Source organism: Intestinicryptomonas porci (genome assembly GCF_033971905.1).
Taxonomy (GTDB): Bacteria; Verrucomicrobiota; Verrucomicrobiia; order Opitutales; family Intestinicryptomonadaceae; genus Intestinicryptomonas; species Intestinicryptomonas porci.
The window spans coordinates 1-57,671 of the sequence record NZ_JALBUT010000003.1 but is presented as its reverse complement, the minus strand read 5'-3'; the positions used below and the strand labels follow the sequence as shown (position 1 = coordinate 57,671).

At 46.1% G+C, this 57,671-nt stretch carries 45 protein-coding genes, 2 tRNA genes and 1 pseudogene (1 of these 48 running past the window's edge); 30 read left to right on the top strand and 18 right to left on the bottom strand.

What is annotated here, in order from left to right; genetic code table 11:
* Window positions 1-816, bottom strand: partial view of a tyrosine-type recombinase/integrase gene (locus tag MOX91_RS03120; RefSeq protein ID WP_370396617.1) — the 5' portion only. 189 nt of this gene lie to the left of the window's left edge; 816 of the gene's 1,005 nt are visible here — the first part of the coding sequence; the start codon lies at window positions 814-816; its stop codon lies beyond the left edge, outside the window.
* A gap of 780 nt (window positions 817-1,596) precedes the next feature.
* On the opposite strand from MOX91_RS03120, the gene ilvN reads away from it, so the two are divergent.
* The 3 genes and pseudogenes from ilvN to hemC all read left to right on the top strand — a co-directional run bounded on the left by ilvN (window position 1,597) and on the right by hemC (window position 4,185).
* A complete protein-coding gene (gene ilvN, locus MOX91_RS03115; RefSeq protein ID WP_370396616.1) occupies window positions 1,597-2,094 on the top strand; it encodes an acetolactate synthase small subunit in 498 nt (165 codons plus the stop codon).
* A gap of 27 nt (window positions 2,095-2,121) precedes the next feature.
* A pseudogene (gene ilvC / locus MOX91_RS03110) lies at window positions 2,122-3,231 on the top strand (ketol-acid reductoisomerase); the annotation flags it as partial.
* Between the two features lie 102 nt (window positions 3,232-3,333).
* Window positions 3,334-4,185, top strand: a complete 852-nt coding sequence (hemC, locus tag MOX91_RS03105; protein WP_370396615.1) for a hydroxymethylbilane synthase — start codon at window positions 3,334-3,336, stop codon at window positions 4,183-4,185.
* Window position 4,186: 1 nt separating this feature from the next.
* On the opposite strand, the gene MOX91_RS03100 is transcribed toward hemC, so the two are convergent.
* Entirely contained in the window at window positions 4,187-4,831 is a 645-nt protein-coding gene (locus tag MOX91_RS03100) for a phosphopantothenoylcysteine decarboxylase domain-containing protein (protein ID WP_370396614.1), read from the bottom strand.
* Window positions 4,832-4,958: 127 nt separating this feature from the next.
* Between MOX91_RS03100 and rpsT the strand changes: the two genes are divergently transcribed.
* The 10 genes from rpsT (at window position 4,959) to MOX91_RS03050 (ending at window position 14,814) form a co-directional block, all read left to right on the top strand.
* Complete coding sequence (gene rpsT, locus MOX91_RS03095; RefSeq protein ID WP_370396613.1) at window positions 4,959-5,213, top strand: 30S ribosomal protein S20; 255 nt, start codon at window positions 4,959-4,961, stop codon at window positions 5,211-5,213.
* A 42-nt stretch (window positions 5,214-5,255) separates the two neighbouring features.
* The gene (locus tag MOX91_RS03090; RefSeq protein WP_370396612.1) at window positions 5,256-6,062 is read left to right on the top strand and encodes an RluA family pseudouridine synthase; all 807 of its coding nucleotides are present in this window, start codon (window positions 5,256-5,258) and stop codon (window positions 6,060-6,062) included.
* A 443-nt stretch (window positions 6,063-6,505) separates the two neighbouring features.
* Complete coding sequence (yajC, locus tag MOX91_RS03085) at window positions 6,506-6,889, top strand: preprotein translocase subunit YajC (protein ID WP_370396611.1); 384 nt, start codon at window positions 6,506-6,508, stop codon at window positions 6,887-6,889.
* Between the two features lie 2 nt (window positions 6,890-6,891).
* Window positions 6,892-9,480 (top strand): protein translocase subunit SecD, encoded by a 2,589-nt coding sequence (secD, locus tag MOX91_RS03080; protein WP_370396610.1) that lies wholly within the window; start codon window positions 6,892-6,894, stop codon window positions 9,478-9,480.
* A 1-nt stretch (window position 9,481) separates the two neighbouring features.
* Window positions 9,482-10,696, top strand: coding sequence for an NADP-dependent isocitrate dehydrogenase (icd, locus tag MOX91_RS03075; protein ID WP_370396609.1), 1,215 nt, complete (start codon window positions 9,482-9,484; stop codon window positions 10,694-10,696).
* Window positions 10,697-10,809: 113 nt separating this feature from the next.
* Complete coding sequence (locus MOX91_RS03070; RefSeq protein WP_370396608.1) at window positions 10,810-11,682, top strand: prepilin peptidase; 873 nt, start codon at window positions 10,810-10,812, stop codon at window positions 11,680-11,682.
* 3 nt (window positions 11,683-11,685) lie between these two features.
* Complete coding sequence (locus tag MOX91_RS03065; RefSeq protein WP_370396607.1) at window positions 11,686-12,585, top strand: tyrosine-type recombinase/integrase; 900 nt, start codon at window positions 11,686-11,688, stop codon at window positions 12,583-12,585.
* 2 nt (window positions 12,586-12,587) lie between these two features.
* On the top strand, window positions 12,588-13,184 hold the full coding sequence (locus MOX91_RS03060; RefSeq protein WP_370396606.1) for an LOG family protein: 597 nt from the start codon (window positions 12,588-12,590) through the stop codon (window positions 13,182-13,184).
* Window positions 13,185-13,301: 117 nt separating this feature from the next.
* Window positions 13,302-13,850 carry a ferritin family protein gene (locus tag MOX91_RS03055; RefSeq protein WP_370396605.1) on the top strand — a complete coding sequence of 183 codons (549 nt, stop codon included), beginning with the start codon at window positions 13,302-13,304 and terminating at the stop codon, window positions 13,848-13,850.
* Between the two features lie 208 nt (window positions 13,851-14,058).
* A complete protein-coding gene (locus MOX91_RS03050) occupies window positions 14,059-14,814 on the top strand; it encodes a zinc ribbon domain-containing protein (protein ID WP_370396604.1) in 756 nt (251 codons plus the stop codon).
* A 124-nt stretch (window positions 14,815-14,938) separates the two neighbouring features.
* On the opposite strand, the gene MOX91_RS03045 is transcribed toward MOX91_RS03050, so the two are convergent.
* The 3 genes from MOX91_RS03045 to MOX91_RS03035 all read right to left on the bottom strand — a co-directional run bounded on the left by MOX91_RS03045 (window position 14,939) and on the right by MOX91_RS03035 (window position 16,762).
* A tRNA-Gly gene (locus tag MOX91_RS03045) sits at window positions 14,939-15,014 on the bottom strand.
* 34 nt (window positions 15,015-15,048) lie between these two features.
* Complete coding sequence (locus MOX91_RS03040) at window positions 15,049-15,333, bottom strand: HPr family phosphocarrier protein (RefSeq protein ID WP_370396603.1); 285 nt, start codon at window positions 15,331-15,333, stop codon at window positions 15,049-15,051.
* Window positions 15,334-15,445: 112 nt separating this feature from the next.
* A complete protein-coding gene (locus MOX91_RS03035; RefSeq protein WP_370396602.1) occupies window positions 15,446-16,762 on the bottom strand; it encodes an OmpP1/FadL family transporter in 1,317 nt (438 codons plus the stop codon).
* Between the two features lie 381 nt (window positions 16,763-17,143).
* Here MOX91_RS03035 and MOX91_RS03030 point away from each other — a divergent pair, with 381 nt between their 5' ends.
* The gene (locus MOX91_RS03030; protein ID WP_370396601.1) at window positions 17,144-17,479 is read left to right on the top strand and encodes an STAS domain-containing protein; all 336 of its coding nucleotides are present in this window, start codon (window positions 17,144-17,146) and stop codon (window positions 17,477-17,479) included.
* Between the two features lie 214 nt (window positions 17,480-17,693).
* Window positions 17,694-20,096, top strand: coding sequence for a PEP-CTERM sorting domain-containing protein (locus tag MOX91_RS03025; RefSeq protein ID WP_370396600.1), 2,403 nt, complete (start codon window positions 17,694-17,696; stop codon window positions 20,094-20,096).
* A gap of 390 nt (window positions 20,097-20,486) precedes the next feature.
* Here the strand turns inward: MOX91_RS03025 and MOX91_RS03020 are convergent, their stop codons facing one another.
* From MOX91_RS03020 to MOX91_RS02975, 10 genes are all read right to left on the bottom strand, one after another.
* Window positions 20,487-21,479 carry a class II fructose-bisphosphate aldolase gene (locus MOX91_RS03020; protein WP_370396599.1) on the bottom strand — a complete coding sequence of 331 codons (993 nt, stop codon included), beginning with the start codon at window positions 21,477-21,479 and terminating at the stop codon, window positions 20,487-20,489.
* A 233-nt stretch (window positions 21,480-21,712) separates the two neighbouring features.
* Window positions 21,713-22,312, bottom strand: coding sequence for a DUF2238 domain-containing protein (locus MOX91_RS03015; RefSeq protein WP_370396598.1), 600 nt, complete (start codon window positions 22,310-22,312; stop codon window positions 21,713-21,715).
* Entirely contained in the window at window positions 22,309-23,811 is a 1,503-nt protein-coding gene (locus MOX91_RS03010) for a DUF4153 domain-containing protein (RefSeq protein ID WP_370396597.1), read from the bottom strand. The genes MOX91_RS03015 and MOX91_RS03010 overlap by 4 nt, the downstream gene beginning before the upstream one ends.
* A gap of 66 nt (window positions 23,812-23,877) precedes the next feature.
* Window positions 23,878-25,593 (bottom strand): PEP-CTERM sorting domain-containing protein, encoded by a 1,716-nt coding sequence (locus tag MOX91_RS03005; protein WP_370396596.1) that lies wholly within the window; start codon window positions 25,591-25,593, stop codon window positions 23,878-23,880.
* A gap of 84 nt (window positions 25,594-25,677) precedes the next feature.
* Window positions 25,678-27,297 (bottom strand): fumarate hydratase, encoded by a 1,620-nt coding sequence (locus MOX91_RS03000; protein ID WP_370396595.1) that lies wholly within the window; start codon window positions 27,295-27,297, stop codon window positions 25,678-25,680.
* Between the two features lie 67 nt (window positions 27,298-27,364).
* A complete protein-coding gene (locus MOX91_RS02995) occupies window positions 27,365-29,596 on the bottom strand; it encodes a GH92 family glycosyl hydrolase (RefSeq protein WP_370396594.1) in 2,232 nt (743 codons plus the stop codon).
* A gap of 88 nt (window positions 29,597-29,684) precedes the next feature.
* The gene (fabF, locus tag MOX91_RS02990) at window positions 29,685-30,932 is read right to left on the bottom strand and encodes a beta-ketoacyl-ACP synthase II (RefSeq protein ID WP_370396593.1); all 1,248 of its coding nucleotides are present in this window, start codon (window positions 30,930-30,932) and stop codon (window positions 29,685-29,687) included.
* Between the two features lie 140 nt (window positions 30,933-31,072).
* Window positions 31,073-31,327, bottom strand: a complete 255-nt coding sequence (gene acpP, locus MOX91_RS02985; RefSeq protein WP_370396592.1) for an acyl carrier protein — start codon at window positions 31,325-31,327, stop codon at window positions 31,073-31,075.
* 125 nt (window positions 31,328-31,452) lie between these two features.
* Window positions 31,453-32,340 carry a fumarylacetoacetate hydrolase family protein gene (locus MOX91_RS02980; protein WP_370396591.1) on the bottom strand — a complete coding sequence of 296 codons (888 nt, stop codon included), beginning with the start codon at window positions 32,338-32,340 and terminating at the stop codon, window positions 31,453-31,455.
* A 5-nt stretch (window positions 32,341-32,345) separates the two neighbouring features.
* Window positions 32,346-32,858: a hypothetical protein gene (locus MOX91_RS02975; RefSeq protein WP_370396590.1), complete on the bottom strand. Its 513-nt coding sequence runs from the start codon at window positions 32,856-32,858 to the stop codon at window positions 32,346-32,348.
* Window positions 32,859-32,968: 110 nt separating this feature from the next.
* Between MOX91_RS02975 and MOX91_RS02970 the strand changes: the two genes are divergently transcribed.
* A complete protein-coding gene (locus MOX91_RS02970; protein WP_370396589.1) occupies window positions 32,969-34,516 on the top strand; it encodes a hypothetical protein in 1,548 nt (515 codons plus the stop codon).
* A 62-nt stretch (window positions 34,517-34,578) separates the two neighbouring features.
* On the opposite strand, the gene MOX91_RS02965 is transcribed toward MOX91_RS02970, so the two are convergent.
* Window positions 34,579-38,124: a PA14 domain-containing protein gene (locus MOX91_RS02965; RefSeq protein ID WP_370396588.1), complete on the bottom strand. Its 3,546-nt coding sequence runs from the start codon at window positions 38,122-38,124 to the stop codon at window positions 34,579-34,581.
* A gap of 152 nt (window positions 38,125-38,276) precedes the next feature.
* Here MOX91_RS02965 and MOX91_RS02960 point away from each other — a divergent pair, with 152 nt between their 5' ends.
* The 3 genes from MOX91_RS02960 to MOX91_RS02950 all read left to right on the top strand — a co-directional run bounded on the left by MOX91_RS02960 (window position 38,277) and on the right by MOX91_RS02950 (window position 41,787).
* On the top strand, window positions 38,277-39,272 hold the full coding sequence (locus MOX91_RS02960; RefSeq protein ID WP_370396587.1) for an HAD family hydrolase: 996 nt from the start codon (window positions 38,277-38,279) through the stop codon (window positions 39,270-39,272).
* Between the two features lie 250 nt (window positions 39,273-39,522).
* Window positions 39,523-40,065, top strand: coding sequence for a rubrerythrin (gene rbr / locus MOX91_RS02955; protein WP_370396586.1), 543 nt, complete (start codon window positions 39,523-39,525; stop codon window positions 40,063-40,065).
* A gap of 105 nt (window positions 40,066-40,170) precedes the next feature.
* Window positions 40,171-41,787 (top strand): nuclease-related domain-containing DEAD/DEAH box helicase, encoded by a 1,617-nt coding sequence (locus MOX91_RS02950; RefSeq protein ID WP_370396585.1) that lies wholly within the window; start codon window positions 40,171-40,173, stop codon window positions 41,785-41,787.
* A gap of 50 nt (window positions 41,788-41,837) precedes the next feature.
* Here the strand turns inward: MOX91_RS02950 and MOX91_RS02945 are convergent, their stop codons facing one another.
* Window positions 41,838-42,695, bottom strand: a complete 858-nt coding sequence (locus MOX91_RS02945) for a sugar phosphate isomerase/epimerase family protein (RefSeq protein WP_370396584.1) — start codon at window positions 42,693-42,695, stop codon at window positions 41,838-41,840.
* Window positions 42,696-42,875: 180 nt separating this feature from the next.
* Here MOX91_RS02945 and pheS point away from each other — a divergent pair, with 180 nt between their 5' ends.
* The 11 genes from pheS to MOX91_RS02890 all read left to right on the top strand — a co-directional run bounded on the left by pheS (window position 42,876) and on the right by MOX91_RS02890 (window position 57,519).
* The gene (gene pheS / locus MOX91_RS02940) at window positions 42,876-43,916 is read left to right on the top strand and encodes a phenylalanine--tRNA ligase subunit alpha (protein ID WP_370396583.1); all 1,041 of its coding nucleotides are present in this window, start codon (window positions 42,876-42,878) and stop codon (window positions 43,914-43,916) included.
* 13 nt (window positions 43,917-43,929) lie between these two features.
* Window positions 43,930-46,371 (top strand): phenylalanine--tRNA ligase subunit beta, encoded by a 2,442-nt coding sequence (gene pheT, locus MOX91_RS02935; protein WP_370396582.1) that lies wholly within the window; start codon window positions 43,930-43,932, stop codon window positions 46,369-46,371.
* A gap of 33 nt (window positions 46,372-46,404) precedes the next feature.
* Entirely contained in the window at window positions 46,405-47,553 is a 1,149-nt protein-coding gene (gene tatC / locus MOX91_RS02930) for a twin-arginine translocase subunit TatC (RefSeq protein ID WP_370396581.1), read from the top strand.
* The gene (locus tag MOX91_RS02925; protein ID WP_370396580.1) at window positions 47,550-49,388 is read left to right on the top strand and encodes an ABC transporter substrate-binding protein; all 1,839 of its coding nucleotides are present in this window, start codon (window positions 47,550-47,552) and stop codon (window positions 49,386-49,388) included. The genes tatC and MOX91_RS02925 overlap by 4 nt, the downstream gene beginning before the upstream one ends.
* On the top strand, window positions 49,381-51,669 hold the full coding sequence (locus tag MOX91_RS02920; RefSeq protein WP_370396579.1) for an ABC transporter permease subunit: 2,289 nt from the start codon (window positions 49,381-49,383) through the stop codon (window positions 51,667-51,669). Before MOX91_RS02925 ends, MOX91_RS02920 begins: the two co-directional genes overlap by 8 nt.
* A 48-nt stretch (window positions 51,670-51,717) precedes the next feature.
* On the top strand, window positions 51,718-52,107 hold the full coding sequence (locus MOX91_RS02915; protein ID WP_370396578.1) for an NADH-quinone oxidoreductase subunit A: 390 nt from the start codon (window positions 51,718-51,720) through the stop codon (window positions 52,105-52,107).
* A gap of 2 nt (window positions 52,108-52,109) precedes the next feature.
* Entirely contained in the window at window positions 52,110-53,450 is a 1,341-nt protein-coding gene (locus MOX91_RS02910; protein ID WP_370396577.1) for a diadenylate cyclase, read from the top strand.
* Window positions 53,451-53,511: 61 nt separating this feature from the next.
* Window positions 53,512-54,489 (top strand): hypothetical protein, encoded by a 978-nt coding sequence (locus tag MOX91_RS02905; protein WP_370396576.1) that lies wholly within the window; start codon window positions 53,512-53,514, stop codon window positions 54,487-54,489.
* A gap of 255 nt (window positions 54,490-54,744) precedes the next feature.
* The gene (locus tag MOX91_RS02900) at window positions 54,745-56,193 is read left to right on the top strand and encodes a hypothetical protein (RefSeq protein ID WP_370396575.1); all 1,449 of its coding nucleotides are present in this window, start codon (window positions 54,745-54,747) and stop codon (window positions 56,191-56,193) included.
* Window positions 56,165-57,205 carry a hypothetical protein gene (locus tag MOX91_RS02895; RefSeq protein ID WP_370396574.1) on the top strand — a complete coding sequence of 347 codons (1,041 nt, stop codon included), beginning with the start codon at window positions 56,165-56,167 and terminating at the stop codon, window positions 57,203-57,205. Before MOX91_RS02900 ends, MOX91_RS02895 begins: the two co-directional genes overlap by 29 nt.
* Window positions 57,206-57,437: 232 nt before the next feature.
* Window positions 57,438-57,519, top strand: a tRNA-Leu gene (locus MOX91_RS02890).
* Window positions 57,520-57,569: 50 nt separating this feature from the next.
* Here the strand turns inward: MOX91_RS02890 and MOX91_RS02885 are convergent.
* Window positions 57,570-57,671, bottom strand: a 102-nt coding sequence (locus MOX91_RS02885; RefSeq protein WP_370396569.1) for a transposase, incomplete at its 5' end; no start/stop codon positions are given.

Below are 57,671 nucleotides of genomic sequence, written 5' to 3'. Positions count from 1 at the left end.
GCCCGCTTCTTCGCGCACGGTTCTCCATCTCTTGTTCCAATTTCTGGGGCATATTGAAGTTTCGGGGCTTGCGCGGCATTTTTTCAGGATTCCTTGCAGGGGAGGGTATATCGAAACATGCCTTGCTCCTCCTGTTTTGCTGCTTTTGGGTGTTATTGTGATTACGTTTTCGGTAAAATCAACGTCTTTCCATTTAAGCCTTGCCACTTCGTGGGGGCGTATGCCTGCGTAGAGCATTATCGAGACTCCCGCGAGGCAGTCGGGGTATTCTTTTGCCGATTTCATGAGTTTTGAAATTTCGTCAAGGGTCAGCGGGCGTATTTCTTTTTCAAAAACTTTCTTTTTGCGGATTTTTTTTACGGGATTTTTTTCCGCCCAGTCGTTTTTTATGGCAAATTCAAACAGCCCGTGCAGCATTATGCGCGCCTTGTTGAATTGGCTTGGAGATTTAAACGCGCGCTCCAAGTATTTTTCGCACTTCGGCGCGCTGAGAATAGATATGGGCATATTTGATATGTCTGTTTTTTTTATTAGAAACATTCCGAGCGATTTTATGTCGGAAACGGATTTTTTTCGCAGATGGTTTTTGGATTTTAAGTATTCCGAAAGCGCGGATTTAAATAGTTTGCTTTGCGGCGGTTTTTGGCATTGGTCTATCGCAATGTCAATTATCTTGCGGCAGAATTGTTTTCTTTTTGCGGGGCTTTCGCAATCGGGCGCGTAATCCAAAATATTTAATACCATTCTTGCGGCGTCAATTAGCGATATGCCGCTGTTTTCGAGCAATTTATAAGCTGTTGTTATGTCTGATTGCATTGCGTATTGCTAATACGGATGTCAAGAAATATCGAGATTTTGGTGTATTGGAGAGATATTTGGCTGAATGTCCGCGCGAATATGTTTGTTGAATAAATGATAAAGAGCAAAACGATAGCAAGTTAAGAAAATCAAAAAAATCCGTATTAGCAATACGCGTATTTCCCGTATAAATCAGCTGCGATAAACGCGTTGGGGGTTGGGAAGTTAAGAATTTTTTTGCCGAAAAAGAAATATGTTAAATTTGCATTTAGACGGAGGGTTTGGGGCTTGGTTCGTTGGAATTGCGGTGGTCTGCCTGTGCTTTGCCTGCATATTCTTTTTTTTGTGTTTCAGATTTTACAAGTTGAATTTTGACCCCGCCGAAAATTCAGAAATAGAGAACAACGGCTTTTTAAGATGCTTTCTGTGCTGCTTGTTTTAATGGGAATCATTTTTGCGTTTTGCGCTTACAGTTTGATTTTGTTTGTGTAATTTCTTCTTATAGTCAATAAAACGAGCGGGGGCGGGCGAAAGCCTGCTTCCGTCTTTTTTTGCGCTCCGCCGTTATATTTGCGCGCAAAATTTTCCCAAAAGTTAAATAATTGGGAAACAATGTATGAAATGATAAAAAATCGCGCGTTTGCAAGAATGAACTTTTTTGCGTGGCATTCTTGCGGAAAAATATCTTGACAGGCAATTTATGCGGGTATTAACTTTCTTATTTTATATTTATTAAACATCATTTTGAAATGTTGTGCGCGCATTTCCGAATGGTTTTTATTCTAACTTTAAGATTTTATGAAACACACCATTTCCGCTTTGGTAGAAAATAAATTTGGCGTTCTCGCGAGGGTTGCGGGAATGTTTAGCGGCAGAGGTTTTAATATTGAAACTTTGAATGTCGGGCCCGTAGAGGGCGGAAAGTTTTCCCGCATCACTGTGACGGTGAGGGACGGCAACCATAGCGTGGACCAGTGCGTAAAACAGCTTTCAAGGCTTGTGAACGTAATAGAGGTCAAGGATTTTTCAAGCTCTTCGGCATTTGTTGCAAGGGAGCTTGTCATGGTAAAGGTCAAGGCAAATTCGCAAACCCGCGCGAATATTGTCGAAATCGCGGATTTGTTCAGGGGTAAGGTTATCGATGTCGAGCCCGACTCGCTGATTATCGAATGCACGGGCAATCCGAATAAAATTCTGGCTTTTTTGAACATGATAGAACCTTTCGGGCTCTTGGAGATGGCAAGAACCGGAAATGTCGCTTTGGAGCGCGGCAAGCTCGCGCGCGGAGACGATTAATTTCAAACCAATACTAAATACAAAAAAGGATATAAAAATATGCCTGCAAAAGTATATACGGAAAAAGACGCTGATTTGGGCGTTTTAAAAGGTAAAACATTGGCCGTTATCGGCTACGGCTCTCAGGGCCACGCGCATGCGCTCAACTTGAAGGAAAGCGGCTGCAAGGTCATCATCGGCCTCTATCCGCAGAGCAAGTCTGTGGAAGTTGCAAAGGCTCAGGGCTTTGAAGTTTATCCGACAGCAGAAGCGGTCGAAAAGGCTGACGTAATTATGATTGCCGCTCCCGACATGAAGCAGGCCGACATTTACGAAAAAGACATCGCCCCGAACCTCAAAAAGGGCAAGACTCTTCTTTTCACGCACGGTTTGGCAATCCATTCCGGCATGATAAAAGTTCCCGCAGGCGTAAACGTAATCATGGTTGCCCCGAAGGGTCCCGGTCATGAAGTGCGTTCGCAGTTTGTTGAAGGCAAGGGCGTTCCCGCTCTCATCGCTGTTTACCAAGGCGGCACGGCTGCCAAGAAAATCGCTTTGGCTTGGGCAAAGGGTATCGGCGGCGCTCGCGCGGGCGTTATCGAAACAACATTCAAGGAAGAAACCGAAACCGACCTCTTCGGCGAACAGGCTGTTCTTTGCGGCGGCGTAAGCGCGCTCATCAAGGCAGGTTTTGAAACATTGGTCGAAGCGGGATACAAGCCCGAAATGGCTTACTTTGAATGCTGCCACGAATTGAAGCTCATTTGCGACCTCATCGTCGAAAAGGGCATTTCAGGCATGCGTTTCTCCATTTCCGAAACCGCAAAGTACGGCGACATCACACGCGGCCCGCGCGTAGTGACGAAGGATACCAAGAAGGCAATGAAGCAAATCTTGAAAGAAATCCAGACCGGAAAATTCACAAAGGAATGGGTAAAGGAATACAAGGGCGGCTTGAAGAACTACAACAAGCTCTTGAAGGAAGGCGAAGAACATTTGATTGAAAAGACCGGCGAACGTTTGCGCAGCCTCATGCCTTGGGTTCCGAAGCGCAACATCAAGGGCGCTCAGGCGGCTTACGCAATGGCGTCTGTTGCAAAAAAAGCTCCTGCCAAAAAAGCTTGCGCAAAAAAATGCGCGTGCAAAAAGAGCAAGTAAGCCTTTTTTAATTTTTAACGAAAATCCAAGCTCCGCGCGGGCTTGGATTTTTTTGTTTTATTGGTTTGAAAACTTTGCCGCGATTATTGTAGTCTGTAAAAAATGAAGAAAATTTTTAAAGTCGCCACCCGCACAAGTCCGCTTGCGATGAAGCAGGCGGAAATGGCGGTCGAATACTTTTCGCGGAAGATTAAAAATTCGGCATACGAAATTTTGCCTTTCAAGACGCTGGGCGACAAGAAGCTCGAATGGTCTCTTGAAAAAGAGGGCGGCAAAGGGCTGTTTACAAAGGAGCTTGAAGACGCACTTTTAAGCGGGGAAGCCGATTTTGCGGTTCACAGCGCAAAGGATATGCCGGTTGTTTGCCCCGAGGGGCTTGCCGTTGCCGCTTTTTTGCCGCGCGACGACGCCCGCGATGTTTTTATCTCGAAAATTCCCTCCCCGAAGGTAATTGCGACCGCAAGCCCGCGCAGGAGGGCGCAGTTAAAAAGAATTTTTCCCGACGCTGAGTGGACGCAAATCAGAGGCAATGTCGGCACGAGGCTTGGTAAAATCTGCGGCGGGCTTGCAGACGCCACCATGCTTTCAGCTGCCGGCTTGGACAGGCTCGGCATAAATTCTTTTGAGGGCTTGAAGTTTGAAAGGCTCGATTTCTCAAGGTGCGTTCCCGCCGTCGGGCAGGGCGTGATAGCCATAGAATGCAGGGTTGACGACGCTCCGTTTTTCGGGCAGTTTTCGCACCGACCCACATCTATTGCGGTGCGCCTTGAACGGGAGTTTTTAAAATCGCTCGGCGGAGGCTGCCAAGCTGCGTTCGGCGCGAATTTCGACGGCGGAATTTTCAGGATTTTCCACGAAAAGACTTCCTACGCGGAATATGATTTTACCAAACTTTCTTCTTTTGAAGAAATGCTTGAAAAAGTCCGCGAAATCGCGCTCGGGATTTTAAAATAAATCAGCTGAAAAATTTTTCGCTTAAGATTTTGACAAGCTTTTGCGCAAGCTCGTCCTTTGTTCCGCGCTCCAAGTTAATGGTTTCGCCATTTCTGAAAATGAGCGATATTTCGTTGAAGTCGGAGGCAAACCCCGCGTCTTTTCTTGAAACGTTGTTTGCCGCGATTGCGTCCAAATTCTTTTCTTCCAGCTTCTTTTTTGCGTAGGAAGCGATGTCGTTTGTTTCGGCGGCAAAGCCTATTAGAATTTGGCGGTTTTTGGATTTTGAAAGGGTTTTTAAAATGTCGGGCGTCTGCTCGAATTCAACAAGCATTTCGAGGTTTTCCTTTTTGACTTTTTGCGCGGATTTTACTTTCGGGCGCATGTCGGAAACTGCGGCAGTCATTATGAGGATATCGCAAGCGGGAAAACGCGCAGACGTTTCGCGTAGCATGTCTTCGGCTGAAATTGCCGAAACAATCTCAATCCCATCGGGCAATGGGGCGGATACTGCGCCCAAAACAAGCGTCGTTTCCCAGCCCGATTTTTTGCAGGCTTTTGCAATGGCAATCCCCATTTTCCCCGTTGAGGGATTGCTGATAAAGCGTACGGGGTCGAAATATTCGCGCGTTGCTCCCGCGGTTATTAAGCACTTGATTTGCCTCATGAAAAAGAGCAAATATCGTAAATAATTTGAAGTAAAGCAATTTTTGTCTAAAAAATGATGAAATTTGCGTTGACAAGTTTTGTTTTGGCTCAAATATATACTACCTTTAATATATTTATAAAAGAAGATGGCAAACAAGAAATCATCACAAAAAGACATTCGTAAAACGGCAGCCCGCACATTGCGCAACCGCACGGTGCGCAGCCGTATCAAGACTTTATCTAAGGCTGCGGCGAAAGCGGAAGGCGCGGAAGCCATTAAGGCAAGCGGCGCGGTTTTGGCGTCTGCCGTTGATAAGGCTGTTAAAAAGGGCGTTGTTCACGCAAACAAGGCGTCGCGCATTAAGAGCCGTGTTGCAAAGGCTTTGAACGCCGCAAAATAATAGCAGAAAACTGCTTCTATTTGCGCCACTCGCAAGCAGCCTGTGGCGTTTTTTTATCAAATGGCGGGTTTTGAAAAGCTTGGTTTCCCCGAAGGGCTTTTAGGAGAAAAGCCTGTCCGCCTTGATGTGCTTGAATGCAGGGCGGGGAAGTTTGTCGCGGTAAACAAGCCTTCAAATGTTTACCTCGAAGCGGACGGAATTGCCGAAAATCCTTTGACCATAATTGCGGGGATAAAGGCGCAGGCGGGCAAGAAAGAGTTTGAACGCCTCGGAATGGAAAGCCCCTATGCCGTGTTTGCGACCGACCCCGAAATATCCGGAGTGGCATTGATTGCCTCGAACAAGGAGTCGAGCGACGAGCTACGCAATTCTTTCGGCTCAGGGCTTTTCGAGTTCGAGTTTGAGCTTTTGAGCGAAAGACCCTATGGCAAAGTCGAGGAAATCGTGGATTTGCCTTTGATCCGCCACGAAAGCAAGCCGCGCGCGATAGTTTCGCATCGATTTGGCAAGAAGTGTCAAACTCGTTTCGAGCTCAAAGAGGATTTTGGAGAGTGGCAGCTTTGGTCTGCGAAGACGAATTTCTTGCGCTGGCACCAGATAAGAATTCACGCCGCCGAGGCGGGGCTTAGAATGGTTGGAGACGATACTTATGTCAGGGTGCGCAAAATATATTTGTCGAGGTTGAAGCGCGGGCAGTTCAAGGGCGAAGAGCTTGCGCCGATATACGATAATCTCGCCATTCATCTTTCAAGGCTTTCCTTTCCGTGCGGCGGCGAAAAAATAGAAGTTTCGGCTCCGCTTCCAAAGGGTTTTTCGGTTCTTTTAAAGAAAATCAAAAACAGGTATTAAAACGCTCCGCGCAGAAATGTGCGGTTTTTTTTATGCTTTGTGTGCGAAGGAGGGAATCACAATTCTTCTCAAAAGGCGGATTGGCTTTCAGCGGAAGGCTTTCGTAAATCGGCGCAAATTCAAGTTTCAGAAAGCCCAAATTTTGAATGAAAACTGTTTGGCAAGTTGCCCTTGCTTTCGCCGATGAAAGCTTCAATGTCTTTTTAGCATAAAAACGGCGATGGCGTTCTGCAAAAATTTATTTTTTCAAACAATAATTTTGACTTTCTATCAGGCGGAGTTTGGGTATGCCAAAATTATGCTTCTTCTTGGTGGCGGTTTGTAGAAAAATTGCATAAGTCCTTTGTTTTTTGTGAGATTTTTGCTTGCAAATACCCTGTTTTTTAAGATTAAATGGCGGGAATTGTTTTTTAGTTTTTTTACGGAAGGCATTTTTTTATTTTATGAATACGATATATACAATTCTTGCGCAGGCAGGCGATGCTGCTTCAAGCGCGACAACCGAACAAGCTGCACAAGGCGGAAGCTTTCTTCAAAGCCCAATCGTCATTATGCTTTTATTCTTGGGCGCCATGTATTTCTTTATGATTGCGCCGCAAAGAAAACGCCAAAAGCAGCATGAGCAGATGCTTAACAATTTGCAGACGGGCGATGAAATCATAACCATCGGCGGCATCTACGGCAAAATCACAAACAAGACCGACAAGACTTTCACAATCAAGGTTGCCGATTCAACGAAAATCGAAATTTTGAAAAATGCGGTGTCTTCAAAAGTTGAAGGCTCGGCAAACGGCGAAGCTCCCAAAAACGAAGAAATCCAAAAGTAATCATGAAAGGTAAAATAGCTTGGAAACTTGTCTTGACCGTCCTTGTTTTGGCTTGGGCGGTTTCGGCAATGGTGCCGTTTACGGACACCCCGTTTGAAACTTACATCGCAAACCGCGCGACCAAAAACGCCGACGAGTTTGCAAATATATTGAAAGAGGCAGGGAAGCGCGTCGATCCCGTAAACTACAAGAAAGACCCGACAAAGTCTTCCACTCTTTACACTGCAATCACCGAATACGCCAACGAAAACAAAATCGACCTTTCCAAGTATTTTGACGTAAACGTATCCGATATTAAAATTTTAAAAAAGCGCAACGATGTCTTGATAAGGGAGCTTTACCGCCAAAGCAAGTCGTCTTTGAAAAAAGGCTTGGACTTGGCGGGCGGCGTGTCGTTTACTCTTGAAATCAACGAGGACGAACTGCTTGACGACATGTTTTCGCGCAAGGGTCAGCTTGAAGACGTGGTGCGCGTTCTCGACAGCCGCATAAACGGCTTGGGCGTAACAGAGCCGAGCATTCGCGTTGTCGGCTCAAACGCAATCGAAGTCCAGATGCCCGGTGTTTCTCTTAAAGACAATCCCGAAGCCGTCGAAGAGCTTTCGCGCCCTGCGCGACTCGAATTCAGGCTTGCGCATCGCAGCATTCTTCCGAGCAGCGCGAATGCTCCGAAGCGCGAATGGCCGATTGGCTACGAGCTTTTGGTTGAGGAAAATGCCGCCCGCGACGGTTCAATAATCGAAAAACCTCTTTACATCAAGAAGTGCGCTGAAGCTCTTGGCGACATCATCGACCATTCGGGAGTTTCGATGGACGATGCAGGCAGGTTTTCAGTAGGTATGGACTTCACAAGCGAAGGCTCGAAAAAGTTTGAGGAAATCACGAGGAAGATTTTGGCGAAAGACGCGAAATACGCGGGTTCTGCAAATGAATACGAGCAAAAACAGCTTTTGGCAATCGTCCTTGACGGCAAGCTCATGAGCGCGCCGCGCATCATTTCCGTAATCAGCGACAGAGGCTCCATCACGGGAGATTTCAACCAGCGCGAAGCCTTGGAGCTTGCAAACGCCTTGAACAATCCTTTGAAAGTCGGGCTTAACCGCACTTCCATGAACGAAGTCGGGCCTTCCATGGCGGAAGGCGCGCGCAACTCATCTTTGATGGCGGGCGCAATCGGTGCGGGGTTGGTACTGCTTTTCATGGTGCTTTACTATCGCGGAATGGGCATTTTGGCAATGATTACGGTTGCCGCTAACATCGTGTTTATTTTGGGCACTTTGGCAAGCTTTGGTGCAACGATGACTTTGCCCGGCATTGCCGCTTTGGTTTTGACAATAGGCATGGCGGTTGACGCAAACATTCTCATATTTGAAAGAATGCGCGAAGAGCTGAATGCGGGCAAAAGCATGTGGAATTCTTTGCAGGCGGGCTATGAAAAAGCTTTTTCAACTATTGTTGACGCGAATTTGACCACTCTTCTTACGGCGGTGATTTTGTGGAAGCTTGGCACAGGTCCCGTCAAGGGATTCGGCGTTACATTGGCAGTCGGCATTTTGGCGACTCTCTTCTGCGCCTTAATCTTCGGCAGGGCGTTATGCGAAATCGTGATTTCGCTCGGATGGTTCAAAAACTCGTTTAAATGGAAGCTTATCGGCGAAACAAACGTTGACGTGATGAAGCACTTTAAGTCTATGTTCATAGCTTCCTGGCTTGTGATTTTGTGCGGCGTTATGGCGGTTGCGTACCGCGGAGACAAGTGCGTAAGCATCGACTTCACTGGTGGCGAAATGCAGACTTTGAGCTATGCCGAAAAGCTTTCGGTGGGCGACATAACTTCCGTTTCAAACGATACGTTGGGCGAAGTTCAGGCGTCTTATCAGAAAGACTTGGCTACCGGCAACGAAATCTTGACCGTCCAGACGGAAACAGGCAAGGGCGAGGCGGTGTTTGAAGCCTTGAAGGCGAAGTATCCGCAAGCTGATTTGAAGCTTGTCGGCAAGGAAAGCATAGGCGCGTCCGTAAGCTCCGACATCACGAAAAATGCCGTAATATCGCTTCTTTTGGCGTTTGGCGGAATACTGCTTTATGTGGCTTTGCGCTTTGAAATCGGTTTCGGCGTCGGTGCGGTTGTTGCTCTTGTGCACGATATTTTGATGGCAATAGGTCTGTATGTAATATTGGGAATGTTCGGCATCGGCTCGGGGCTTTTCTCCGCTCCGATGATTGCCGCAATCCTGATGACGGTTGGCTATTCGATTAACGATAAAATCGTCGTTTTCGACAGAATCAGGGAAGAGTTGCCGCTCAACCCCGCGATGTCGCTTTACGACGTAATCCGAAAGTCAATCAACAAGACTTTTGCAAGAACGATTTTGACTTCTGTTACGACATTCTTTGCGGCTCTCGCCTTGTTTGTGTTCGGCACGGGCATCATCAAAGACTTCTCTTTGATATTCCTCTTGGGCATCATAACAGGCACTTTCTCTTCTATATTCATTGCAAGCCCCGTGTTTTACGCATGGCACAAGGGCAAGCGCAAGAACGTAGAGGCCGCGCAAGACATGGAAATCAAGCACGAATGGGAAGAATAATATGGCTGAAAAAATTACAATTTGTGGCGGAAAATTAGTTGTTCCGAACAATCCGATTTTGCCTTTCATTGAAGGCGATGGCACGGGCCCTGATATTTGGAGGGCATCGGTCAGGGTTTTTGACGCGGCGGTCGAAAAAGCTTACGGCGGTTCAAAAAAAATAGAATGGCTCGAAGTTTTGGCGGGCGAAAAGGCTTTCAACAAAGTCGGTTCGTGGCTGCCTGACGAAACTTTGACCGCGTTCAAAGAATATTTGGTCGGCATAAAAGGGCCTCTCACAACTCCGATTGGCGGCGGCATACGCTCTTTGAACGTGGCATTGCGCCAAGAATTGGACCTCTATGTTTGCCAACGTCCTGTCCGCTATTTTAACGGAATTGAAAGCCCCGTAAAGCGTCCCGATTTGGTCGATATGGTGATTTTCCGCGAAAACACCGAAGACATTTACGCGGGGATAGAGTTTGAATTCGGTTCGGAAGACGTTGCAAAATTAAAGGACTTTTTGAAGCGCGAATTTCCCGCAAAGTTCAAAAAAATACGCTTTCCCGAATCTTGCGGCATAGGCGTAAAGCCTGTCTCGAAAGAAGGCACTCAGCGTTTGGTTAGAAGCGCGATTGAGTATGCGGTTTCGCAGGGCAGAAAGAGCGTTACTCTCGTTCACAAGGGCAACATAATGAAGTTTACCGAAGGCGCGTTCCGCGACTGGGGCTACGAAGTTGCATTGAAGGAATTCGGAGCGGAAAAAATCGACGGCGGTCCGTGGTGCAGGCTTCCGAACGGGATTGTGGTAAAAGACGTCATAGCCGACGCTTTCTTGCAGCAAATTTTGACGCGCCCCGCGGAATACGACGTGGTTGCCACTTTGAATTTGAACGGCGACTATATTTCCGACGCGCTTGCCGCGCAGGTCGGTGGCATCGGCATTGCGCCAGGGGCAAACATAAATTATGTTTCGGGGCATGCTATATTTGAAGCCACGCACGGAACTGCGCCGAAGTATGCAAACCTCGACAAGGTAAACCCCGGCTCTCTCATCCTTTCGGGTGAAATGATGTTCAGGTATTTGGGCTGGAACGAAGCCGCAGACCTGCTCGTCAAGGGCTTGGAAGGCGCGATTGGCGCGCGCACCGTTACATACGACCTTGCGCGCCTCATTCCAAATTCCACGGAGCTTAAATGTTCGGAATTTGCCGATGCAGTAATTGCGAAAATGTAGTTTGGCTCTTTGTTTAAATTTAAAGGCGCGCATTAAAAAGATATTTTTTGCGCGCCTTTTTTGTGTTCGTAAAAATGCTTGCAATTATCAAAAAATAATTGCAATATGAAATTATGTTGGAAAATATTGAACTTGCCGCTTCCAATATGCCGTGGCTTTTCTCGGCATTCTTTTTTGTTTTTGGGGCGTGTGTCGGCAGTTTTTTGAATGTCTGCATATACCGCATACCCGAAGGGAAGTCTATAATTTCCCCTCCATCGCATTGCAAATGCGGCGCGAAAATCAAGTGGCATGACAATATTCCGATTTTAAGCTGGTTTATTTTAAAGGGCAGGGCGCGGTGCTGCCATGAGCCGTTTTCTTTCAGGTATCCTTTTGTTGAAACTTTGTGCGCGGTTGTGTTTGCATGTATTTGGAATTTCTTTCCGATGGCGCAGGCGTTTGCGTATATGTTCTTTTTCGCGCTGATGGTTGTGGTGAGCTTTATTGACATAGACTGCATGGAGCTTCCCGATTTGCTGACGGTTGGCGGGTGCGTTGCGGGGGTTGTCGTTTCTTTTCTTGTCCCGCAAATACATGTTAAAGACGCCATGGAAGGTGCGCCGTTTTTGTTTTACGCGATAAAAAGCGCGCTTATTTCCGTGATAGGAATTGCCGTTTCAACCGGTTTTTTATATTGGTTCAGGCTGTTGGCGGAGTACGTTTTTAAACGCGAAGCGATGGGCGAGGGCGATGTCGTATTGATAGGTTGCATCGGCGCGTTTTGCGGCTGGCAGGGAGCGATTTTCGCTATTTTCGGAGGTTCTTTAATCGGCTCTTTGATTATGATTCCGATAATAATCTGGTTTAGAATTTTTGTGCGAAGAAAAAAAATAATGGAAACAATTCCATACGGACCGTGGCTTGCCATAGGAGCCGTCGTTTATTTGTTTGTTCAGAAATATGTCGATTTCTATTTTGAGGGCATAAAGGCGATATTCTTTTGACATATGAAGGCGGGAGCAGAGTTTGACGATTTTTTAAATCGGATAGGCAGGCAACGCAGATATTCAAAATACACTTTGCGCAACTATTCCAAGTCGGTTTTGGAATGGTATGATTGGCTTGGCTCAAATGAGATGTTCTCAGGGGACATTTTTTCCGTTCCGAGAATTTTTGCGAAGAATTACATCGCATATCTCTCTCAAAAAGTGTCGCGCACGACTCTGCACAACAAGATTTCAGCTCTTCGCACTTTCCACAGGTTTTTGCGCGAGGCAAAAGGCGCGAAGGAAAATCCGTTTGCTTCTCTTCCGCTTCCCAAAATGCGCAAGGACTTGCCGGTATTTTTGAATCCGATACAGGTCTCAAAACTTTTGTCCGCCCCGTGGGAGTACTTCAAGGAAGGCAAAATAAAGCATTTTGAAGCAGTGCGCGACGCTCTTTGTCTGGAGTTTTTGTACGGCGCGGGGCTTCGCATAAGCGAGCTTTGTTCGTTGAAATTTTCCGACATAGATTTCAGCCGCGCAACCGCGAGGGTTTTGGGCAAGGGGCAGAAAATCCGTCTTTGTCCGTTCGGCAAAAACGCATTGGAGCTTTTGAAAATTTGGAAAGAAGAGTATTGCGCGGGCAGGGCGCAGGGCGACTTTATTTTGTTTTGCGAAAGCGGAATGCAGATTTATCCGCGTTTAATCCAGCGCAATTTGAAAAATTATTTGGTTGAAGCAGGTTTGCCCGCGAATATCACGCCCCACAAATTGCGCCATTCTTTTGCGACGCATTTGGTTGACGAGGGTGTCGATTTGCGTTCGCTTCAAGAAATGCTTGGGCATTCCAGCCTTTCCACGACCCAGATTTACACCCATTTGAGCACCGCGCATTTGAAGCGCGAACACGGAAAGCTGTTCTGATTATGCAAGGCGGAAAATTGAAAAAAATCGCGGTTTATTGCGGGGCGTCAGGCGGCTCCGATGCCTTTATTTCGGCGGCGCGGGACTTCGGGAAAATCTTGGCGCGGGAAAACGTTGAGCTGATTTATGGAGCTGGCAGCGTGGGGCTTATGGGCGCGCTTGCAGACGGAGTTTTGGAAAACGGAGGCTCTGTTACGGGCGTTGTTCCGCGGCAGTTTTCACGGGAAGTCGTCCATCAGAATTTGACGCGGATAATTTATACAAATTCAATGGGCGAGCGCAAAAAAATCATGCTTGATCTTGCCGACGCAAACGTGGCTCTTGCGGGAGGCTTCGGAACTCTTGACGAAATTAGCGAGGCTCTGGTGCTTTTGCAGCTCGGCGCGTCAAACTCTCCTTGCGGATTTCTAAATACGAACGGCTTTTACAACAAACTTTTTGACTTCTTTAAAAACGTCAGGAAAGAGAATTTTTTGTCAGAAATTCATTTTGACATGGCGTTGAAAGACGAAAATCCTAAAAGGCTTCTTGAAAAACTCTCTTCATATAAACGCCCCGAAGAAAAGCTCTATTGGGATAATTTTCAAAAAATTAAATGAAAATGAAAATTATTATTGATTCTATAAAAAATTTATTTTAACTTTTCTTTTTAAATTTAAGGGAAAATTCTCTTGAAGCAAAAAAATATTTTCAACACTAATCAAATAAGGAAAAAAATGAAAAAGACAGTATGTTCAATCTGCGGATATGTATTTGAAGGCGAAGTTGCGGACGTTTGCCCGCAATGCAAGGCTCCCCGTTCGAAGTTCATCGAAAGGGAAGAAAACGCAGGCTTGGTATGGGCTGACGAACACCGCATCGGAGTCGCAAAAGGCTTGGACGCGGAAGTAGTCGAAGGCTTGAGGGCAAACTTCATGGGAGAATGCACCGAAGTCGGAATGTACCTTGCAATGAGCCGCCAGGCGGACAGGGAAGGCTACCCCGAAGTTGCCGAAGCATACAAGCGCATCGCGTTTGAAGAAGCGGAACACGCGGCGAAATTCGCGGAACTCTTGGGCGAAGTGGTAGAACCTTCAACAAAGGCAAACTTGGAAGCGAGAGTTGCGGCCGAACACGGCGCGACGGAAGGCAAGCTTATGATTGCAAAACGCGCAAAGCAGCTCGGCTACGACGCAATCCACGACACAGTGCATGAAATGTGCAAAGACGAAGCCCGCCACGGTTGCGCATTCCAAGGTCTCTTGAACCGTTACTTCTCAAAGTAAATTTCACGCGCAATTTAGCGCAATGTTAGCTTGTCAGACAAAAGCCTTTCGCAAATCGAAAGGCTTTTTTGCTTTAAAAATAGCATTTTTTTGTAAATTATACAGTATGTTGTTTATATTAGCGCGATAAAAGTTAAAATAGGCTTAAAGCGGTTCGCAAAAAAATAGAAGCGGCTAATTTATATTGCAAAAGTAAAAAAGAAAAATAATGGCAATAATTAAGTGTTTTGAATGCGGAAAAGATGTTAGCGACAAGGCAAGTTGTTGCCCTCATTGCGGCTATGATATTGCCGCGCATCTTTACAACACAATGCCGCAACTTGAACTTGATTTAAATATCGGGGGCGTCGTTGATGGCGCATATTTGGTAGTAGATGTTTTAGGAGAAGAAAAGCAGGTAAATTTAATTTGTCATACGCATGGGCTTTCGATATCTGACTTGGAGTTAAAAGACTTGCAGATAATACCCTTTTCGCACGTTATAGATTTGGGTGTTTATTATCACAACTATATCGAAGACGATTTTCTTCAGCATCAAAGGAGCGTTTCTTTTTTGAGGCTTGAATATTGGAATTGGAAAACAAAAAAACGCACAATTTTGCGTTTTTCAGTGGCCGATAGAAAAAGTATTTATGTTAAAGCCGAAGAAGCGCATAAAGCGTTTGTCAATTATTACAAAGACGCAGTTTTTAAATCAAGCAGCACAGAAGCCGAAAAAATCGCCCCTGCTGTTTTTGTTCGCGAATACATCGAAGAATACAAACATAAAGTAGAAAAAGCAGAGATCGGTTGCTGTTTGTTTTCAGTAATTTTTATTTTGCTATTGCTTTTTCCGATATGTATGGGCGATAACCATGATAGTGTTATATCGGGAATTTGGGTTGTTTTGTTTTCGCTATGCTTGATTGTTATATTTTTTCTTGTTTTATATACAATAAATTGTTTCTTCTCAAAATATAGCTGACAAAAAAATATTTATTAAAATCGTGCATCGATATATCGGATTGTTGTTTTTTGCAGCTACTCTCAAACCCTTTGTTTATCAACAAAAAAGCCCGCAAACGCTCTTGTTTGCAGGCTTTTTTTAATGGAGCGGGCGGTGGGGGTCGAACCCATAACCTCAAGCTTGGGAAGCTCGCGCTCTGCCAATTGAGCTACGCCCGCATTAAAAATTTTAAATAAAAATTAAACTTAAAAATTATTCTTCGTCAAACTTGCGCTTAAACAAATCTTCGATTTCATCAAGCATCGGTTTTGCCCCTTCGCCGCATGCCACAAATTTTATCGAGGAGCCTTTCCCCGCCGCAAGCATCATCAACCCCATGATGCTCTTGCCGTTTACTTTTTCCCCGTCCTTTTCAACGACAAGTTCCGCGCCCGAATATTTGTTTGAAGCGCGCACAATCTTTGAGGCGGGACGGGCATGTATGCCCATCTTGTTTTCAACGGTCAGTATTTTTGTGGCTTGTTCTGTTGAGCTCATAATTTTTAAAAGTACATAATTGGCTATGCCTTATTTTTGGTCAAGCAAAAAGTTAGGCATGGCTTTGTAAAACGCGCCCGAAACAATGTCAGGCGCGTCGTTTAATTTTATTCTACCACTTTACGCCGACTTGCATCGAGACAACGTGTGCGCAACCGTCGTAATAGCCTTTGATGGTTGAAGACGAGTATGCGTGGTTTTGCGTGTTGTTGATGTTTGCGTCGTCAAAGAAGATGTGCATGTAGGCAAGGTCGAAATTCATGTTGCCGATTTTGTATCCCAAGCCGCAGGTAGCCCAAATTCTGTTTGTGTCGGGGACACGTACGGTTCTGAATTTTGCGTTTCTTACGGGGCTTTGGTCGAAAGCAGCTCCTATGCGCAAAGTGAGGTCTTTGTTCCAGTCGGGCTGGTATGCGGCGCCGACGCTTGCCCTGTGGGTGTTGCGCCAGTTTTCTGCGGTATGGTGGATTAAGCCGCCTGCGTCGTTAGTTATGTCGAGATCTTTGAAGCTGCTCCACCAAGTGAATGTGTATGCCGCCATAACCGTAAACTGATTCCAGAAATCGTCTTTGAATTTGTAAGACGCGCCCAGGTTCAAGTTTGACGGCAAGTTAAGCTTTGCGGCGGCGGATTGTCTGTTAAAAATGCCGAACATCGGGTTTGATGTTGTGACATAGCCTTCGATATCATGCCGGATTTGGTAGCGGTATGAAATGCCGAAGCGGCCTGTTTCCAAAAACTTTACGGTTGCGCCTACGTTGAAGCTGCCGCTCCATCCCGAACCGTCAACTCTCGTTCTTGCGTCTATTCCGCCTGCGGGCAATGGCAATCCGTTCTGCGGGATAAATGTGTACGATGTAAGCTCAGCGTGGATATAGTCCGCCGAAGCCCCTACTGAAAGCGAGAGCCAGTCGTTTACCTTGTAGGCGAGGGACGGATTTATCTGTATGGTTTGGATATCGCTGTTTACGCCGTCATATCTGCCGATGAAGTTGCTTTCTTCGTCATATTGTGTCGCAAGCCCGAAGGGGGAAGTAATTGAGAGAGTTCCCGCAAATCTTTCGCCGAATTTTCTTACGTAATAGGCGTTTGGAACTACCGCCAGCTTGCCCGCATTGTCGTTGATGCCGGGAGTCGGAATGTTTGTTCCGGGTTGGTATGGGCTTGTATGGGTTGCCGTGACGTGCGACTTCATTTCGGGATAGATGATTGAAATCGCGACATCTAATTTGTTTTCGCTTTCTACAAAAAACGCAGCCGACGGATTCCAATATGCCGCGGTTGCGTCGTTGTTGGTGTTTACCACTGCTCCTGCCAATGCGGTGCCGAGGTTTGATGCGCCTTGCTCCAAAACTTGAAAGCCTGATGCCCAAGCTTTGACACACGAAACAAACATCGCCAACGCGATTAGTATATTTATTTTCTTCATATTATGAACTTTTGTTGTTAGTGTTTGCTTGCATTCACTGAATGCAAAATTTTAAAAGGATACAAAAGTTGCCGAAAAACAATAATTTGAAAAGAAAAAACCAACAAAAAGCTCAAAAAAATTTAATATTTTGCAAAAAAAGCCGATTTTTAAGCTCATTTTAAAAGGAAACGCGGCAATCCTGTTTTCGTCATGATGAAAAATCGGAATTGCCGCGCGCCGTTTATAACAGATTTAACAAATTTTGCAAAATCTGGCACACTAACCTGCTTTTTTCGACATATGAAATTCGCAAAAGTTCCGAGAAAATTTTTACGGATGATTTAAGTTGCATTTTTCATTATTTTTCTAAAATATTGCCTTAAATTTGAAAGGTTTTTTATGACGATAGACATTGAAAAAGTAAACGATATTTGCGTCGCCGCGTTGAAAGGGCGTTTGGATGTCATAACATCGGCGGAATTGGACGGCGCGCTTGACGGCTTGATTTCTTCGGGGGCGAAAAAGGTTTTGTTTGATTTGAGGGAGCTTGACTACATCAGCAGTGCGGGCTTGCGCTCTCTTTTGTCGGCGGCAAAGAAGCTGAAAGCAGTTGACGGCAGGATTGCGCTTTCTTCATTGAACTCGAATGTTGCTGAGGTTTTTAAAATTTCGGGTCTTTCCGCGTTTTTTGACATACGCGACTCAAAAGACGATGCTCTTTCGGTTTTGGCGTAAAATTTTACTTTCAATGCCATTTTTACCTGTCCGTATTAAAAAAATACGGATTTTTTTTGTTTTTATCTCAATAGTTTGAGAAAAGGGTTTTAAGCTTTTCTTCAATGTTCATAAGTTATTGATGTGTCGAATTTATTTGACAAGAGGACATTGCTTGTTAAAAAAAATATTTAATCTATAAAACAAGTTTTTTTATTACAATCTTATGACCTCTATGAAAAAATTACTATTAGAACTATCTATCGCATCCCTAATGCTGACAGGGTTTGCGCAGGAACAGGAATATACGCAAAATGATATTCCCGTCGGGAACAGAATCAGAGCTAACAATGTTTCAGACGGTGATTTTAATGCAATTTCGTCTTGGAACGAGGCTGAACATATAACGTCGTATGAACCGTGGACCAAGGTTTCCATGTCGGTTCTTCCGTGGGAATTGCCGTCGACTTTGGATACTTGGGCTGATAAGCAGGTAAGGGTAAAGATGGATTACAGCACTCTTACCACTTCGGCTGCGATTGGTTCTGCCGACAGCCTTGTAAATATGACTATTACGGGTTTGTGGCATTCAACAATCAACGTTAAGAATGATTTTTATATCACCGGCAATTTCTGGCAGGACGGCAATTCTGTAATAAATATGACAGACGGAGCGGTTGTTTCTGTTTCGGGCTTTGGAAATACAACTCAGAATGTTGATGGCGCAACGTTTATTTTACGTGGCGGCGGCGGCGACAATGGCGGAAAGCTATATGCTACAAATGGCGCAAAAATTTACCAGGAGTCGGGCAACTTTAATATCAATAGCGATATGAGCCTTACCGATTCGACTTTTTACGGTAAACTTATTTTCCGCGGAACCGAATCCGGAACGAATGTAAATTTTACAAATTCAACCCAGCAGGCGTCAAATGATGGATGGTTGGTTGCCGGCTATGGCGGAAATTGGAACACGACTTATTCCAACTCTACATTGAACCGCTTTTATAATAACTGGAAGTCGGACGGTTCTACGGGCGGGTGGAATGGAGACGTTATATTCCTTCATGTCGGCGCTGACTCTCAGCAGGTTCTTACCTTTGAAAATGGCACTGTCGTAAACGGTGCGGGCGCTGCGGACGGCACAAGCTATTGGGCTATGGATGCCGAAACAAGAACGCTTGATGATATTACAAATGGTGGCAATGTCAATTTGGGGTGGTCGGATTTTAACGAAAACACAAGCCTCTCTGTCAATCTTTTGAGCGGCTCGAAATTTGCCGCTTGGAATCTTGAATTTGCCAATGCGGGAGGATGGGAATCCGCCTACGGCAATATTTCATGGAATATGGAAGGTTCTGCGGATGCGATTACGGAAGCGGTTTTTGCCGGAAACGTTAATATGCGCCTTAGCAAGGCTGAAATTGTGGATGATTGCAATTTCTTGATGGAGTTTAATTTGAAAGGCTATTCCAAATTTACCACAAGGGGCGATTTGAATATTGGTGGCGACGATGCGAAGCAGGGTTCTGCAAGGTTTACGATGTCCGGCTCAAATAACTGGGCTGAGTTTAACAGCTTCTATGTTCGTTTGGGCAAGAAGGTCGAAGAAGTTGCAACAACTGCAAACATTGATATTTCGGGGTCAAACAACACTTTGTATACTCGCAATAATTTCAATCTGTCAGAATCTTTGTTGAAGACAGGGGCAGTTATCAACTTCTCAATGACCGGCGAAGGCAATGTCTTGAACGTTAATAAATTCAACGTAAACAACCAAGACGAATCTACCGGCGGTACAATCACTGCGGTTTTCAGAGGCGATAACGCGGCAAACAAAAACCAAATCATTATTCGCAGCGGAGAACTGATTTTGCAGGGTTCTCAGGCTTTGGACGCCACTACAAGCTATACATTCTCAATGCAGGGCAACACTACTTTGAACCGCGGCGACGGCAGGGGTGTATGGCTCAAAATTCACGAGTGGGGCGGAAAAAGCTATACAACAAATACAACCTTTGAAGTAAAAGGTTCGGGCAATGATATTTTGCTTTCGGGTCTTGAAGTCGGCAAAGAAACCGATAATTGGGACGAAACTTTGGGCAAGGGCACTCTCCGTATTGTTGGCGGTGAAAATAAAATCGTCATAAAATCCACGGACGATGGTCATAATGGTTTCAGGTTGAATAGCGGCGGCGTGATTGAATTTGTCGTTGATGATACGGGCATCACTCCCATTACAAATCTCACGTTTAACAATAATCAGAGTAACGGCATGATGAAGATTGATTTTTCCAACATCACGACTCCGCAGGAAGAAACAAGGTATGTTTTGCTCCAAACTTCAGACCATAACCAAAATATTTTTGGCGAGCTTTTTGATGTTTCCAATCCGGATGACGTATATGCGTATGAAGATTTTGTTTCGGTCTTGTTGGCAAATGAGTCAGATGTTTACCGCTTTGCTTTGGAATACAACGAAAGCGAAGAATACCAGAATGCAGAAGGTGAAAACATTAACTTCATGCAGTTGGTTGTTTACTATACAAACAACACCGTAGTTCCCGAACCGTCAACATACGCGGCAATCTTTGGCGCGCTTGCTCTTGCGTTCGCGGCATATCGCCGCCGCAAGTAAGCTATGGCAAAGGGATAGTTTTTAGATAAAAGGCTTCTGTTTAAAAAACAGAAGCTTTTTTGTTGTATTGGAATTTCATTCCAAGAGAAAACTGCTTTCAAGAAAACAGTAAAAAGATGTATATTCCAACGAATGATTTTAGTAAAAATACTTTTTTAATGGCGTCCGTATTCATTTAAGTTTCGGCTTAAAAAAGACTGTCTCAGCGTTGTATAGATTGATATTCCGCTCTTTTAAGGGAGTTTGGAGAAAATATAAGAATTTTATTTTCGATAGTCTCGCACAAAATCGCAGGTTGACCGCGGAATAGTGAAGCCTTTTTAATTCATTTTGTCGGGGCGCAAAAAAAAGACGCCTCTAATGAAGCGTCTTTTTTGTAAATGATTGAAGTTATGCCTTGTTTGCAGAACCCAAAACATTGATGATTTTGTGCATGTAAAGCTTTTTCAATTCGTCGCGTGCGGGACCCAAGTATTTGCGCGGGTCGAATTCTGCGGGCTTCTTTGCCAAAACTTCGCGGACTGCCGCAGTCATTGCCAAACGGCCGTCGGAGTCGATGTTGATTTTGCAAACAGCCGATTCTGCTGCTTGACGCAACTGTTCTTCGGGGATGCCGACTGCCGCTTCGAGCTTGCCGCCGTTTGCGTTGATGATGTCAACGTATTGTTGCGGAACGGAAGATGAACCGTGCAAAACAATCGGGAAGCCCGGAATGCGCTTTTCAACTTCTTTCAAGATGTCGAAGCGAAGCGGAGGAGGAACAAGCTTGCCTTCCGCGTTGCGCGTGCATTGTTCGGGCTTGAACTTGTATGCGCCGTGCGAAGTGCCGATTGAAATTGCCAAAGAGTCAACGCCTGTCTTCTTTACGAAGTCTTCAACTTCTTCGGGGCGTGTGTATGAATGGGTTTCGTGGGAAACTTCGTCTTCGATGCCCGCCAAAACGCCGAGTTCGCCTTCGACTGTGACGTCGTATTTGTGGGCGTAATCCACAACCTTTGCGGCGAGTTCCACATTCTTTTCGTAGGGCAATGCGGAGCCGTCAATCATGACGGAAGAAAATCCGTATTCGATGCAGGATTTGCAAAGTTCAAACGAATCGCCGTGGTCGAGGTGCAATACAACGGGAACGTTGAAGCCGAGTTCTTTTGCGTATTCGCATGCGCCCTGCGCCATGTAGCGCAAAAGCGTCTGGTTTGCGTATTTGCGCGCGCCGCTCGAAACCTGCAAAATGACAGGCGATTTTGTTTCAACGCAAGCCTGAATGATAGCCTGCATTTGTTCCATGTTGTTGAAGTTGAACGCGGGAATTGCGTACTTGCCTGCGAAAGCTTTTTTGAAAAGCTCGCGCGTGTTGACCAAACCTAATTCTTTGTATGATACCATAATTGCAATATTTTGGGTTTAAGTTAAATAATGATGGTTAAGCCTCTTTTCTTTGCAAGAAAAAAATCGAATAAAACAGGGGGCAAAAAAGACGGAGTTTTTTACATTGAATAGGGGCATTCATAAAAATTTTCCGCGCGTGCTCTCCGATTTTTTGCGCGCTTTATTCCCGAATGGATATGGCGTTTTTCCGCGTATGCCTGCGGAAAATTTCGGCAGAAAACCGAGGGATATTACGCTTTTTTCAGCCCGTTTTTCCAAACGAAAAATACCGCCGCGCAAATCGCGCCGAGAGTGTCCGAAAGCATGTCCTTTTGCGCGTCCCAAATGTCTCCCTGTGAGCCGAGAAACGCCGCGCCTGTCGAGCCGCCGTCAATTTCTGCATAAGCCCATTCAATCAGCTCCCATGCGTTTGCCATCGCCATAATGAAAATTACCCCGATAAACGCGCAAGTAGCCAAGCCCTTCGCTTTTCCTGTTCTTTGAAACCACTCCGCAACGCAAAACGAATTTAGCCCAATCACAAAATGCGCAACTCTGTCATAGTGGTTGCGCGAAGAGCCTATGAGGTCGCTAACCCATTCAAACGGCACTCTTTCAAAAGTGTAGTGCGCCCCGATTGTGTGCATTGCAAGCCAAAGCGACACTATTATGTAAGAGGTATTTGAAAACTTGAAAAACGGATATGTTATTACAAGCAGTCCGCCGACTGTCAAAACGCTTGCCATTTCGACATGCCACACGGAGCGGTCATAGGCGTCGATATACGACCAAATCCCGAGGGCTGCAAGGATTATCAAAAGAATTAAGGGAATGTTTTTTTGATTTGTCATTTGAAATAATTTTCGAGAATTTTTTGCGTTTTGCGATATTTATAATTGAAATGTTTGCCTGAAAAATCTTCGGACATATAAAACTCGACTTGTTTCTCTAAATAAGTTTTGGCAAGAGGCGTGTATTTTTTATCATTTGCGTTTACGATTTTAATCATTGCGGGGATTGCAGATGTGTCGCTTAGGCTTGAAAGATATTCAAAGTCTAATTTGTTCCCTTTAAAAAATCGGTTTACGTTGTAGTTTGCAACAAATTGCTCTTCGTCCCAAAGCGACATTGCGGCAAGCATGGCTATAAATGAATAAATGTTGGCATCTATAAGCCAGCGCACAGGTTTGTTCTTTACGATTTTTATCGCAGTCAACGCAAATCCCGCAAAGACTATGGCAAAAAATGCAAAGCCGTAAATTCTTGTGGTTGTTATTCCGTAGGCGCTTGTGTATGAGGCGAGTCTTGTGCAGGCGGATATGCCAAGCATTATGTTTTGCGCTATCCATACATAGGCAAGAATGCGTGCAGAACGCCAGTCTTTGGTGTTAGTGCAGTCTTTAAAGCATACAATTATTATCGCGGCGGCAAGAAGTGTCGCGATTGCGAGAGCAAAGCTTCCGTCCATTGCAAATTTTGCGTATGTCGTTCCTTGCGGGAGAACGCAACCGCTTAAAATATATTTTAAGTCGAAAATATTTTGGAGCAAAAATATCGCGTTGAAAATTGCAAGCGCGGTCGAAAAAGTTTTTGCGTAGCGCATTGAAAAATTTTTTTGCGGGAAAACTTCTGTTTTCGGCATTTCATCTTCCGCTTCTTTGAAGGTATTTACGACGCTTGAATATGCCGTAATGCTGAATAGTCCGAAGCATAGCCACGATAAAAACATCCATGAAAAAAACGAATGCGGATTTGGGAAAAAATCTTCCAATACAAATTCAAAAATAATATTCACCAAGAAATTCAGCTGGGGAGATGCCACGCAAAACAGCCCAAAAAATACCGAACCGATTAGAAATATCGCAAGGCAGACGATGAGTTTTTTTAAAAATTTCGGCAGACAATATTTTATTTCTTTGGGAATTATTCTTCCCGCATATTTTGTCAAAAAGCAGAAAGGTTCAAAAACTCCCTGTACTGCGCAGAAGGCGGCAACCCTCAAAATCCATGAATATGTTTTTGTTTTTTCTTCGAAAAACTCTTGGCTTATGCGGAGTATTGCAAGCGAAACAAAAAAACAAACGGCGGCAAGCGGGGAGTTTTCAAAAAATATTCCGCACCAGAATGCAATGCCTGCAAGAATTAAAAATTTGGAGCCGAAAGGCGCGTAAAAATTTTTGTCGAAAGGCAATAGCGATAAAAATATCAAGGCAAGAAATATGTTTGTTATAAAAATGCCGCCTGCATAAAATCCATATCCGAAGAGCAGGCTTAGCGCAAATGCGGGAAAAAATCTTTTGGAAGGAGATGTTTTAACATCCACCCCGAAAGGGTTAAATAACGATTTCATATTGAAACAAATAACGAAAAAAGGCGCATATTGTCAATGCGCCTTTTTGAAATGTTTGCGAAATAATTACTTTCTTCTGCGATACGCGGCAAACGCAAGCGCAAGCGCGCCGAAAATCGCGGCATATGTGCTTGGTTCGGGCACGATGTTAAGAACTTCTATGTTTGCGTAAAGAACGCCGTCTTTTATTGTGTAGCAATCGCCGTTTTCGTTATAGAAAAGCTTTACGATATCGGTTTCAATGACGTTTGATTCAAACAAATCATTGTAAGAGGCGGTAAGCCCTCCCAAGTTTTCAAGACTTTGCTTGGAAAGGCATGCTATGAGTGCCACCTGGTAGTAGCCTGCCGACAAACCCGCAATATTTGAAAAATCGAGAATTATATCTCCTTGAACGGGCTTAAAGTATCTTGCAGAGATTAAAGCTCCCAATGTTTCTTCCCCGATTTTCGTTAAGTTTTCAGCTCCAAGTATAAATTTCAAAGTGCTTGTTGAAGTTGCGAAAAATTCGTAAGAACCCTGAAATGCTCCCGATTGAGCCGCCACGAAATTGCCATCAACGTAGTCGCCAAGCTGCAAGATGACTTCGCCGCCTTTTTTCTCTCCGTCTCGCGTACCAAAATTAATGGTATTATTACCCGATTGCACCATCTTTGAATTGCCGCTCAGGGCTATGGTCGTGGTTGAATTATCCCAGTAATTTACCTTGAATTGCGTGAACGTCATTTTTGAGTTGTACAAGGAAAGGTTTACAAGACCATTATTGTAAACCTTTGAACCAAGATTATATTCATGCTGGCCGATATAGAAAAATCCCGTATTTATTTCCGAATTTTTCATTGTGTAGTTTGCAGTGCCGCCGTTTCTTGCTCCAATATACATATGCGTTATTGAAATAGGCGAAGCATTGTCTATGAAAGAGAGGTTTAAAGTTGCGTCTGTTGCGTCCGCAAGCATTTTAAAGTCTCCGCTTAATGTGTATGAGCTTTCCTTAACCGTGAAGTTTAGGGTCGAATTTTGACCTGTCGCTTGAAAAGTCGAGCCGCTTTGCGTTGCCGAACTGTTTTCAATTTCAATGTTTGCTTCGGCATTTTCTCCCGATACAGTGAACGAGCCGAGATTGTTTACAGTACTGTTGTTTTTTACAAAGATGTTTGCTTTTGAATAGTTGCCCGAAGCGTTTATCGTAAGCCAGTTTGCGTTCGACATTTGGAGTTTCGAATTGTCAACCGAAACAGTTACGGAGTGGTCTGCGCTTGATGGGACCAAATTCCAGTTGCTTGCAGAGGTTGCAACCGCTCCGTTTGTGAGATAAATGCCGGAATCGAGCGTTTCATCGCCGTCGAATTTTGAGCCTTGGAATTGGTCAAACGCCAAAGTCGCGGTTGCGGCGTCTATATTCATTTTGTAGTATCCGTCGCCGCCCCAGCTGAATTTTGCGTCCAAGTTCGCGCCTTCTGAAACATTGAAGACCATCATGTACTGGTAAAACAGGCTCGAATAATTTGAAAGCGTAAGCGATGCGTTTTCGCCCGCGATGTTCAGTATGCCGGGGACTTGATAATTGTGGGCGTATTCGATTTTGTCCGCAACCACGGCGGAAGTAATGTCAACAGTTACGCCGCTTCCGATTGTAAATGTGTCTTCCGCTGTCGGAATTAATTCAGTTTCTCCCCAAGTTGCGGGATCCGTGAAATTCCCGTCAACGGTAGCCGTGTAGTTTGCGGCAAATGCAAGAGATGGAAGCAATGCTCCCATAGTCAAAAGAGATAAATTTTTCATAGGCTTATAAATACATCATTAAACAATATTTATAAACCAATAACCTTTCGGCTATGGGATGTCAAGTTTTTACAAGATTATTTCTTAAAGCATCTTGAAGAAGTCGTTGCCCTTGTCGTCAACCAAGATGAATGCGGGGAAGTTTTCGACTTCAATCTTCCAAATCGCTTCCATTCCAAGTTCGGGGTATTCGACAAGCTCGACTTTCTTGATGTTCGTCTTTGCAAGCAGAGCGGCGGGGCCTCCGATTGAGCCTAAGTAAAAACCGCCGTGCTTTTTGCATGCGTCGGTTACCGCTTGCGAGCGGTTGCCCTTTGCAATCATAATCATGCTGCCGCCGTTTTCTTGGAAAATATCGACATAAGAGTCCATTCTTCCCGCAGTTGTAGGCCCGAACGAACCCGATGGCATTCCTTCCGGAGTTTTTGCGGGGCCCGCATAGTAAACAGGGTGGTTTTTGAAGTATTCGGGAAGCCCTTTTCCGCTTTCGAGGCGTTCGAGAAGTTTCGCGTGGGCGATGTCGCGGGCGACGATAATTGTGCCGTCAAGGCTTAAACGGGTCTTGACGGGGTATTTTGAAAGCTCCGCCAAAACTTCTTTCATCGGTCGGTTCAAATTGATTTTCACCGCGCCGTCTCCCGTATTTACGTTGCGGTACTTTTCCGGAATGAAGCGACCCGGGTTTGCTTCAAGCTCTTCAATCCATACGCCGTTTTCGTCGATTTTTGCCTTCGCGTTGCGGTCGGCGGAGCAGGACACCCCTAGACCTACGGGACATGACGCGCCGTGGCGGGGCATTCTTATGATGCGTACATCAAGCGCAAAATACTTGCCGCCGAACTGCGCCCCGATGCCGAGCTTGTGCGCTTCTTCCAAGACGAGCTTTTCAAGTTCGACATCGCGGAAAGCGTGGCCGTATTTGTTGCCCGAAGTCGGGAGATTGTCGAGATATTTTGTTGAGGCGAGCTTTACGGTCTTCAAATTCATTTCCGCGCTTGTGCCGCCGATTACAAACGCCAGATGGTACGGGGGGCATGCCGCAGTACCGAGCGTTTTCATTTTTTCAATCATGAAGCTTACCAAACGCTTTGGCGTAAGCAGGGCTTTTGTTTCCTGATAAAGATAGGTTTTGTTTGCCGAACCACCGCCTTTTGCGACGAACAAAAATTCGTATTTGTCGGAATTATCCGCGTAGATGTCGATTTGCGCGGGAAGGTTGCACCCCGTGTTTACTTCGTCCCACATAGTCAAGGGGGCGTTTTGCGAGTAGCGCAGGTTGTTTTGCGTGTAGCATTCAAAGACGCCCTTTGAGAGGGCTTCGGCGTCGTCGCAATCGGTCCAGACGCTTTGACCCTTGTGCGCGACTATTGTGGCAGTCCCAGTGTCTTGGCAGAAAGGCAGAACTCCGCCCGCCGCGACTTCCGCATTGCGAAGCATTGTAAGGGCGACGGATTTGTCGTTTTCGGACGCGCTGTCGTCTTCAAGTATGTCGGCTACCATTTTAAGATGCGCGGGGCGCAACATAAACGCAACATCGTGAAAGCCCACGCGCGCCAAAGTAGTGAGGGCTTCTTTTGAAACTTTTAAAATTTTCCTGCCTTCAAATTCCGAAACCGAAACGCCTTCTTTTGTAATGAGTCTGTATTTGGTTTCGTCTTTGCCGTGCGGAAACATTTCCTGGTATTTAAATTCTGCGTCTGCCATTTTTTTTGAGATTTTTAGTGTTGTTGTAAAATATTTGAAAGAAAATAAGCGCAAAAGGCTTCGATAGTCAAGGCTGTTTAAACTTTTGGCTTTTTAAGTCGGAAAGCGGGGAGGGCGGGAGAGTTTCAGCCCAGAAATTGTCGGGATTTTTAGACATTTTAAGCGTCAATTCTCCTCCCGAAACAATTTGAGAATGCCTTATCCATGCCTGTTTCAGAGGTTTCCCGTTTAAAAATGCCTTGGCAACATAAATGTTTTCCTTTGAAAGATTTTCGGCTTTTATCGTAAAAGCTTTGCCGTTTTGAAGGTTTATTTTCGTATTTTCAAAAATCGGGGAACCTATAAAATACCAGTCCTGCCCCGCCACAGGGAAAATCCCCATCGCGCTCCACGCATACCACGCGCTCAATGCGCCCGAATCGTCATTGCCGGGAATTCCGCCCGCATGCGCGGTAAATCGCGGCAGAATTTTATGTATTCGTTCCGCAGTTTTGTCGTGGCGGTTTGCGTAGATGTAAAGGTATGGCGTAAGAAAGAACGGTTCGTTTGCCAAGTCGCACTTGCCGTTAAAAAATTCGTCGAGGCGGTTTGCGAATGTATCTTTGCCTCCGCATTTTTCAATGAGAGTATTCATGTCTTGCAAAACGTAAAACGAGTACGTCCACGAATTTCCCTCATAAAAAGTGTCCCCTTTCCAAGAACAACCGTCGGTCGGCTTGAAGTTTTCAAGCCACTTTCCGTTTCTATGCCTTGGGCGGATAAATCCCTTAAATCCCGAATGCTCCAAGTTTTCGTCCCACACGTTTTGCCATTGTTTGGCGCGGTCAGAGTATTTTTTTGCGTCTTCATTTTTGTTTAAAGCTTGCGCCATTTGCATTATGCAAAAATCATTGTAAGCGTATTCAACGTTTTTGCAGCCCGACATCTTAAAGCCTTCGATTGAAAGGTAGCCGATTTCATGCCAGTCTTTGAGCCCGCCTCTTCCTTCCTTGTAGCCGTCGGCAGGCTCGTTTTCGGCGTCTGCTTTAACGGCTTCGTAGGCGTCGCGCCAATTTACGCCTTTAAGCTCCTTTGCGAAAGCGTCGGCAATATAGACATCGGCATTGCTTCCGCCCTGCGTTCGCCCGTTGTGGTTGCCGCTTCTGCCGTCGGGCAAAAAGCCTTCGTGTTTTTGTATGTCGATTAACGCGCGTATGATTTCAGCCTGCCTGCGCGGGGCGATTAGCGTGAGCAGGGGGCCCGACGTGCGGAATGTATCCCAAATGGCGTAAAAGTCGTCGTAATACGGCTCTTTTGATTTCCATAGCGGATTGTCTCCCGTTCTGTTTGCGGGCATAAGCATTGCATGGTACAAGGCGGTGTAAAAAATTTTCTTTTGATCGGGGAAATCCGTTTTGATTTCAATGGGGCGCAGGGCTTTGTCCCATGCCGAGATTGCGCGCTTTAAAGTACCGTCAAAATCGAAGTTTTTTATTTCTTTTGCGTTCCTTTTGGCTTGCGCGACGCTTACGAAAGATATGCCGATTTTAAGGTGCACTGTTCTTTCGCTTTCTCCTCCAAATTCGAGAAATGCCATTGTCTTTTCCCCGTTTTCAGCCGAAGCTTTGAGGCTGTCTTTTTGAAATTTTCCGTCTTTAAAAATGCCGAATTTAGATGCGGGGGTGTCGGTTGTTGCGTAAAAGAATACAGTAAACGGCTCTTTTTGCAAGTTCCACCCGCCCGTAAGGCTTGTATGTCCCGAGACTTCGCATTTCGAAAGGATTTCGACGGAACAATCCGCCAAGTGTTGTCCTTCTCCCGCTACGTTGTTGTAAAGGAAATGCCCTGTGTCGAAAACTATTTTCGAGCCTTCTTTTTTGGGGAATGAAAAGCGGTAAATTGCGGCTTTTTCCGAACAGGTTATTTCCGCTTTTATGCCGTAGCGCGTTAAATCCACGCCGTAGAAAGCGAGTTTGGAAGTTTCGTTCGCCCTTTCCGAGGATATGTTTGAAACATCCAAAGTTCCGTTTGCGGGCATGACGAGGATATTGCCGTATTTTGAGCCACCGCCTGTTCCGCTTACATGGGTTTGGCTAAATCCGTTTATGTTGCCCGATGCGCCCCAACCCGAATTGCTGCTGTTTTTCCCGGTGTCGGGCGACGGCTTTATCATTCCGAAGGGCAGGCTTGGACCTATGACCGTGTTGCCGCTTCCGCGCGAGCCAATCCATGTATCGACAAATTGCGTCGGGCTTTCTCCCTGCGCGAATGCGCATGCTAAGGCTGAAAAAAGCACGGCAATGCAAATTATTTTTTTCATTGCGCCATATTATTTATGTGCGCGCTTAATGCAAGGCGAAAAAAAAGACGCCCGCAAAAGGCGTCTTTTAAAATTTTGGCTGTGGAAATTACGCTTCGTATTTTTTGAAGAGCAATGCGCCGTTATGGCCGCCAAATCCCAAATTCGTGCTGATGGCCACTTTTACGTCCGCCTTTCTCGCAACATTCGGAACATAGTCCAAATCGCAGTCGGGGTCGGGGGTTTCGTAATTGATTGTGGGGGCGACAATTCCCGTTTCAAGGGTTTTTGCGCAAACCGCCGCTTCAATCGCGCCCGCCGCTCCGAGCAAGTGCCCTGTCATGCTCTTTGTGGAGCTTACCATAAGCTTTTTGGCATGTTCGCCGAAAACTTTTTTGATTGCGAGGGTTTCAAACTTGTCGTTGTATTGGGTGGAAGTGCCGTGGGCGTTGATGTAGTCAACATCTTCGGGCTTTACTCCCGCATCCTGCATGACGCGTTCAAGCGCGAGCGAAAGACCCCTGCCTTCAATATCGGGGCTTGTGATGTGGTATGCGTCGCAAGTCGCGCCGTAGCCTGAAATTTCGCAATAGATTTTTGCACCGCGCGCCAAAGCGTGTTCGAGGCGTTCAAGCACTACAACACCCGCGCCTTCACCCATCACAAAACCGCAGCGGTTCAAGTCGAAGGGGCGCGAAGCATGGGTCGGGTCGTCGTTATAGTTTGTCGCCATAGCCTTCATCGCGCAGAAACCTGCGAAAGAAAGCCCTGTAACTGCCGCTTCGCTACCACCCGCCAAAATTACGTCTTCCCTGCCGAGCTGCAAGTGCAGTAACGCTTCGCCGATTGCGTGCGTGCCTGTTGCGCATGCGCTGACAATGCCGAAATTGACGCCCTTTGCTCCAAGTTCGATTGCGACAACGCCGCCTGCCATGTTTGAAATCAAGTTGGGAATCATAAACGGCGAAACTCTGCGCGCGCCGCTTTGGTGAAACGCCCTCGACTGCTGTTCGATTGTGTCCATGCCGCCGACTCCCGAGCCTATCAGAACGCCCAGACGTTCGGGCGAAACAGATGAATGGTCGAGCTTTGCGTCCTGCATTGCGAGTTTTGCCGCCGCCATCGCAAAATGCGTGTAGCGGTCCGAACGCCTTGCCTGTTTCGGATCCATGTATTTGGTGGCGTCAAAGTCTTTGCATTCCGCCGCCACTTTGCAGTTTAGCTCCGACACGTCAAAGCCGGTAATGTTTGATATGCCGCTTTTGCCCGCAACCAAAGAGTCCCAGAAAATGTCCACTCCGTCGCCGAAAGAGGATACTGTTCCAATGCCTGTTATAACGATTCGTTCTCTTGACATATAAAAATCTTTCCGTTTGCGGCGAATTTCGCCGCCATGCAATAATTTGCCTTAAAAAACAAAAAACGACCCACTGTGAGTGCAATCTGCTCCCGCAAGTGGGCCGGTAAATTCAAAATTCAAAAACTCTCACCAATGGATTACGCTTTTTGCGAGCGTTCCTTGATGTAGTCGATTACTTTCCCCACTGTTGTGAGCTTTTCCGCTTCCGATTCGGGGATTTCGCCGTTGATTTCGTCCTTGAATTCTTCTTCAAACGTCATAATGAGCTGCACTGTGTCGAGGGAATCAGCGCCGAGGTCATCTATGAAGCTGGCCTCGGGGGTGATTTCAGACTCTTTTACATTGAGCTGGTTTACGATGATTTCTTTTACTCTTTGTTCGATATCTGCCATAATGTTTTCTTGGTTTTCAGATTAAAATTTTGTGAAAAATTTTTTATGAGAATAAACGCTGTATTAAAAGGGCGAAGTTGTAAAGCTTTTTTTTGATTGGTCGGAAACTTCAAAACAGGCGCGCGTCATTCGACCGTGTTTGAAATTTCGCCGATGTTTTCTATTTTGCAAACAACGGTGTCGCCGCTTTTTAAGAATTTTGGTGGATTGAACCCAAGCCCGACTCCCGACGGAGTTCCGAGGGCTATGATTGAGCCCGCTTGCAAAGTCATTCCGCTTGAAAGCTCTTCAATTATCTGCGGAATTTTATAAATCATGTTGTCGGTGTTGGAGTTTTGGCGCAGTTCCCCGTTTACATAGCTTTGGATTTTCAGCTTGGGATAGACGCCTATTTCGTCTGAGGTAACCAAGTAAGGACCCATGGGGCAGAAACCGTCGAGGCTCTTTCCGAAATACCACTGCTTGTGTTCGGTTTGGACGTTGCGGGCGGAGACATCGTTTATTATGGTGTAGCCGAAAATATATTCCAAGGCATCTTTTGCCGCGACGTTTCTTGCGTTTTTGGATATTACGAGCGCAAGTTCCGCCTCGTAGTCAAGGGAATCGCAGAGCTTCGGGTGGCTCGGGATTTTCCCAAAGGGCGCAACCGATTCGTTTACTCTCTTTGAAAAGTAAACCGCTTTGGGCATATTTATTCCGAATTTTTTGGAATTGAAGCGCGCCGCTTCTTCGATATGGTCGGCATAGTTCAGCCCGAGGCAGATAATGTCGCGCGCGGGATAGCGTATGGGAGCCAAGAGCTCTATTTCTGAAAGAGGAATGCGCTTAAAAATTTCGCAAGTCTTGGTCGCGGTTCTGATTAGTTCAAGCTCCGAATCCATTATGTTTTGGATAAGCGTTTGCATGGAGTTGAAGTTAAGCCCGACATCGGAGAGCTTTACGACGGTTTTTCCGCATTCGCAGACGGCTCCGAGATAAACGTTGTCGTTGTGTTTGAATGTAAGAAGTTTCATAAATTCTATTTATCGGCTTTTTCGCACAATTCCTTTATCGTATTGGAGAGCGTTTGAGATGGCTTTACGAGGGGGTTGCCGCTTTTAAGAACCTCGCTTATGGAAGCTTCAAAATCTTTCGCGCCGCCTTTTGATTTCTTCTTGGCTTCTTTTATGAGAGATATGAGCAGGGCTTCTTTTTCTTTCGGAAGCTTTCCGTTTTTTGACGCAAGCGACGCTTCAAGGCAAATTCTTGTCGCGAACGCGTAAGAATCTCCCCTTTCCTGAAATCTTTCGAATATTCGCGCAACGCGGTCGGGCCTTCTCAGGGCTTGAAGCCCGTTTACATAGACTTCTATTGCGGCGAAATAGTCTGCAAAGATGTCGCTTTGGTCGGCTTTTGCCCTGTCGAAAAGCTCTTCTGCCTCGTTTACGATTTTTGTCTCTTCCGTGTATGCCTTGGCTTCGTCTTCGCAGAAATTGCCTGCCGAAAACAGAATGGACGGAATTAAAAGAAATAATGAAAACAGTTTCTTCATGGTAAAAAATCCGAAATCTTTTTTATATATAGAGGACTGTTTCGTCAAGTTTTTGAAAATATAAAAAGATTTGACTAATTTTTAGGGTATGGCTTAAATTTTTAATATTTATGAAAAAACACATATATAAGCTATTGGGGGTGTTCTGCGTTTTCGCGGCTTCGGCTTCGGCTTTTGCCGCGGAAGTTGTTGCGCGCAGTGCGGAGGAAATTCAGTCGGCTCTGGACAAGGGCGACAGTGTGGTTTTGGAAAAAGGGGCGGTTATTCCCGTAAACAAGACCATACGCTTTATGCACAACGGACAGAAAATTTACACGAAAGACGCTTCGAGAATAAGCGAATATGCGCGCCTTAAAATAACTTCGCCCGAAGGCGGGCAAATTTTAAGCGGCAACGGCAAAAGCGACATCGTTTTGGAAAAAGTCATTCTTGACGGCAACCGCTACGAATTGCCGCCATATACAAACGGCGGTGGGCCGGAACTTGCGTGGTTCGGCGGTGGCGGAGCAAAAAATCAGCTCATTAAAAACTGCGTTTTCATGAATTCGCGCACATGGTCAACTTTTAAGCTGCATGAAGGCGGGGACGGTTGCACGATTGAAAATTCGATTTTGTTTGGCTGCGGAGCGGACGCCCGCGGAAACGGCAGAAATCCTCAGGAAAAACCCTTCAAGTGGGGCGACGGCATTTCCTGCGCGGCGAGAAATTCCACGGTTTTAAACAACATCGTGATAGACCCGACAGACGTTGGCATCGTTTTATTCTGCGCACCGGGAAGCCAAGTTAAAGACAACGTAATAGCCTCTATTTCCCGCGAAAGCTTGGGTGGCATAAATATGGTTGACGGTCTGGGCTTTTATGAAATCGACGGCGACAAATTGCCCAAAGACGATAAAACTTCAATGCGCAAATACGACTATTCGGGAGTTCTCGTAAAAGACAACTTAATCGACAGCCGCGGCGCGAGAATCCACATCGCCGTTCCCTGCGGCGCGACGGTTTGGGTGCCGAGCGACAAGCGCAACAAAACATTTGTCGGTGCCAAAATCATAAACAACGTTTTGGACGGCGAAGCTTCCGCATACGGCATTATAGCTGACGGCGTTGACGAATTTGAAATCAAGGGCAACAAGTCTCTTGGCAAGCATTCGGGCTTGGCTGACGGCAGGTGGGACATTTTGTGCGACGAGCCTTCGGCTTTCATCTATAATCCAGAATATGTCGGCTCTTCAAAGCTCCAGAAGGACTTCAAAAAGCAGGAGCGTTCATTGCAGCATCTCTTGCGTTGCAACCACGGGCCTGTTCAAAGAGGCGGAGCGTTCAGGGAATACAGAGCCTATTCCTACGGGGTTGAAGAAGCTCAGGGTGTTGTAAAAACCGCATTCTTGGAAATGCTCGGAAGGGAAGCCACTCCCGCCGAAGTCAAAAAGTATTCGAGAATCATCAACGAGCATGTCATTCCCGCGGACGAATTGCGCTGGATGATTATGGCAACCGACGAATTTAAGGCGAAGTACGGCAATGTAAACCGCAATGACTTGCATAAATTCCGCACTGAAAAATGGTTTAAGCTCTTTGATGAAATCATCGGGACTTCCGACAGCTGGAAGGCGAAGGACGTCTATAAAACCGCTTTGAAAAAATTGAAGACTCTTTAATACAATAAAACTCCACAAAAAAAGACGCCACTAAAAGGCGTCTTTTTTATTTGGCGGATTGCTTATTTCTCCGCCCATTTTAGAATGTTTGAGAATATCTTTTTGGGCGTGTTTGAAGGCTTGGTGTCAACAGCCAAATTCGGGGCTATGTCAAGGCTTGAAAATACAATCTTGCCCTTGCCGTAATTTACCATGCCGACGCTTGTTGCAATTCCCCTTAGCGGAACGCCCACAAGGCCAACCAAAGGTTCTTCGCCTTTCATCACAAGCCCGAAGTGCTTTGGCCCGTCGTAAACAACGAGGCTTTGGTATTCCCAGTTCATTCCGCAGTTTACGGGCAATCCGTCGAAGAAAGGATGGTCTTTTACGAACATGTTGTGCCCGACCCATGTCTTGTGGGGGTGGAATACTTGGTATTCGGGGAATGCTCCGAGATTTTTAAGCTCTTTAAGCCATTCTTCCGCGCCTTCTATCAGTATCATCTTTGTGCCGTCTTCAAAGACGCGCTTTAAGAGGGCATTCAAATCGACCTTGGTTTCCGGAACGGGAAGCTTCCATTTCAGGCTTGAAAGCCAGTCGCCGCCGTCTTGATAGGCTTCGATTTTTATGGAGTACATTTTGCCCGCCTGCATTTCGCGCGAGAATGTGCGCACGGTTTTAGGCCCGTTTGACCATTTGTCGAAAACAAGCTCTCCGTCAAACCAAACTCTTGCGCCGTCGTCGCAGGCAAATTCAAACTCGACTTTTCCCGTGTAGTCGGAAATTACGAAACCTTCCCATCTAAGCGAGAAATCGACCGTTCCCAGTATGTCGTAGCCCGGAATCAGCTTGGACTTTAAATTGAAGTCTATGGGCGCGGTTGAAATTCTTTTGTCGAGAGGCATATCGAATTTCTTTCCGCGGTAATAGTCGAGGTTTAACCCGATGTTTTTGCCGTCTTTTGTGCGGAAATTAAACGGTGAAATAGTCTTGAACATTTTGCCCTGGTCGGTCGGCGCAAGGAGAATGTAGTCAAGACGCCCCATGTTTTCGGAGTAGGGTTTGAGGTCGGCTTTTAAGATGTCGTTTGCAAACCTTGCATACTCTCCGCCGCCGCCGACAATCGCGCCTTTTGATTTTATTTCGCCGCTTTTGTAGTCGATGGCAAACATTTCGTCTTTGCCTGTTGCAATGCGCTTTCCGTCCCTGTCGAAGAGTTCTGCGGTTATTATGTAGTGCCCCGCTCCGTCGTTTAATTCGACTTTCAGGTTTTCGCAAGCCAGGTCGCTGAACTTTTCGCCGCCCGAAACGCGCGCCGTCCCGTTATGGATTTTTCTTTCCGCGCCTTTCGGAGTGCGCACGCTTGCTGTGATGCCGTATTCTCCCGCAGGCAGGACGTTTTCGTTTAACACGAACAAGTCGAATGCATTTACGTCCCCCACATGGGCTAATTTTTCGCGCGCTTTTACGGCGACAGCAAGGGGCTTCATGTGGTTTGCTATGAGTTCTGGCGAGCCTTTTAGATTTCGATAGCAGTCAACCGCCCCCGAAAGGTTGTCGTCTTTCATGTCCTCATATCCGTTTAAGACGTATATTTCCGCGCCGTCTGCAATTCTCGCGTTTTCAAGAAGCCTGCCGTGCTCGTAATACATTATGTCGCCCATTGAGGTAATTAGTTTTGTGATGGACGGGAAGTTTTGTTTCAGACCCTTTTCTTCGATATAATTTTTATAACCGTTGTACCAGGCGTCATATTCCTGCCCGTCCCAGCCGTTGGGCTTTCCCTTTTTCTCTTCTTGTATAAGTTCGAGTTGAGGGGGAGTTGCAAGCGCGCCTTCTTCGCCCCAGACGAAAATTTCGGTTTCGTCGCGCTCGTTTCTCAAAAAGCCTGTCGGAGAATTGTAGTTGGAATCGACGTACACCCCGGGGGAGTTGCCCGCGTTATGAATGTCGCAATAGCCGACTGTATATTGCTTTGGGTCGTAGGGGAGCATGTGGAGCTTTGTGGGTTCGGAGTTTTTCATTCCCATGAATCCCGAGCCGTAGGATATGAAGCGCGTGGGGTCGAGCATGTGCGCGGCAGACATGGCTTCTTTTGCCAAGTCGTCCGGTTGCCAGCCCGGTTCGTTTATCATATTATATATTACAAGAGACGGGTGGTTGCGGTGGTCTTTTATCATGCGCAGGAGTTTTTGGCGGCAGATTTCGTGCGCGATGGAAGTATCGACGCCGTCCATGTTCTGCCCCTTTACCCTGTATGTGCTGAAACCGCCCGGCTCTTCGTAGTAGAGCACGCCAAGTTCGTCGGCGGCATTTAGGACTTCATGGTTGCCGCGGCTTCTGTGGAAGTTTATCATGTTCATGCCGAGTTTTTTTGCGGATTCAACATGCTTTCTTGCAAGCTCTTTTGTCGGTATCATTCCGTTGCAGGGCCAAAAGCTCCAGCTGATTGCAGACAGCAGGAAAACGCGCCTGCCGTTTAGGTAAAATTTGGCGTCGCTTCCTATTCCCCTCGCCTCGAAAAATCTGAATCCGAAACGGTCTGAAAACGAGTCGAGAATTTTTCCGTTTTCGTCTTTCAGGGTGATTTTCATGTCGTAGAGGTTTGAGTTTCCGATGTCCCACAATTTCGCGCTTTCAACGAAAGCGTTGAATTCCACTATTTTAGAGGAGTTTGCAGGAATTTCAAACTTGCCTATGCCTACCGAGAATATGGTTTTTGGTTTTGCCGCCTTTTTGCCATCAATCCAATTTTCTATGACTTCGGCTTCCGCAAATATGGTTTTTGGCGAATTTGAGTCGTTTGCGATTTCAACGAGGGTGTCGATGTCGCGCAGGGCGAATTTGTTTTTCACGAAAATATTTGAAACGTGAATGTCGTTTTCCATAACCACGTCAACTCCGCCCATAATTCCGCCAAAGCCGTGCGAAAGCGGGAATTGATACTTGCCCCATTTCGCGAAAATATAGTCTCCCCAGCTGAAATTTCCGTTGGCGTCGGTAATGCGGACGGCGAGCTCGTTTTCAGCCCCGTAATTTACGATGTCGGTTATGTCGATTTCAAAGGGAGACTGCAAGACGAGTTCGTACCCCGCAAGTTTTCTATTCACAAACACTTCCGCGCGATGGCGCACGCCCTCTTTAAAAAGCAGCTTGATGCGCCTGCCTTTGGCTTCCGACGGAATGTTGAATTTACGCCCCCACCAGCTGACGCCGCGATAGTCTCCCGACGCGCCTTTTCCCATGTTTTTGCCTGAAATTGCGTCGAAGAAATATTCCTCAACGGTGGAGGGGACCGAGACTTTCAGGCTTATGCTCTTGTCTTTCCACGCCTTTTCGGCTTCGCGCCAATCGGCAGTCTTTGAAAAGAGGTTTTCCCAGCCGCAGGTTGGCTCTGCCGCTTTCATTTCCTTTACATCGACTTGTTTCAGCCAGTCGGGCTTGCCGTCCTTTATTTTTTGAATGTCTGACTTGTTTATATAGAGGGTGTCGTCTTGATACTTTGCGTCCCTGTCGAGCCACAAGTTCCAGCCTTCTCCATCAAGTTTTTGGACATGGCGAGTATCGGCAAACGCAAATGCCGCCGCAAGGCATATCCATGCAATCAATGCGCTTTTTAGTGTTTTCATAAATGCTTTTCCTCCGAAAGCGGAATTTTTCCGCAAGGTTTTTCATTTTTGCCCTTTCAAGAAAATCAAAAGATTTTTGACTGTCAAAAAAAATCTTGAAAACGGCGGCGGGCTTTGGGATAAATTCCGCAAGTAATTTTTTAATGCGATTTATGAAAAAACTTGAAAGAGAAATCACGTTCCCGAATTTGGGAACTTTCGGCGCAGATTCCATGTTTTGGGATATGGACACAACTTCCGACGGCAGATTTTCCGTAGGCAAAGACGGCGTAAACGCAGTCTGCGCAACGGGCGACAAAAAGGTTGAGTTCGTGGCTTTCGACGACAAAACTTTCGCGCACGTCAAAAGCGAGCTTGGCTATCCCGCCTATTATCCCGTAAGCGGCGTTGATGTCAAAAAGCCGTTGAAGGCGGTTCTGATGGATCTTGACGGCACGACCATAAAAAGCGAAAGCTTCTGGATTTGGATTATCGAAAAAACAACGGCAAGCCTTCTGGGCGACGACAAATTTCAGCTTGAAGAAGCAGACCTTCCGTTCGTTTCGGGGCACAGCGTTTCGGAGCATTTGAGCCACTGCATAAACAAATACTGCCCCGATAAAACTCTCGAAGAGGCGCGCGGTTTTTATTTCAAGCACACTCATTTTGAAATGAACGAAATCATGCAGGGCAGGGGACGCCCCGGGGCGTTTACTCCGACAGATGGGATAAAAGATTTTCTGCTTGCGCTGAAATCCAAGAATATAAAAATCGGCTTGGTGACTTCGGGGCTTTACGAAAAGGCGTGGCCCGAAATCTTAAACGGCTTTCAGTCTCTCGGAATGGGAGACCCCAAAGACTTTTACGACGCCATAATAACGGCGGGATTTCCCCTCAGAAAGGGCGAGGCGGGAACTTTGGGAGAGCTTTCCCCGAAGCCGCATCCGTGGCTTTATGCGGAAGTTGCCAAGGTCGGGCTTGGCATCGACTTTGCGGACAGGGCGAGCGTTGTCGGAATTGAAGACAGCGGCGCGGGCATTTGTTCCGTTCGACTTGCGGGTTTTGCCGCGATGGGGCTTGCCGACGGCAACATAATAAAAAGCGGTACAAAGGCTCTATGCTACAAATACTTTGAAAATTTCGCCGAGATGGGCGGGTTTTTGATGTAATAAATCTTTATGCGGCAGAATTTTTATTTTGCCGCATTTTTTACGGCGTTTGCAATGTGCCTTTTTTCACCTTTTATGCGGAATGATTTTGGCAGACAAAACTCATTTGCGCGTAAAATTCCGTTTTCGGGCAGACGTTTTTTAATTTTAAAAGTTTCTTGACGAAATTATTATATATAAATAAAACAATATTCCATTGTTTTAAGCTATTCTTTTAATTTCGATAAAACAGCACTAAGGAGAAAATTATATGGAATTCAAAGGCTCAAAGACGGAAGCAAACTTGTGGGAAGCGTTTGCGGGTGAATCAAAGGCTCGCAACAAATACACTTTCTATGCTTCAAAGGCGAAGAAAGAGGGCTACAACCAGATAGCCGCCCTCTTTGAAGAAACCGCAAACAACGAAAAGGAGCACGCTAAGATTTGGTTCAAGCTCTTGCAAGAAGGCGGTCAGATTGGCGACACTCTTTCAAATTTAAAAGACGCCGCGGCAGGCGAAAACTATGAATGGACCGATATGTATGCGGGTTTTGCAAAGACTGCCGAAGAAGAGGGCTTCACTAAGATTGCCGCGCTTTTCAAAATGGTCGCAAAAATTGAAAAGGAACATGAAGAAAGGTATTTGAAGCTTGCGGACAACATCAAAGACGGCATCGTTTTTGAGCGCGACGGGGAAGTCGTTTGGCATTGCCAGAATTGCGGGCATTTGCATGTTGGTAAAAAGGCTCCCGCAATGTGCCCTGTGTGTGCTCATCCCCAAGCTTATTTTGAAATCCGCGCCGAAAATTACTGATTTGCGGAAACCGTGGGTTTTTCTTTAATTTTTTACGCAGCTTTTGCGCGTTGTTTTGCGCGCGGAAGTTGCGTTTTTTTTAATTCAACCGTTTGATTTGCAAGAATGGCGAGGCTGATACCACCTGTTTACATAGACAACCATTCGTCGGGAGAGGAAAAGCTTTTCAGGGCTTTCGAGCATGACGAGTTTTCAAAAGACTGGATTGTTTTGCATTCTTTCGACATTCCCAAACATTCCACCCAGGGCGAGGGCGAAGTGGATTTCGTAATTCTCGTGAAGGGATGCGGAGTTTTTTGCATGGAAGTCAAGGCTTCGTCGAAAATTTCAAGAAAGGGCGGCATTTGGCGTTATGGGAGCGGAAATTACAGGGACGCCAGAGGTCCGTTTAAGCAGGTAAAAGACAATACTTTTTCGCTTATGCGGCGTATAAAGGGCGAGTGCGCCGAACTTAGGAATGTTCCGTTTTTCCCGATAGTGGCATTTACGAATTGCAGGTTCAGAAACTTGAAAATCGGCGGGGCGAAAGAGTGGGACGACGATGATTTTATCGACGCTTCCGATTTGGAAAAGCGCGACTTCACCCGTATGCTTCGGGATATTTTTGAGAGGCAGGCGAAGCGGCACGGACTGGTCATCGGAGACTTTGTCGGGGAAAAATTCAGCTTGATGCTCGAACTCTTGCGCCCTGATTTTGACGCGATGCTTTCGCCGCGCGAGAGAATGTCGGAAGTCGAAGTTCAGTCGAGAAAATACACGCATGAGCAGTTCAAAATTTTGGACAGCGTCATTGCAAACGACCGCATTGTGGTTGACGGGCTTGCGGGAACGGGAAAAACCGTGATGGCGATTGAATACGCAAGGAGGGTTTCTAAAAATTCTTCGGTTGTTTTTGTGACGCCCGCAAATTCTCTCGGCAAATATTTAAAAGAGGAGGCTGATCTCGAATATCCGCGCCATTTTGTCGGATCTTCTGATAAGTTCTTGCGCAAATACGACGAGATAAAGTCATTTCATCCCGATGGCGTTGATTTTCTTGTTTTGGACGAGGCGCAGGATTTTTTGGACAGGGACATTTTCGAGAAATTCAATTCGATTTTGAAAGGCGGCATTTTGAACGGGAAATGGATTATGTTCGGGGACTATTTCTCGAAGCCCTACGATTCCGAATGGCGCAAAAAATTCGACGAGTTTAAGGCAAAGTTCCGCCCCGTAATTTGCAAGCTCTCATACAACTGCCGCAATCCGAAATCAGTCGCGAAACTCGTGGGCAATGTGGCGCAGTTTGAAAGCGGGTATGAAAACTATTTGAATTCAAGCCCCGACGATGGTTCGGATTTAAACATTTATTCGTGCAAGTCGGACGAGGATGCCGCAGCAAAAATCGCGTCGGTGTTGGAGTCTCTTTTAAGGGACGCAACTCCGCAAAACGCTATTGCGCTTCTTTCCATGAAGCGCGATATGCCGAGCCTTCAAAAGCTTTTAAATTCGCGCATTTGGGGCGGCAGATTTTCAAAAAACGAGGAGGACCAAAAAATTACCTGCTCTTATGTTGACGACTTCAAGGGTTTGGAGCAGGACTTTGTTTTGCTTTGCGATGTTGACGATATTTCAACTTCGGAGGCTAAAAGGCTTTTCTATGTTGGGGCGACCCGCGCGAAAGCGGGGCTTTTCATTTTTGCAAACCCGCAAACTGCCGATTTTTTGCTTGAAAAGAGGTAATAAAAAACGCGCTTAAAAAAGCGCGTTTTTTTTCAAATGTACGATGTGTTTTAGTTCTTGCGGAGAAAGTCAATGCACTGCTTGACCTTTTCCAGGTTGTCGTTCCAATCCGCTTCGTATTCGATTACAAACCAGCCGTCGTATTTTTGCTTGTCGAGTTCTTTCAGCATTTTTACGCAGTCAAGCTCTCCGGTGCCGAAAGGAACGCAGAGGTTTTGCGGATTGCCGAATTCCTTTTGGTCTTTGAAGTGGATTGTCTTCATCTTGCCTTTGAGGGCTTTCAAGCCGCTTATCGGGTCAAGTTTGCAGCGCGACCAGTGGCCTACGTCCGCGCCTGAAAATACGTGCTTGTACTTGCCGTCGTTTAGAAGGATTTTCACGACTTCGGGGTGCCAGTATTGATTACCTGAGCCTTTTTCATGGTTATGTATGCAAAGATCGACTTCTGTGTTGCCGAACTTTTCTGAAAGCTCTTCAAATCTGTCCCACGCGCGAACGGGGGCTTCCGTCACTATGCGCTGGATTCCGAATTCCTTGCAGAAATCCATTGTTTTTTTGAAGTCGTTTTCATTGTCGGGAGTGCCTGTGCAACCGATGGAGACGATTTTGAAGTTTGCGTCTTTCAGCCAGCCTTTCAAAACGTCTATGTCTTCCTTTGCCATTCTTTCGTTGAAAGTTATGGGCTTGCCCTTTGCGTCAACCTTGCCCTTGTCCTTGTAAAGACGCTGACCGGGATAGACTTCCAATCCGTCGATTTTAAGACCTTTCAGCTTTTCGATTGTTTCTTCAAGGGAGAAGCGGTTGAAGGTGTATGTTTGTACTGCCACCTTGCGCGGCTTTGCCTGCAATGTTGCGGTGAATGTTAAAAGCGACAAAATAATCGCCCCCGTGAGTAATAGTTTTTTCATCATAATAGTGTTTATTTTTGTAAGTTTTAATTCCCATGGCAAGGTTATTTTTTACCTTTTGGTTTGTTTATAAATTTGCTTGCGATTTTTATCCGATGGGGCAAAATCAAAAAGAATATTCACACTGCGGCGGTGTGCCCGCAGGAAGTCTTTAACTAAAAGGATTAAAGAAAAATTTTTATGCAGGAAAAAATAAATGAAATTTTGAGCCGTTTTAAGGCGGCTTTGCCGCAAGCGCAAACCGCTTCGGAAGTGGCGTCTGTTTCGGCGGCTTTCGTTGGTCCTAACGGCGAGCTTACCGCGCTCATGAAAATAATTCCGACTTTGGACGCCAAGGAACGCCCCGTTGTCGGCAAGCTCATAAACGTCGCAAAAAAGACGATAGAGCCTATGGTTGCCGAGGCATACGCGAGGATTGAAAGGGAAAAGATGGCAAAAAATCTTGGCGCGAAAGTCGATGTCTCACTGCCTGCCCCCGATTTCCCGAAAGGCACGCTGCATCCGCTGACGCAGACAATCCGCAAGGTTTGCGGAATTTTCCGCAAGATAGGCTTTACGGTTGCCGAAGCCACCGACCTTGAAACCGAATGGTACTGCTTCGATGCCTTGAACACTCCCGCCGACCACCCCGCAAGGGACGCGCAGGATACTTTGTTCATGCCAAAAGACGCGCAAATCGCGAACGTCAAAAAGCACTCCGACGAGCTTTATCTTCTGCGCAGCCACACTTCGAGCGTGCAAATACGCGCAATGCTCAAAGAGGGCGCGCCGATACGCATTATCGCTCCCGGAAGGGCGTTCCGCCGCGACACGGTTGACGCCACGCACTCCGCGAATTTCCACCAGATTGAATGCCTTTACATCGACAAGGGCGTTCAGCTCACCGACTTGAAGGCGGTTTTGGACTATATGTTCAAGGAGCTTTTCGGAGCCAAGGCGAAAACCCGCCTGCGCCCGAGTTTCTTCCCCTTCACCGAACCGAGTTTTGAAGTCGATTTCATGAGCCCCGACATGGGCAGGCTCAGCAACCGCTGGATTGAAATCATGGGTTGCGGAATGGTCGATCCAAACGTGCTTAAAAATGTGGGAATTGACCCCGAAATTTACAGCGGATACGCGTTCGGGCTGGGCGTCGAAAGAGTAGCAATGCTTATGCACTCCATTGACGACATCAGGCATTTTTACGCGAACGACCTCCGCTTTTTGCGCCAATTTTCATAAGGAGATTTTTTAGATGAAAGCTAGTTTAAAATGGTTGAACAAGTATGTGGATTTAAGCGGAATTTCTGCCGATGAAATCGCGGAGGCATTGCCAATGCTCGGCTTGGAAGTCGAAAGCGTTGAAACTCTCGGCTTGAAGCCGCTTAAAAATGTCGTTGTCGGCGAAATTTTGGAGAGGGTGCCGCATCCTGACAGCGACCACTTGGGCGTTTGCCAAGTGAAAGTCGAAAAAAATTCCGACCCAATCCAGATTGTGTGCGGGGCGAGCAATTACAAGGTTGGCGACCGTGTTCCCGTGGCTTTGGAAGGTGCGGAATTGCCAACTCCAGACGGCTCCGTTTTTAAAATCAAAAAGTCTAAGCTGCGCGGCGTTGAAAGCAACGGCATGATGTGCTCGGGGCGCGAAATCGGTTTGGGAAGCGACCACAGCGGTCTCTTGATTTTGAATATGCGCCCTGAAATCGGCACTCCCATAAACGACGTATTTACGGATTCCGACACGGTTTTTGAAATCGAGCTTACCGCAAACCGCGGCGACTGCGCTAGCATTATAGGCATTGCAAGGGAGCTTGCCGCAAAGTTCGGAAGAAAGCTTGTAAAGCCCGAGCTTAAAAGCCCTGCGAAATATTCGGAAAAAAGCCAAAGTGCGCTTTTGAAATCTGTTGAGCTTAAAACTCCGAACTGCCCGCTTTACACTGCCACCTGCATAAAGGGCGTGAAAATCGCGGAAAGCCCCGAATGGCTTAAAAAAGATTTGGAAAGCGTTGGATTGCGTCCGATTAACAATGTTGTTGACGTTACAAATTACGTTTTGATGGAGTACGGGCAGCCGCTTCACGCTTTTTCGGCGGAGCATGTCCGCGGTTCTAAAATCATTGTGCGGCAGGCTGAGGACGGCGAAAAAATCAAGACGCTTGACGGCAAGGAGCATATTTTGAATGCTTCAAACACCTTGATTTGCGACGCGGAAGGCGCGGTCGCGATTGCGGGCGTCATGGGCGGGGAAAATTCCGAAGTCCATTCGGGAACAGTTGACATAATTTTGGAATCCGCGTACTTTAACCCCGGAAACGTCCGCGCGACTTCCCGAAAGCTCGGCATCGCAACCGACGCGTCTTTCAGGTACGCGCGCGATGTCGATCCGCAAGGCGTTTTTGACGGCGCGCGCAGGGCGGTTGACCTGATATTGGAAACTGCGGGTGGCGCGCAGGACGGCGATACCGTTTTGGTCGGCTCTGCCCCGCGCAAAGACAGGACTATTTCGATTGACAGCTCCTATGTTTTTAAGAAGCTCGGCTTTAAAATTGAAAATTCCGAAATAAAATCGGCGTTTGAACGCTTGGGCTTTTTAGTAAATGAGAAGAGCGAAGGAGTTTTTGACGTAACAGTCGGCTCTTTCAGAAGCGAAGTTGACAGACCCATTGACCTCGTTGAAGAGCTTGTCCGCATTTTGGGTTCCGACAGGATTCCCGACTGCGGCTTGAAAGCTTCGGGGCTTTTGCGCGAAGACGACGCAACTTTCAGATACAACAGGGACGTTGCGGATTTTCTTTCGGGCTACGGATTTAACGAATGCCAGCACTACACTCTTTCAGACGGCAAGATGCTTGAAAAGTATTTCGATTTTGCCGAAAGTCTGCGCTTGGACAACCCCTTGACTTCCGACCAAGACTCCCTTCGCCCGACTTTGCTTTTGGGGCTCTTGAAGGCGGCGGCTCTTAATTTCGACAACGGCAATGTTTTTGAGGGCTTGTTTGAAAACGGCAGGGTGTTCAGAATGGAGCGCGACGGATTGAATGAAGTTTGCGCAACCGCATTTGTAATTCCCCAAAACTGCGGCGCGCGCAGTTGGAAAACCCGCGAATCTGCCGACTTCTTCACTGCAAAGAAAGTTGCTTCGGACATTTTGAAAACGCTGGGTGTTGACGCTTCCCGCCTGCAATTTAAGGCTTTTGAAAATTCATTGTGGGAAAGCGGATATTGCGCTGAGTGCGGCATTGTCGGAAGAGAGGGCTACGAAGTCCGTTTCGGCGCGGTAAATTTGGGTGTTCTCAAAGATTTCGGCATAGAAAAAATAATCTATGCGGGCGAAATAGTCTTTAAGCCCGAAGTTGCGGGGCGCAAAAAGGGCGTTGAAAAATTCAAGGCTTTCAGCGCATTCCCCGCGTCGTCAAAAGACGTTTCGGTGCTTGTTGAAAAGTCTGTTTCTTCCGGCGAAGTCGCAAATGAAATTTCAAAGATTGCCAAGGGAAAGCTTAAAAACTCCTTCGAGCTTGAAAGCGTAAAGGTGTTCGACGTTTACGAAGGCAAGGGCTTGCCCGAAAATTCCAAGAGCTTGGCGTTTTCCCTGTCCTTCCGCTCTTCGGACAGGACTTTGAAGGCAGATGAAGTAAACAAGGTGTTCGACGCAATTTGCGCGGACCTTTCCAAAAAGTACCAAGTCCGCGCGGGATAGCGCGGGCTTTTGCGGAAATTCAAAGGCGCAAAGATGGCGGAAGAAAACGAAGTAAACGAAGGCGACATGCCTTTTTTGGATCATCTTGAAGAATTGCGAAAGGTGATAATAAAGTCTGTAATTGCGCTTTTTGTGGCTTGCGTGATTATAGGCATATTCACCGTGCAGTTCAACGAGATGCTTATGTATCCGTTTGAGAGGGCGCAGGAGCTTTTTGGCAAGGAAGTGCCGCTTCCGCGCGTAGGCTCTGTTTTCTCGCCGTTTTTTGTGATGTTTGAAATTTCCATTTTCGGCGGAATATTTTTTGCGCTACCCTTTATTTTGTATTACATAGGGCAGTTCATCATTCCCGCGCTTACAAAGAGGGAAAGGAAAGTGATTAAGCCCGTATTGTGCGCTTCCACCCTGCTTTTTACGGCAGGGGCGGCGTTGGCGTTCTTTTTCATGTTGCCAATCGGGATATCGTTTAGCTTTAAGATTTCCGAAATGATGAAGTGGGAAATCCTTTACGATATACAAAACTACTATTCTTTCATCGTATGGGTTCCGCTTGCAACGGGGGTTAGTTTCCAGCTTCCGCTTCTCATAATCCTTTTAATTTACATAGGGGTGTTGACTCCCGAATTTTTGCGCAAGAACAGGCGCGTCATTTTTGTCGTGATATTGATATTTTCGGCAATCGTCACCCCTCCCGACCCGCTGACCCTGATTCTTCTTACAATACCACTTTACATGCTTTACGAAGTCGCCGTTTTTGTCGGCACCCGCCTGCTTTCGGGGAAAATCCAAAAGGAAAAAGCCGAAGAGGAGTCTCAAAAGAAATCCGACGACGAATATTACCGAAAGTATGTCGAAGAGCAGTCAAAGCTTGAAGACGACTATTACAAGTATTCAACGGGTGGGGGAAGCTATCCGCAAGACGGTGGCGATGGCGGGGAAAATTCATCCTCTTCTTCCGAAAGCGGAAGTTCTGCCGAAGAGGAAGAATTTGACTATGAAAAGTATTACGCCTATTCGATGAACGAAATCAACAAAATGGGCGAGCTTGAAAGCTCCGCGAAAGCTGAAGAAAAAGCGAAGGGCGATTCGGAAATTAAAAAAGAAGGCGAAGCTTCCGATGGAAATTTAAATCCGCCTTCCGAGCCTGCCGAAAAATCCGACGGGGAAAAATCCGATAAATGACGCATGTTTTCCGCAAAATATCAAGTCTTGCTTGCATTGCTCTTGCAGTGCTGCTTGTTTCTTGCGGCAAGGCTCCGAAAGTGGAGCGCGGAAAGTATCCGCTGCCTGACGGCGTTCAGATAAGCGATTGCGATGTCGGAAAGTACGGCGGCATTTTTGTGCTGTCGGGTTCGCAGGAGCCGATGACTTTTAACGACTTGGTAAACACGGAGGCTTCCACAAGCACAATAATGTCGATGATGTTTTCGGGCTTGGTGACTGTTGACCCTTTCACTATGAAGCCCTCGCCCATGATTGCATCTTCTTGGGAAATTTCAGGCGATTCCAAACGCTATGTCTTCCATTTGCGCAAAGGCGCAAGGTTTTCCGACGGCGTTGAAATAACCGCCGACGATGTCGTTTTCACTTTTGACGCGATATTTGCAAAGAAGCTTGATTCTGACGGAAATCCTGTTTTGGACAAAAATACCGGCAAGCCCCTCTTGCGCTATCCATCGCGGTACGCGGGACAGTACACAATAGGCGGAGAGCCTGTAAAGTATAGAAAAATAGACAAATACACGGTGGAATTTGAAACGAAAATCGTGTACGCACCGTTTTTGACCGACATAGGGTTTGTCTCGATTTTTCCGCGGCACAAGCTTTTGAAGGCGTTTGAAAGCGGCACCTTTCAGCAGGCTTGGAGCACCCAGACTGCAATAGAAACTCCGTCTGAAATCGTGTCGAGCGGACCTTTCATGATTTATTCGTACCGTCCCGGAGAGCGTTTGGTTTTGACGGCAAACCCGCATTACTGGAAGGCTGATAAAAACAGAAACCGCCTGCCTTACATCGACTTTCTCATTTTCAAGTTTGTCGCCGATGCAAACACTTCGTCGATTTTGTTCGCGACGGGGCAAAGCGACGCTTCGGGGCTGGACGCGGGCGACTATCCGTGGGTAAAGGGATTTGCAAAGACTTACGATTTCAGCATATTCGAGCGCGGGCCTGCTTCCTCGATTTCCTTTATGTGGTTCAATCAAAACGGAGGCGAAAAGGACGGCAAGAAGTTTGTGGCTCCTCACAAGTTGAAGTGGTTTCAAAACAAGATATTCCGCCAAGCAGTGATAACCGCGCTCGACCGCGAAGGCATTGTAAACGGAGTTTGGTTCGGCAGGGGAGTTGTATTAAATTCAATAATAAGCGGCGCGAACAAAAAATGGCATAATCCCAACATCCGCAAATATTCCTACAATCCGCAGGAAGCGTTGAAGATGCTGTTTTCGCAGGGCTTTAAGCTGAACGCCTCGGGAGAGTTGTTTGATGCTGAAAACAACAGGGTTGAATTTTCGCTTTTGGTTGCGGACGGTTCGAAAAATTCAACCACGATAGCAACCACCATTGTTGACAACTTGAAGGCGGTGGGCATAAAGGTTAATTTGGTCTTTTTGGACTTTGCCGCAATCGTTTCAAAGATTGACGACACTTTGGATTATGAAGCCGCCATGATGGGGTTTACGGGCGGGGGAGATCCTTCGGGCGGCAAGGCGATATACCGCTCCGACGGATTTTTGCACGTTTGGAATCCGCGCCAGAAAACTCCCGCAACCGATTGGGAGCGGGCTGTTGACGCCCTTGTCGATTCTCAGGAAACCACTTTGGACGAAAATTTGCGCTATTTGAAAGTGGCAAAGATGCAGGAGATTTTTTCGGAGGAGCTTCCGCTGATTTTTCTGACTGCGCCGATGGCGTATTCGGGGATACAAAACAAGTGGGCGAACGTGAAAGTGCCCCCTCTCGACAGCATAATATGGAATATAGAGGAGCTATATTTGAAGGGGGAAAGCGATGATTAAGTATATATTAAAAAGGCTGTTTTCCCTCATTCCGCTTTTGCTCGGAATAAGTATGCTTGTTTTTCTTTTGATGTACATTGCCCCCGGCGACTTTTTGAGCCAGGCGCGCAATTCAAAGGACATATCCCCCGAAGTCGTGCGCCAGCAGGAAATACAGCTTGGCCTTGACAAGCCGTGGTATGTCCAGTACGGCAGGTGGCTAAACAGCGTTTCTCCCGTGAAAACTTCCCTTCTTCTGCCCGAAGGCGAAAAAAGCGGGCATTCTCTAGTTTACTTTGGAACGCCCGACTTCGGGTATTCGTGGAGCTACAAAATTCCCGTTTCAAAGCTTTTGGGGCAGAGGGCTTTTTCGACGTTTTTGCTATCTCTTATAACGGTTCTTATAACATATTTGGTTGCAATTCCGCTCGGCGTTTTGGCGGCGGTAAAGCGCGGCGGATTTTTTGACAGGATAAGTTCGTTTCTTGCCTACGCATCTTTAAGCATTCCGTATTTCTTTCTCGCGCTTTTGGCGGTGTTGTTTGCCGCGGTTTCGGGGGCTTTCCCGACGGGCGGACAGACTTCGATTATGTACGACTTTCTGTCTCCCGCTTCAAAATTTGCCGATTACGCCAAGCATTTGATTTTGCCCGTATTCGTGCTTTCAATCGGTGGAATTGCATCTGTCATGAGGGTGATGAGGGGCAATTTTTTGGAGTACATGTCGAGCGAATTTGCGACGACTGCGAGGGCAAAGGGGCTTGGCGAGAACGCCGTCATGTTCAGGCACGTTTTAAGAAACGCCGTAAATCCGATAATCACGTCTTTTGGTTTCGCGTTTTCGGGACTGCTTTCGGGCGCGCTTTTAGTTGAAAACGTCATGAATTATCCTGGGCTTGGACAGCTTGTTTACACTGCCATTGTGCGGCAGGACCAGTATGTCGTCATGGCGGGGGTTGTGATTGGTTGTGTGATGCTCGTTGCGGGTCAGCTTTTGGCGGACATTCTTCTTGCGTTCGCAGACCCGAGAATTCGTCTTGAAAACGAGAAAGTTCCGCACAAGCTGCTTGCTTTTATTGCGCTTTTTATCCTTGCCATTGTGGTGGCTTTCAGTTGGATTGCGGAGGCTCATCCCGATGCGTTTTCTTGGGTAAAATGGCTCGCTGTTTTAATTGGCAAGATTTTGTTTGCGGTGCTTTTGCTGGTTTTAATTGTCGCGCTTCTTTGGGCGGCAAAATATTTCTGCAAAAATTTTCTGCTTAAAATTTTAAAGGTTCCGCGCGGTGCGGTTGCGTTTTCGGTACTTCTATTGTTTTATCTCGGCGCGGTTTTTGCCGACTTCCTCGCGCCCTACGAGGCTTCCGTCCCGCGCCTTTCAACGCCGTTCCACCCTCCGTCCCAAATATTTTTTAAAGACGGCAGGCTTTATGCGCAGATTTACGAAAACGTCGATCCTTCCGCTTCAAAATATGTTGCGGTTGAAGGCGCGGGAGTTCCGATAAAATTTTTCGCAGACAAGCCGGGCGCAAAGCTTTTGGGCTTCATTCCGATTTCAAAATGCCTGTTCGGGGCGGACAGCCCTGATCCTGACGCGCGAATTTATCTGCTCGGTTCCGACGCCACGGGTCGCGACGTTTTTTCAAGGCTCTTGTACGGCGCGCAAATTTCGCTAAGCATAGGCTTTATAGGAATCGCCATAACAATGGTGATAGGCTTTTTGGTCGGCGGGCTTTCGGGATATTTCGGGGGCGCGTTTGATTTTGTCAGCATGAGGTTTGTTGAATTTTTGATGTCGGTGCCGAGTCTTTATTTATTGCTTGCAATGCGTTCCGCGCTTGCGCCGCATTTTTCAAGCTCGCAGATGTATGTGATGATTGTGATAATTTTGGCCGCCATAGGCTGGGCGGGGTCGGCAAGGGTGATAAGGGGCATGTCGCTTTCGCTTTCAAAACGCCAGTTTGTGCAGGCGGCGAGGGCGATGGGAGAAAGCCCTGTGCGCATAATATTAAAGCATTTTCTTCCAAATGTTTTGGGCTTTTTAATTGTCAGCGCAACTCTTTCAATCCCCGCCTATATTTTGGGTGAAGCCGCGCTTTCGTTTTTGGGATTGGGCATACAGGAGCCGTCCGCCTCATGGGGCTTGATGCTTTCCCAGGCGCAGAACGACACCAAGATTTTAATGCTCGGCTTTTGGTGGATGCTTACTCCCGGCATTGCCATTTTTATTACGGTTTTGTCATTCAATGTTCTTGGCGACTTGTTGCTAAGCATTGCAAACCCGAAGACTGTAAAGCGAAATTAGTGTAATTTGTCTTGCAAAAAGCGCATTGTTGTAAATAATTTTCGCATAATGGAAATAAGCGACTATATTCCTGTTTTGATTCAAATCGTTTTGGCTCTTGCCGTAGGTTTCGGCATAATCGCCGCAAGCCATATTTTCGGACAGCGCTCCAAGAAAAACGCAGTGAAGGACTCCGCTTACGAATGCGGCATAAAGCCTTTGGCAAAGCCGCATCCGCGTTTCGGCGTGAAATTTTATGTTGTTGCGATGCTTTTTGTCGTGTTCGACATCGAGGCTGTTTTCATATTGCCTCTCGCTCTCGTTTATCGCGAGTTCATAGCGGCTAACATTGCATTGATTTTGCCTGTTATGTTCTTTGTCGCCCTTATTGCGGCGGGTATTTTTTACGAAATTAAAAAGGACGCCCTGGATTGGAACATACCTAAGACAAACAGATAGCAATGCATTTGGAATCGTTTCTTGCAAAATCACGCATAATCGACTTGAAGAGCGCCGATTTTGAAGAAGCGTTGGGCGAATTGATTGGGATGATTCCCGATTCGCTTTTGGGCGGGGTTTCCAGGCATGAAATCCAAAAAGACCTTGCCGAGCGCGAAAACTCGATGTCAACTTATCTTGGCAACTGCGTCTGCCTTCCGCATATAAAGCTTGAAAATTTGTCGCGGAAATACGTCTTTTTGGTCGGCAGGTGCTCGCAGGGTTTGCGTTTAAACGGCAAAGAGCAGTATTCAAACGCGCGCCTTGTGTTTTTGATTTTGGCGCGCGCCGACGAGCCTTCCTACTTGAAGGTTTTGTCTTCCCTCGCGGGGATTTTTTCAGACGACGAAACAATGGCGCGCCTTCTTGCCCCTGTTGCCATAAGGCAGTTTCAGGACAGAATGCTTGAAGCTTTTGCGGGTACTGACGGCGTGCGCGACAAGGCAAGAAGGCTCAACAAGGTGTTTTTGTCTCAGGCTGAAAAAATTGCAAAGGACAGCGGGTGCACCGCAATCGTGGTTTTGGGCGACACTTTCACAAACGGCATACGATTAGCGAACTACTTTAAGGGAATGCGCATAGTGCTTGTGAGCGAGCGCAGAACCGACGCCGATTTGGACGATTTCGACGAAATCGTCAGCGTGCACTCCTATTCGCGGATAAGAATGGGGCAGCTTAAAAGCGCGATTTTGGTCGGCATAACAAAGGGCATATTGAGCGAGACCGACAAAGTTTGCTGTATCGGAGGCATTCGTGGAAGCGACGTCATCGATTCGATTATGGTCTTCAATGTAGGCGCGGAATTTTCGCAGTTTTATTTGAAAAACACCGAAGCTTTGCCCGCGGGCGTCAAGGCTGATGTCGTGGAGCGCGTGATTGACATCGCAACCGAGCTTGCGGTGGAAGGCAGGGAAGGCAAGCCTGTCGGCAGTCTTTTTGTCGTTGGCGACGCCGAAAAATTGCGCCCATATTTAAAGCAGCTTGTGCTAAATCCGTTTTTCGGCTACAAGCCCGAAGAGAGGAATGTTTTAAGCCCTTTCATGGACGAGACTGTCAAGGAATTTTCGCTCATAGACGGGGCGTTTGTAATAGACGGTAGCGGCACATTGGAAGCGGCGGGCGCGTTAATCCACACTCCCGACTTTAATTTGAAACTCCCGGGAGGGCTTGGCGCGCGCCATGCTGCGGCGTATTCGATTTCGCTTGCGGCGGATTGTCTTGCATTTGTTGTGTCTTCGAGTACGGGACAGCTTTCGCTCTTTCGCAAGGGGCAGATGCTTGTTCTTTCGGAGCCGCGCGCGTAAAATAATTTGACAGTATTTGCGCAATAGTTTTTAATTGCAGGACAAATTCTTATTTCTCCTTATGAAATTCAAACTGTTTTTAATTCTTGCGTTTTTGTTTTCTTTTACGTCTCTGTTCGGGGATATTTATTGGTATGACAATCTTGGTGAAGTTCTTTCAAACGCAAAAACTGAAAATAAGACAGTTTTGTTTTTCATATCTCCCGATGTAAACAGAAAAGTTAAGATGGCACCGATTTTTAAATCGGAATCATTTATAAATTTCGCAGAGAAAAATCTATTATGTTGCAAAGCAAATATTGTTTTGGTCGGTGGCAAATATAAATTTTTAAATAAGGAAATTGGTGCTTTTTTATCTAAAATGATACCGTCAAATGCTACTGTTTCAGAAAATAATCCAATTATAATATTGTTCCGCTATCCAAATGAATATCATTATGTTCGAGATTTTACTTCTTTTAAGACGGAAATGTTTGAAATGACAAGTTTGGGCTTTGAAATAAAAAATTTTATTTCAACTAAAGAAAATAATCGCGTGGAATCAGAACATTTTTCTTACGAATTGAAAAGTATGGATTTTGAGGAATTAAAAGAAATGTATTCTACGTCGGATAAACTTGTGATTTTTGTTTGCTCAACAAATCCCGAAGAGACGGTTGAAAATTCTCCAATATTCCAATTCCGCGATTTTTATGATTTTTCGATGAAAAATCTCATATTGGTTCCGCTTGAAATTAAAGTTCCGCGCTCCTCAAAAATGCTTTATTTTAGCAATGTGAGATTTTTAAAATCAGATTATGCAAAATTTTTTAAAAAGAATTTTTCGCATTCGTTTGCAGTTTCAGCAAACCCTGAAATTTTATTATGTTGGCATAAAAATGGGGGCTTGCATAAATTGGAAACTGATTTCAGCAGCGGGCGTTATGATATGAGTGATTTTATGAGTCGTTTGAAATCTTGCGCATCGGAAAATAAAATATCGAAAAATCCCGTAAAAAAGGGAAGCAAAAATGGAAAAGTAAGGAATACTCTGTTTTAATAAACAGGTGTGATTAAAAATTTAAAAAAAATTTTAAAAAAACGCTTGACTTTAAAAAGAATATCATAAAGATATAAAACAACAATTTAAAAAAAACTATTTCTCTCGTGATTGGGAGATGGGGTAAATAAGATAGAAAATAAACTGGCGGTTAGTCTTGGGGTAGGCTAACCGCCTTCTTATTTCCAAACGGATTGTTTATTGTTTAAGTCTTGAAAGCGCGCTTTTGCTTTGTATTTTTATTTTTCAATAGAAATGAAAAATATACTTGTTTTGTTTGCGTTATTTTGTTTTGCCTGCTGTGTAAAAGCCCAAAAATCAATAAGCGAGGATGTTCCTATTGTTTGCGGGTATCCAAGCATTTCCGGAGTTTATCCGCATCTTGCTTTTTGGAACAAGGAAGGCGAGTGCGGCACGGGCGCGCTCGCAAATTGGGCGGGAAAATTTTGGGCTTTGACTTATGGACCGCATTGCGATTCTTATTCTTCCGACAAGCTTTACGAAATAAACCCGTCAACTCTTGACATCGCAATTCGCAAGGAAAGCGTGGGCGGCACTCATGCCAACAGGCTCATTCATGAAGAATCAAAACAGCTCTTCATCGGATGTTATGCCATAGATGAAAACGGTAATGTTAGGGTTATCAGGCGCGAAGATATGCACGGAAGAATAACAGGCACTGCGCGCAGTCTGCAAACTCCCGAAAACAGCGTATATTTTGCCACGATGGAAGAGGGGCTTTATGAAGTCGATGTTAACACTTTGAAGGTTAGGGAAATCATAAGGGACGGTAATTTGAAAGATTATCCGCAGAAATTTGACAAAAACGGAAAGTCTCTTCCCAAGAAATCAAATCTTCACGGCTATCACGGCAAGGGGCTTTATTCGGGGTTTGGAAAATTGTTTTATGCCAACAACGGCATTCGCCATCCCAAAGTTGCGGAAGATCCGACAATAACTTCGGGTGCGCTTGCATTTTGGGAATGCGGAGATTCCGACTGGACGGAAATTCGCAAGTGCCAGTTTACTGAAATAACATCAAAAGACGGAATAACAGGCTCAAAAAATCCCGAATCAACTCCGATATGGGCGTTGGGCTGGGATGCAAAATCCGTAATTTTAATGTTAAACGACGGCGGAAGCTGGTCGTCGTTTCGCCTTCCGAAATCAAGCCATTCTTATGACGGCTCCCATGGCTGGAATACGGAGTGGCCGCGCATTAGAAATATTGGTGGCGACGAATATTTGATGACCATGCATGGCGCGTTTTGGAGATTTCCGAAGTCGTTTTCGAGGAAGGATTTTTCGGGTATCAGAATGAGGTCTTCGTATCTGAAAGTAATCGGGGATTTTTGCAGATGGGGAGATGTCATTGCTCTTGGCTGCGACGATTCCGCTCAAAAAGAGTTTATGAACAGCCGCGATTTAAAGGCAAAGAAGGCTCATCCGCTAAATTCAAACTCGAATATTTGGTTTGTTCCCGACGGCAGGCTCGACAATCTCGGCGCAAAGCTTGGCAGAGGCAGCGTGTTTTTGCGTGAAAACGTTGCCTCAGGCACGCTTTCCGACGCAATGCTTACGGCGGGATTTGACAAGCGAATTCTTGTTCTTGACCATAAAACCGACGCTCCCGTTTTAATTGAAATACAGACTTCCGACGGGGAAAAGCGATTTTGTGAAATCGCGCGAAATTACGCTCGATAAAAATTCGTCAAAATTTATTGAGCTTGAAGACGCGGAATGGACCCGTATTGTTCCGCGAACAGACGCAGTTTCGCTTTCCGCGCATTTTACGCTTTTTGATTTTGAAAAGCGCATCCCCTCCGATATTTTTGACGGGATTGCAAAGCGCGGAAGTAAAAATGCGAACGCCGCCTTGCTTCGCTCAATGGGTATAAAAAGCAAGAAGCTTGGCGCATTGGCGCGCGGAAAGAATGGCGGAAACATTTATTCCCTTAATGAAAGCTTAAAGCTTGTAAAAGATTCTTCCGTTAAAGAATCGGTTTTGGCTGAAACGGAAGAAGCTCCCAAAGGAATTTCATATGTCGGCGACACCGTTTTGATAGAGGAAAGAGGGGGCCGCTATCTGTTGCCCTGCAACAAATCTTTTGACGGGACATCGGAATTTGGAATTTTGCGCGTTGCAAGAGAAGTCGTAACCGAGCGCGACTTGTTAAACTGCGGAGGTACTTTCTATGAACTGCCTGCCGTAAACGCGCAGGGCATGGCGAAAGTCCGCCCGATAGCTTCTCATGACTTTGATATTTTTGATTTTTGCTCTTTCGGAGGGCTGATGTTCATGAGCGGAATTGAAAATGGAGCTGAAAAATTGTCAAACAGGCACATAATAACTTCCGATGACGGCAAGCTGTCTCTTTGGGCAGGAGTGATAGACGACTTGTGGAAACTTGGCAAGCCTGTCGGCAAAGGAAGCCCATGGATTTGCAAAAAAGTTTCGGCAGGCGAAACTTCGGACATGCTTCTTTTGTCGGGGTATGACAAAAAGTCCGTTTACGCGGTTTCTTCTTCAGATACTGATTTGGATATTGAAGTTGATATTGACGGCACGGGACTCTGGGTAAAGTACGAAACAATAAAGCTTAAAGCCGGCATTCCGTTTGAAAAGACGTTTTCGGATAATTTTTGCGGATATTGGTTGCGCGTAAAAACTTCAAATTCTTCCGAGAAAATTTCAGTGTCGTTCATATATGAATAGCTTTTAAAGAAGCAATTAATTAGCAAAAAGAAACGGAAATGTAAAAAAACATAAAATCCAAAGAAATGAAACAACGGGAATTTTTACGGGAATTTAATTCGTGCAGAAATTTGAATTATTCCGCGAAATTTCTCGCAATAAGAATATGCCAAATGTTTCGTTTCGGGGATTTTTGCGATAATAAAGCTTGCATTTCTTTGCCGAGTCATATTTTCTGAAAAGCTTTAATTTTGCTTGAGTGGTGGAATTGGCAGACACGCGGGACTTAGGATCCCGTGCCGCAAGGCGTAAGGGTTCGACCCCCTTCTCAAGCATGGTTTTTGAAGCCCTTAAATAAAAGGGTCAACACCAAAGAGAGTGGATTTTAGTGAAAGACGCCGCATAGAACCAAGACCCTCAATCTGTAATTTTGGAAGTTTCGATAACCATAAGCCATTCGTTGTATCAGTTTCATTTTTCTATGGAA

What these genes read in the sequence shown, in the direction of transcription:
- MOX91_RS03070 (WP_370396608.1), top strand. Translation starts at nt 10,810, where the DNA reads ATGTTGGAAAATATTGAACTTGCCGCTTCCAATATGCCGTGGCTTTTC.
- MOX91_RS03020 (WP_370396599.1), bottom strand. Translation starts at nt 21,479, where the DNA reads ATGGTATCATACAAAGAATTAGGTTTGGTCAACACGCGCGAGCTTTTC.
- MOX91_RS02900 (WP_370396575.1), top strand. Translation starts at nt 54,745, where the DNA reads ATGAAAAATATACTTGTTTTGTTTGCGTTATTTTGTTTTGCCTGCTGT.
- MOX91_RS03055 (WP_370396605.1), top strand. Translation starts at nt 13,302, where the DNA reads ATGAAAAAGACAGTATGTTCAATCTGCGGATATGTATTTGAAGGCGAA.
- MOX91_RS02920 (WP_370396579.1), top strand. Translation starts at nt 49,381, where the DNA reads ATGATTAAGTATATATTAAAAAGGCTGTTTTCCCTCATTCCGCTTTTG.
- MOX91_RS03040 (WP_370396603.1), bottom strand. Translation starts at nt 15,333, where the DNA reads ATGAGCTCAACAGAACAAGCCACAAAAATACTGACCGTTGAAAACAAG.
- tatC (WP_370396581.1), top strand. Translation starts at nt 46,405, where the DNA reads ATGGCGGAAGAAAACGAAGTAAACGAAGGCGACATGCCTTTTTTGGAT.
- rbr (WP_370396586.1), top strand. Translation starts at nt 39,523, where the DNA reads ATGGAATTCAAAGGCTCAAAGACGGAAGCAAACTTGTGGGAAGCGTTT.
- MOX91_RS03035 (WP_370396602.1), bottom strand. Translation starts at nt 16,762, where the DNA reads ATGAAGAAAATAAATATACTAATCGCGTTGGCGATGTTTGTTTCGTGT.
- MOX91_RS03065 (WP_370396607.1), top strand. Translation starts at nt 11,686, where the DNA reads ATGAAGGCGGGAGCAGAGTTTGACGATTTTTTAAATCGGATAGGCAGG.
- MOX91_RS03025 (WP_370396600.1), top strand. Translation starts at nt 17,694, where the DNA reads ATGAAAAAATTACTATTAGAACTATCTATCGCATCCCTAATGCTGACA.
- MOX91_RS02915 (WP_370396578.1), top strand. Translation starts at nt 51,718, where the DNA reads ATGGAAATAAGCGACTATATTCCTGTTTTGATTCAAATCGTTTTGGCT.
- MOX91_RS03010 (WP_370396597.1), bottom strand. Translation starts at nt 23,811, where the DNA reads ATGAAATCGTTATTTAACCCTTTCGGGGTGGATGTTAAAACATCTCCT.
- fabF (WP_370396593.1), bottom strand. Translation starts at nt 30,932, where the DNA reads ATGTCAAGAGAACGAATCGTTATAACAGGCATTGGAACAGTATCCTCT.
- MOX91_RS03100 (WP_370396614.1), bottom strand. Translation starts at nt 4,831, where the DNA reads ATGAGGCAAATCAAGTGCTTAATAACCGCGGGAGCAACGCGCGAATAT.
- MOX91_RS02980 (WP_370396591.1), bottom strand. Translation starts at nt 32,340, where the DNA reads ATGAAACTTCTTACATTCAAACACAACGACAACGTTTATCTCGGAGCC.
- MOX91_RS02905 (WP_370396576.1), top strand. Translation starts at nt 53,512, where the DNA reads ATGAAATTCAAACTGTTTTTAATTCTTGCGTTTTTGTTTTCTTTTACG.
- MOX91_RS02995 (WP_370396594.1), bottom strand. Translation starts at nt 29,596, where the DNA reads ATGAAAAAAATAATTTGCATTGCCGTGCTTTTTTCAGCCTTAGCATGC.
- MOX91_RS03005 (WP_370396596.1), bottom strand. Translation starts at nt 25,593, where the DNA reads ATGAAAAATTTATCTCTTTTGACTATGGGAGCATTGCTTCCATCTCTT.
- MOX91_RS03060 (WP_370396606.1), top strand. Translation starts at nt 12,588, where the DNA reads ATGCAAGGCGGAAAATTGAAAAAAATCGCGGTTTATTGCGGGGCGTCA.
- MOX91_RS03000 (WP_370396595.1), bottom strand. Translation starts at nt 27,297, where the DNA reads ATGGCAGACGCAGAATTTAAATACCAGGAAATGTTTCCGCACGGCAAA.
- MOX91_RS03015 (WP_370396598.1), bottom strand. Translation starts at nt 22,312, where the DNA reads ATGACAAATCAAAAAAACATTCCCTTAATTCTTTTGATAATCCTTGCA.
- secD (WP_370396610.1), top strand. Translation starts at nt 6,892, where the DNA reads ATGAAAGGTAAAATAGCTTGGAAACTTGTCTTGACCGTCCTTGTTTTG.
- MOX91_RS02945 (WP_370396584.1), bottom strand. Translation starts at nt 42,695, where the DNA reads ATGAAAAAACTATTACTCACGGGGGCGATTATTTTGTCGCTTTTAACA.
- MOX91_RS02910 (WP_370396577.1), top strand. Translation starts at nt 52,110, where the DNA reads ATGCATTTGGAATCGTTTCTTGCAAAATCACGCATAATCGACTTGAAG.
- MOX91_RS03050 (WP_370396604.1), top strand. Translation starts at nt 14,059, where the DNA reads ATGGCAATAATTAAGTGTTTTGAATGCGGAAAAGATGTTAGCGACAAG.
- MOX91_RS02960 (WP_370396587.1), top strand. Translation starts at nt 38,277, where the DNA reads ATGAAAAAACTTGAAAGAGAAATCACGTTCCCGAATTTGGGAACTTTC.
- acpP (WP_370396592.1), bottom strand. Translation starts at nt 31,327, where the DNA reads ATGGCAGATATCGAACAAAGAGTAAAAGAAATCATCGTAAACCAGCTC.
- pheS (WP_370396583.1), top strand. Translation starts at nt 42,876, where the DNA reads ATGCAGGAAAAAATAAATGAAATTTTGAGCCGTTTTAAGGCGGCTTTG.
- hemC (WP_370396615.1), top strand. Translation starts at nt 3,334, where the DNA reads ATGAAGAAAATTTTTAAAGTCGCCACCCGCACAAGTCCGCTTGCGATG.
- icd (WP_370396609.1), top strand. Translation starts at nt 9,482, where the DNA reads ATGGCTGAAAAAATTACAATTTGTGGCGGAAAATTAGTTGTTCCGAAC.
- MOX91_RS02925 (WP_370396580.1), top strand. Translation starts at nt 47,550, where the DNA reads ATGACGCATGTTTTCCGCAAAATATCAAGTCTTGCTTGCATTGCTCTT.
- MOX91_RS02965 (WP_370396588.1), bottom strand. Translation starts at nt 38,124, where the DNA reads ATGAAAACACTAAAAAGCGCATTGATTGCATGGATATGCCTTGCGGCG.
- ilvN (WP_370396616.1), top strand. Translation starts at nt 1,597, where the DNA reads ATGAAACACACCATTTCCGCTTTGGTAGAAAATAAATTTGGCGTTCTC.
- MOX91_RS03030 (WP_370396601.1), top strand. Translation starts at nt 17,144, where the DNA reads ATGACGATAGACATTGAAAAAGTAAACGATATTTGCGTCGCCGCGTTG.
- yajC (WP_370396611.1), top strand. Translation starts at nt 6,506, where the DNA reads ATGAATACGATATATACAATTCTTGCGCAGGCAGGCGATGCTGCTTCA.
- MOX91_RS02970 (WP_370396589.1), top strand. Translation starts at nt 32,969, where the DNA reads ATGAAAAAACACATATATAAGCTATTGGGGGTGTTCTGCGTTTTCGCG.
- MOX91_RS02975 (WP_370396590.1), bottom strand. Translation starts at nt 32,858, where the DNA reads ATGAAGAAACTGTTTTCATTATTTCTTTTAATTCCGTCCATTCTGTTT.
- rpsT (WP_370396613.1), top strand. Translation starts at nt 4,959, where the DNA reads ATGGCAAACAAGAAATCATCACAAAAAGACATTCGTAAAACGGCAGCC.
- MOX91_RS02950 (WP_370396585.1), top strand. Translation starts at nt 40,171, where the DNA reads ATGGCGAGGCTGATACCACCTGTTTACATAGACAACCATTCGTCGGGA.
- pheT (WP_370396582.1), top strand. Translation starts at nt 43,930, where the DNA reads ATGAAAGCTAGTTTAAAATGGTTGAACAAGTATGTGGATTTAAGCGGA.